Source organism: Leifsonia sp. McL0627 (assembly GCF_058244615.1).
Genome location: NZ_JBZCGM010000002.1, coordinates 112,295 through 168,657, shown reverse-complemented (window position 1 = coordinate 168,657; position 56,363 = coordinate 112,295). Strand labels below are relative to the sequence as shown.

Here is a 56,363-nt window from a genome sequence, read left to right as displayed (position 1 = left end):
TTCACCGGAGGCGGCGGCAACACCACGTTCTCGGTGACCACCGATCCGAACGTCAACCAGGACGAGCTCAAGAGCACCATCGAGAACGAGCTCGCAGCGGTGAAAGACCAGGGTGACATCCAGGTCTCCTCGCAGAGCGGGTTCGGCGGGTCGAGCGACATCGAGATCGACATCACGGCCACCAGCAACGAAGACCTGCAGAAGGCGACCGACTCGGTCGTGGCCGAGGTCAAGAAGCAGGATTCGGTCAAGCAGGTCACCGACAACCTCAGCGCGTCCCTGCCGTACGTCGCGGTGAACGTCGACCGCGCCAAGGCGGCGGCCGCAGGACTCAGCGAGGTCGCCGTCGGCGGCATCGTCTCGCAGGCCATGCAGCCGACGCAGGCCGGTTCGGTCGCCCTCGACAACTCGACGCTCAACATCTACATCCAGAGCGACAACCCGCCGACCACGGTCGCGGAGCTCAGCAGCCTGCAGATCCCGACGATCACCGGTCCTGTCGCACTGAGCACGCTGGCGACGGTCCAGGAGACGAACGGTCCGTCGACCGTCACGACCGAGCGCGGGCTCCGCACGTCGACGGTCACGGCGACGCCGGCGACCGACAACCTCGGAACGGCGAACGCCGGAGTGACCACGGCCCTCAAGGACGCGAAGCTCCCGGCCGGCGCGACCGCGAAGGTCGGCGGCGTCTCGTCCAGCCAGTCGGACGCGTTCTCGCAGCTCGGGATCGCGCTGCTCGCCGCCCTGCTGATCGTCTATATCGTGATGGTCGCGACGTTCCGTTCGCTGCGCCAGCCGCTGCTGCTGCTGGTCTCGGTGCCGTTCGCGGCGACCGGAGCGATCGCGCTGCAGATCATCTCCGGCATCCCCCTCGGCGTCGCCTCGCTGATCGGTGTGCTGATGCTGATCGGCATCGTCGTGACGAACGCGATCGTGCTCGTCGACCTCGTCAACCAGTACCGGAGACGAGGGATGTCGGTGCCGGAGGCGGTGGCGCACGGCGCCTCCCGTCGTCTGCGCCCGATCCTCATGACCGCGCTCGCGACCATCGCAGCCCTCACCCCGATGGCGATCGGCCTCACCGGCCACGGCGGCTTCATCTCGCAGCCCCTCGCCATCGTGGTGATCGGCGGCCTGGTCTCGTCCACGCTGCTGACCCTGATCGTGCTGCCGACGCTCTACAACCTCGTGGAAGGCGCACGTGAACGCCGTGCCGCGAAGCGCGCGGCGAAGCAAGCTGGGTCCGGTGGGCCGGCTGCGGGCGACGGTGGCGCTGGTGGTAACGGCGGACCTGGCGGCCCTGGATACGGCGGACCTGGCTCCGGTGGCTCTGGCGCGGGCGGTACCGGAGCGGGGGAGCCGGGCACTTCTGAGCCCGTCGGCCCCGCCGCTCAGCCCCCGGTGTGGACCGCTCCGGCCGGCGGCACCCAGCTCTAGCCGACCTGCACACGAACGGGCCGGACTCCCCAGGAGTCCGGCCCGTTCTGCTGTGCGGGCGGTGCTTCGCGCCCGCTCAGCGGTTGCGCAGCGTGGCGAAGAACGTCCGGATATCGTCCGCGAGCACGTCGGGCCGCTCCAGTGCTGCGTAGTGGCCACCGCCGTCGAACTCCGACCAGTGGATGATGTTGTCGTTGTCCCGCTCGGCGAAAGTGCGGACCGACTTGAAGTCGTCGGAGAAGACGGCGATCCCGATCGGCGAGTGGTTGACGGCCGGCTCTGCGCCCGCGTTGGCTTCCTCGAAGTGGTAGCGGCCCATCGTCGCCGACGTGTTCGTGAACCATTCGACCGACGCCTCGGTGAGGATCTGCTCGGTGGTCACCAGGCTCGTCCCGTTGCCGAACGACTGGAACAGTTCGTTCCAGGCGAGCTGGCCGATCGGCGAGTCGGAGAGGCCGACGGCGACAGTCTGCGGGCGGCTGGAGTTGATCGCGTTGTAGCCGCCGACCGACTGGAACCACTTCATGTGCTCCAGAGCCGCGTAGTCCTTCGGCTCCAGCTTCTCGAACTCGGCGGGGTCGCCGGACGGGAAGGAGAACAGCTGCAGCACGTGCGAGCCGAGGTAGCCGTCCGGTGCCGCCAGACCGAACTCGCGGGCGACCATCGCGCCGCCGTCGCTGCCGTGCGTGCCGTACTCGTCGTAGCCGAGGCGGTGCATGAGGGTGTCGAACGTGCGGGCGACGCGCGCCATCGTCCAGCCGCGGTCGACCACCGGGACGCTGAACCCGAAACCGGGCAGCGACGGGACGACCACCGAGAACGCGTCCTCGGCGCGGCCGCCGTGAGCGACAGGGTCGACGAGCGGGCCGATCAGGTCGAGGAAGTCCACGAAGCTGCCTGGGTAGCTGTGCACGAGCAGCAGCGGCGTCGCGTCGGCCTCCGCCGACGGGACGTGCAGGAAGTGGACGGTCTGCCCGTCGATCTCGGTGAGGTAACCGGGGAAGGCGTTGATCCGCTCCTCCTGGGCGCGCCAGTCGAAGACCTTCCACGCGGCGATGACCTCCTCCAGGTAGGAGTTCGGCACACCGTAGCGCCAGTCGTCCTCGCCGGGAACCGGGCGGGGGAGGCGGGTGCGGTCGAGGCGCTCCCGCAGATCGGCGATATCGGCCTCGGGGATGGAGACGCGGAACGGGGTGATGGCGGGAGCGGAAGCGAGAGCGGAAGAGGCGGCGGCCGAGGTCGCGGTGGCGGAGGCGGTGGTGCTGGGGTTCGTCTGCGTTGTCATGGCTTCACCATAGAAACGTAATAGGAACAACTGCTTCCGCTTTGTGGAAAGATCTTCGACATGACCGACACCGCCTCCCGGATGCTGCGCATCCTGAGCCTGCTGCAGGTGCGCCCGGCCTGGACGGCGGCCGAACTCGCCGCCCGGCTCGACGTGAGTGCGCGCACGATCCGCAACGACGTCGACCGGCTGCGCGAGCTCGGCTACCCGGTGGATGGGGTGCGCGGTCCGGCGGGGCACTACCGGCTCGGCTCCAGCGGCACGATGCCTCCGCTGCTGCTCGACGACGAGGAGGCCGTCGCCGTCACGATCGGGCTGCGCGCCGCGACCGGCATCAGCGGGATCGAGGAGAGCAGCACTCGGGCGCTCCGCAAGCTGGAGCAGGTGCTGCCGAACCGGCTGCGCAGCACGGTCGCGGCGATGTCGGAGACGGTGTCGAAGGCACCGGAGAACACCGGGAGCAACGTCGACGACCCCGACGTGGAGGCGGACGTGCTGTCCGCCATCGCCACCGCCATCCACGACCATCACTGGCTGCGGTTCGACCAGCAGGATGTGCAGCGGCTGGTCGAGCCGTATCGTCTCGTCAACTGGCAGCGGAGGTGGTACCTCGTGGCCAGGGATGCGCGTACCGGGGAGTGGGCGGCGCACCGGGTCGACTGGCTGACGCTCCAGATGCCGACCCGGCGGCCGTTCGAGCCGCATCCACTGGTCGGCGAAGACTATTCGAGCTTCGTGCTGCGCACGGTGTCATCGACGGGGTGGGCCATCCACTCGCGCATCCTGGTGTTCGCGTCGGCGGCGGAGGTGGTCGCGCGGATCAACGCGGCGGTGGGCGTGGTGGAGCCGGTCGACGACGACACCTGCGTGTTGGTGACCGGCGGCGACAGCGTGGAGATCATCGCGGTGTACATCGGGATGCTGGGACTGGATTTCCGGGTGACGGAGCCGCCGGGGCTGGTGGAGCAGGTGCGGGCGCTTGGAGCGCGGTACGCGCGGGCGGTGGGGTGAGCTGGGCTGTATGGCGGCCGAGTGAGCGGGGTAAGCAGGTCAACGCCGTGGTGTCCGCGATCCCAGACGCCCGGTGACGCCAGAGCCTGCCGCGCATCCATCGGGGTTGCTACCGTCGCGGTATGAGCACCCGTGAGTTGTCCGTCGATCCGCTGTGGCCGCGCGCTGGAGCGTGGCCGTCGTTCGGTGACCTGCCCGTCGATGCGGAGGTGGACCTCGCCTTCCTGGGCATCCCCACCTGGCGCACGTCGCTGTCGGCGACCGGCGCCGGAGAGACGCCGGCCGCGGTGCGCGCCGCCCTCCGGTACTACTCGGCGTCCGTGCCGGGCCTGGACGTGGAGCGGCTGCTGTTCGCCGACGCCGGGGACGTGCACGAGCCGGACGGCCCGGAGGGCGAAGGACGCGCCATCGCGGCGATGGCGGACGCGGTCGCCCTGTCACGCCTGACCGTGGCCGTGGGCGGCGACAACGCGCTCACCGTTCCCGCGGCGCTCGGCGCGTGGGGCGAGGAGCTCCCGTCGGCCGGCTTGATCACGCTCGACGCGCATCACGACCTGCGCGACGGCGTCTCGAACGGATCGCCCGTGCGACGGCTGGTCGAGGCCGGCCTGGACGGGCGGCGCGTGGTGCAGATCGGGATCGCCGACTTCGCGAACTCGCCCGCGTACACGGCCAGAGCCGAGGAGTACGGCATCACCGTGGTGCACCGGGATGCGCTGCACCACCGGCCGATCGACGACGTGATGGCCGAGGCGGTCGAGATCGCTGGAGCGTCCGGCGGGCCGATCCACGTGGATCTGGATGTCGACGTGTGCGACAGGTCGGTGGCCCCTGGATGCCCAGCATCGGTTCCGGGAGGTCTGGCAGCGTGGGAGCTGCGCCGGTTCGCGCGGCTGGCGGGCGCATGCGGTGCTGTGCGATCGGTCGACATCGCCGAAGTGGATGCGACGGCCGACGTCGCTGACGGACGCACGGTGCGGCTCGCCGCGCTGCTGGTGCTGGAGGTCGCGGCAGGGCTGGCCGGGCGCGCCTGAGCGGGCAGCACGCCGGGCGGCACCCGTGCGGCAGCGCCTGAGCGGGGCGCCGGTCGCGCTAAGCCACCAGCACTCCGCCGCGGTACACCGCGTCCACCAGCGGCACCCCCGGCCGGTACGCCAGGTGCACGGACGACGGAGCGCGCAGCACGACGAAGTCGGCCGCCGCTCCGGCCGCGAGGTGACCGACGTCCGTCCTCCGCAGCGCGGCGGCGCCCCCGGCCGTCGCCGCCCACACGGCCTCGGCGGGCGTCATCCCCATGTCGCGCACGGCCACGGCGATGCAGAACGCCATTGACGAGGTGAACGACGAGCCGGGGTTGCAGTCGCTGGCGATGGCCACGGTGACGCCCGCGTCGATCAGTCTGCGCGCATCCGGGTATGGCTGGCGGGTGGAGAACTCGACGCCGGGCAGCAGTGTCGCGACCGTACGGGAGGCGGCGAGGCGGGAGACGTCGTCGTCGGTGAGGTGGGTGCAGTGGTCGACGCTCGCGGCGTCGAGGGTGACCGCCAGTGCGACCCCGTCGCCCGGCGCGAGCTGGCTGGCGTGGACGCGGACGCCGAGACCGCGCGCCGCCCCCGCCGTCAGGATGCGGTGGGATTGCTCCGGCGTGAATGCGCCGGTCTCGCAGAACACGTCGATCCAGCGCGCGCGCGGCGCGCAGGCGTCGAGCATGGGGCCGACGACCAGGTCGACGTACGCGTCCGGATCGTCGGCGAATTCGGCGGGGACGACGTGGGCGCCCAGGAAGGTGGTCTCGTCCGTCACGCGTGAGGCCAACCGCAGCAGCCGCGCCTCGTCGTCGACGGTGAGACCATAGCCGCTCTTGATCTCGAACGTCGTCGTGCCCTGGGCGTGCAGTTCGGCGACGAAACCGTCGAGCCTGGCCGCCAGTTCGGCGTCCGTCGCCGCCCGCGTCGCGGCGACCGTGCTGCGTATGCCGCCAGCGGTATACGGCCTGCCGGACATGCGCGCCTCGAACTCGGCAGCGCGATCCCCGCCGAAGACGAGGTGGGTGTGGGCGTCCACGAAGCCAGGGATGACGGCCGCTCCGGCGACGTCGAGCACGTCGGCGGACGCAGCGACCGCACCGCACTCCGCAGGCAACTCGGTGGAAGGGCCAGACCAGACGACCAGCCCGTCGTCCACCAGCAGCGACGCGGCGGGCACAGCGCCCAGCAGACCCTCCCTGCCCGGATCGTTCGTGACCAGCTCGCCGATCCCGGTGACCAGCACCGCCGTCACCGCTCAGCCCTCCCGCATCGGGATGCGCAGGCCGCGCTCCTCCGCGACCTCCACCGCCCGGTCGTAGCCCGCATCCACGTGGCGCATCACCCCGGTGCCAGGGTCGTTGATAAGCACGCGCTCGATCTTCTCGGCGGCGAGCGGCGTGCCGTCGGCGACGATCACCTGACCGGCGTGGATGGAGCGGCCGATGCCGACCCCGCCGCCGTGGTGGATGGACACCCAGGTGGCACCGGAGGCGGTGTTGAGGAGCGCGTTCAGCAGCGGCCAGTCAGCGATCGCGTCCGAGCCGTCGGCCATCGCCTCGGTCTCCCGGTACGGCGACGCGACGGAGCCGGAGTCGAGGTGGTCTCGTCCGATCGCGAGTGGGGCGGAGAGCTCGCCGCTCGCGACCATTTCGTTGAACTTCAGGCCGGCCAGGTGGCGTTCCTTGTATCCCAGCCAGCAGATCCTGGCGGGCAGGCCCTCGAAGTGCACCTTCTCGCCTGCCTGGGTGATCCAGCGGCGCAGGTGCTCGTCTTCCGGGAACAGTTCCAGGATGGCGCGGTCGGTCGCCGCGATGTCGGCAGGGTCGCCGGAGAGCGCCGCCCAGCGGAACGGTCCCTTGCCTTCGGCGAACAGCGGCCGGATGTACGCGGGCACGAATCCTGGGAAGTCGAAGGCGCGCTCGAAGCCGCCCAGCTTCGCCTCGGCGCGGATGGAGTTGCCGTAGTCGAAGACCTCGGCGCCCGCGTCCTGGAACCCGACCATCGCTTCGACGTGCTTCGCCATCGACGCCCGGGAGGCGGTGGTGAACCCCTCGGGGTCGGCGGCGGCCGCATCGTGCCACTCCTCCACTGTGACGCCCTCCGGCAGATAGGTGAGCGGGTCGTGGGCGCTGGTCTGGTCGGTGACGATGTCGATGGCGACGCCGCGGGAGAGCAGTTCGGGGAAGACGGTCGCCGCATTGCCGACGAGCCCGACCGACAGCGGGGTGCGCGACTCCTTGGCCGCGAGGACGCGGGCGACGGCGTCGTCCAGGTCGTCGGCGAGCTCGTCCAGGTAGCCGTGGTCGATGCGGCGCTGCAGGCGGGACGTGTCCACATCCACGATCAGGACGACGCCCTCGTTCATCGTCACGGCGAGCGGCTGCGCGCCGCCCATCCCGCCCGCACCGCCAGTGAGCGTGATCGTGCCGGCCAGGGTGCCGCCGAACCGCTTCGCCGCGACGGCCGCGAACGTCTCGTAGGTGCCCTGCAGGATGCCCTGCGTGCCGATGTAGATCCACGACCCTGCGGTCATCTGGCCGTACATGGTGAGGCCGAGGGCTTCCAGGCGGCGGAACTCTGGCCAGGTGGCCCAATCTCCGACAAGGTTCGAGTTGGCGATCAGGACGCGCGGCGCCCACTCGTGCGTGCGGAAGACGCCGACCGGCTTGCCGGACTGCACCAGCAGGGTCTCGTCCGGCTCCAGGTCGCGGAGGGTGCGGACGATCGCGTCGAACGCCTCCCAGCTGCGGGCCGCGCGGCCGGTGCCGCCGTAGACGACCAGGTCGTCCGGGCGCTCGGCGACATCCGGGTCGAGGTTGTTCATGAGCATCCGGAGCGGTGCCTCGGTCTGCCAGCTCTTCGCGCTGATGGTAGTGCCGCGCGGGGCGCGGACCTCTCGTGCTCCCTGCATGTGGGGGTCTCCTCGTCTGTGAGTGAAAGCTGTGGATGCGGTGGGTCGGGGTGGGTGCGGTGGTTGCTGCTGTGGTGCGGCGGGGTGGGCCTGGGCGGCGGCCCCGGTCAGCCCAGCGGGCCGGTCACGGTCTCAGCAGCGGCGAGCACGCGGCCGGACTGCACCAGCGCGACGACCGCCTCGATCTCCGGCGACAGGTAGCGGTCGGAGCCAGGCCCCTCCACCACCGTGCGCACCTCCGCGATCACGGCGCCCGTGGCGGGCCCCGGCTGGAGCGGAGCGCGCAGGTCGGCTCCGCGGGCGGCGGTCATGACCTCGATGGCGAGCACCCGGCCGAGCCCGTCGACCGAGCGGCGCAGCTTGCGGGCGGCTGCCCAGCCCATCGAGACGTGATCCTCCTGCATCGCGGACGACGGGATGGAGTCGACCGAGGCGGGCGCGGCGAGGCGCTTCAGCTCGGAGACGATCCCGGCGGCCGTGTACTGGGCGATCATCAGCCCGGAGTCCACGCCGACCTCGTGGGCGAGGAACGGGGTGAGCCCCTGGTTGCGGGACGGGTCGAGGAACCGGTCGGTGCGGCGCTCGGACATGCTGGCGACGTCGGCGGCGACGATGGCGAGGAAGTCGAGCACGTAGGCGATCGGCGCTCCGTGGAAGTTGCCGTTCGACTCGACCCGGCCGTCCAGGGTGAGCACGGGGTTGTCGACCGCGGAGGCGAGCTCGCGCTCGGCGACGAGGGTCGCGTGCGCGACGGTGTCACGCGCGCCGCCGTGCACCTGCGGTGCGCAGCGCAACGAGTACGCATCCTGGACGCGCGTGCACTCCGGACCCTTGTGGCTGGCGACGATCGGCGACCCGGCGAGCACGGCGCGCAGGTTCGCGGCGGCGACGGCCTGGCCGTGCTGCGGGCGCAGGCGCTGCAGGTCGTCGGCGAACACGGCGTCGGTGCCGAGCAGCGCCTCGACGCTCATGGCCGCGGCGATGTCGGCCGTGCTCAGCAGCGCGGTGAGGTCGTGGATGGCCAGCGAGAGCATCCCGAGCATCCCGTCGGTGCCGTTGATGAGCGCGAGGCCCTCCTTCTCGGCGAGGACGACCGGGGTGATCCCGGCCGCCGACAGGGCGGTGGAGGCATCGAGCAGTTCGCCGCCGACGCGCACCTGCCCCTCACCCATCGCTGCGAGGGCGCAGTGGGCGAGGGGGGCGAGGTCGCCGGAGCAGCCGAGCGAGCCGTACTCGCGCACGACGGGGGTGATGTCGGCGTTGAGCAGGGCGGCGTAGGTCTCGACGGTCGCGCGCTGGGCGCCGGTGCGGCCGGTCATCAGCGTGGAGAGGCGCAGCAGCATGAGGGCGCGGACGACCTCGCGCTCGACCTCCGGGCCGGAGCCGGCGGCGTGGGAGCGGACGAGGCTCGCCTGCAACTGGGCGCGGCGGTCACTCGGGATGAACGTGGTCGCGAGTGCGCCGAACCCGGTGGAGATGCCGTAGTGCGGTTCGACGTCGTCGGCGAGGGCTTCGACGATGGCGCGGGATGCCTCGACCTGGTCGAGCGATTCCTGGTCGAGGACGACGGGGGCGTCGTGGCGGGCGACGGCGACGACGTCGGCGACGCTCAGCGGGTGCGCGCCGACCGTGACGGTGACTGTGGTGTGAAGCATGTTCCGATCTCACTCCCTCGCGGCCGCCGCTGTCCTGCGTATACACTCATCCCCGTCCGGTATCCCAGACTCCCGCGGCTGGGCTCGTTTGTTTCGGGGTGCGGGAGGGGCGGCGGCGGACGGCGAGAGAGGGACAGGCGCGTGAGCAAGGTTCCTGCTGCGGAGAACACGCTGCGGATACTGGAGTGGCTGGGCACGCAGCGCGGGCCGGTTGCTGCGGCGACCGTGGCTGGGGCGCTGGGGTTGCCGCGGTCGACGGTGTACCACCTGCTCGCTGTGCTCTGCGATCACGGGTTCGTGCTGCACTTCCCCGAGGCGAAACGGTACGGGCTCGGCGTGGCCGCGTACGAGCTCAGCTCGGCCTTCTCGCGGCAGGAGCCGTTGAGCAGGCTGGGGCGGCCGATCCTCGCTGCGCTCGTCGACGGCATCGGGGAGTCCGGGCACGTCGCGGTGCTGCACGGGCGCGACGTCGTCTACATCGTCGAGGAGCGTGCACCGAGACGCCCGCGACTGGTCACCGACGTCGGCGTCCGGCTGCCCAGCCACCTGACCGCGAGCGGCAGGGCGCTGCTCGCAACCCTTCCGGCCGGACAGCTCCGCGCGCTCTACCCGGACGCGGCGGCGTTCGAGGACCGCGGGGGCGCCGGACCGCACAGCTACGGCGAGCTCAAGCGAGTGGTCGCCGAGGTGCGCGAACGCGGATACGCGACGGAGGACGGCGAGGTCACCCCCGGATTCGCGTCTGTCGCCGTGTCCGTGCGTGACCACGCGGGATGGCCGGCGGCGGGGATCGCCGTCACATTCCCGCGGGAGAATATTGCGCAGGACCGCTGGGATGCGCTGGCCGAGCGGGTGGGCGAGGCGGCGGTGGAGCTGTCCAGGCGCATCCGGGGCAGTTGAGGGAGCCGGGTCTGTCTCCTACTCCGCCGCAGCCGCCAGCGTCACCGTCGTGGTGTGCTTCTGCCCGCCGCGCATGTACTCCACCTTCACCGTGTCGCCCGGCTTGCTGGTGACCTGGATGGCCGTGAGCACGTCGATGCTGGTGGCGGGGGAGCCGTTGATGGTCGTGATGATGTCACCGGGCCGGATGCCGGCGCTCGCGGCGGGGCCTCCCGCCAGGACCGCCTGGACGAACAGGCCGTCGCTCACGCCGTAGTGCACGGCGACAGCGTGCGGGATGGGGACCGCATCCACCCCGGCTGTCGGGTAACTGACTGTGCCGGTGTCGATGAGTTCGTGCGCGATCGGCATGGCCATCGCCTGCGGGACGGCGAACCCGATCCCGACGCTGCCCGTGCTGCGCTGACCGCTGTCGCCGGGGACGGTCGCGATGGCCGTGTTGACCCCGACCAGCCTGCCGCGGCAGTCGACGAGCGCCCCTCCGGAGTTGCCCGGGTTGATCGCGGCGTCGGTCTGGATGGCGCCGACGAGGATCGCGTTGCGGTCGTCGTCGCTCGGGACGGGGACCGTGCGGCCGAGCGCGCTGACGATGCCGGCGGTGACGGTGCTCGACAGGCCGAGCGGGGCGCCGAGGGCGACCACCGGTTCGCCGACGGCGAGCGCTCCGGAGTCGCCGATGTCGATCACCGGGAGCGAATGCTCGCTGCTGACCTTGATCACGGCGAGGTCGGTCTTCGGGTCGCGGCCGGTGAGCGTGGCGTCCGCCGTGCTGCCGTCGCTGAACCGCACAGAGAGCGTCCCACCGGATGCGGCGGGGGAGATGACGTGGTTGTTGGTCAGGATGTAGCCGTCGCTCGAGATGATCTGACCGCTGCCGCTCCCCGTGCCCGCGCGACCGGCCACGTTGATGGTCACGATGCTCGGCAGCACCCGGTCGGCGACCGAGGCGGCGTCGCAGCTGCCGCGCGTGCCGGCCGACAGAGCGACGGTGGTGACCGTGCCCGCGATGAAGCCGCCCGCGATCAGGATGAGGGCGGCCGCGGTAGCGAGGCCCGCGATCAGCCAGGCGCGTCCGCGACCGGAGGGCGGCGCGGCGTTCGGCGGCGCAGCGTTCGCCGCTGCTTGATCGGTGGATGGCCTCGCGGCACCGGTCTCGTCGCTCATCGTTGGCCCCTTCCGCCGATGGCGTCAGGTTAGTGGTTCGCGCGATGCCGACGCTAGAGAGCGCGCGCTCCCGCGAGAAGCTTGGCGTAACAGATCGAGTGCGGGTCGCCGACATACGGACCGAAGTTCGGGATGCGGGCGTAGCCGTTGCGCTCATACAGCGCGATCGCCGCGTGCTGCAACGGACCGGTCTCCAGCTGCAGCGTCTCGACGCCGGCTTCCGTCGCCCCGGCCTCCACCGCGGAGAGCAGGGACGAGGCGAGGCCGCGACCCCGCGCATCCTGATGGACGAACATCCGCTTGACCTCCGCCGAACGGTCGGCCTTCACGACGAGGGCGGCCATGCCGATGGCCCGCCCCGTGTCGTCGCGGGCGACGAACACCGTGACGCCGGGCGCCTCCAGCTCCGACACGTCGAGCAGGTAGCAGCTCTCGGCGGGGTACAGGGCGAACGTGAACTCGTCGCCGAGGCGCAGCAACTCCTCGACGTCCGGGGTGCGAGGCGGTTCCGCGGCGATCTCGGTGTGCATGTGAACGATGCTAGCGAGCCGTCGTTGCGCGGAGGTTTCGTGGGCGCGCGCGGCGATGCGCCTACGCGGCGGCGAACCGTCTACGCGGCGGCGAACCGTCTGGCCGAGCGCTCCTTGGCCTTGGCGGCCTCTTCGTCGCGGTTCTTCGGCGGTGCCGTGGTCACCAAGTCGTCGAGGAGGTGTTGCGTGAGATGCGCGATCTCGGCGACCGCGCGATCGAACGCCTCGGCATTCGCCTTCGACGGCTTCGAGGTCCCGCTGATCTTGCGCACATACTGCAGCGCGGCCGCGTGCACTTCGTCGCTGCTCGCCGCCGGCTCGAAGTTATGAAGGGTGTGGATGTTCCGGCACATGCCCACGAGGGTACGCCGCCCGCCCGCGCAGCGCATCCCCAGGTGTGACGGGGTGGCGGGCTCAGGAGCGGGCGCGCCCCCGCGCGACGTATTCGAGGCGGCGGAGGGTCTCGACGTTGCGGATGTGCAGGATCAGGTCGGCGATCGGCTTCGGGATGAGCCGGGCAGGCCCGGTGATCGGGTGCTCCTCCATGCGGACCACGCAGCCGGCGCCGCGTGGCTTCACCTCGATGGTGACGCGCTCCGTCCCCACCGGACGGGTCTTCGCCTCCAGTACCATCCGCCGTGGTGGATCCCACGTCTCGATCACCGACTCGTCGTCGAGCACCACCGGCCAGACGCCGATCGAGTGCTGGAGCCGGGAGCCGGCGCGCGGGTACTCGGGGTCGGCGTCGCGCAACCGGGACGCCCCCACAACCCAGGTCGGGTACACCCACGGGTCTTCGAGCACTGCGAAGACCTGCTCAGGGGTGCACGCGAACTCACGAACGGTTGTCGACATGGTCACTGCTCCGGGAGTCCGTCGGGCCGAAGGGACGCTTCGGCGGGGTCGTTGGGGCCGGTCGGGTCGAGGTGGGGCCAGGTGGTCGCGCCACGCGCATCCGATGTCAGCTCGTCGGGGGCGAGGGAGGGCATCGCGCGCACTCCGAACTCGTGGCGCAGTGCGCTGCGCGCCGCGTAGTAGCCGACCAGCCCGTGCACGCCGGGGCCGGGCGCCGCGGCGGCCGATGCCAGGTACAGCCCGCGCCCCGGCATCCGCCATGGATCGGCGGAGATGACCGGCCTGGCGATCAGCTGGCGCAGGTTCGGCGCTCCGGCGGAGATGTCGCCGCCCACGTAGTTGGGGTTGTACGCGGCCATCTCGACGGCGGTCTTGTGGGAGCTGGCGAGCACCACATCCCGGAAACCGGGCGCGAAGCGTTCGATCTGCCGGATGATGGCCTCGGTCTGGTCGGTTGGGGAGCCGGACGGGACGTGCGTGTACGCCCACAGCACGTGCTTCCCGGCGGGGGCTCGCGTGCTGTCGAAGAGCGACGGCTGCGAGACGAGAACGTACGGGTCGTCGCTGTGGCGTCCGGCGGCGACCTCGCGCTCCGACCGGGCGACGGCCGCGCGGGTGCCCCCGAGGTGCACGGTGGCTGTCTCCGTCAGCTCCGCGTTCGCCCACGGCACGGGGCCGGAGAGCGCGAAGTCGACCTTGCAGACGCCGTTGCCGTTTCGGAAGGCGGCGATGCGGCGCAGGTAGGAAGGCGGGAGTCTGTCCTCGCCGAGGCGGGCAGCGGATTCCGCGCCGGTGTCGAACAGGATCGCCCGCGACGGGGGCAGTTCGGCGAGGCTGGTGACCTCCGAGCCGGTGACGACCTCGCCGCCGTGGGCGATCAGGTCGGCCACCATCGCGTCGGCGATCGCTTGGCTGCCGCCGACCGGGATCGGCCAGCCGCGCGCGTGCGCGTAGGTGGCGAGGGTCAGCCCCGCTGCCGCCCCCGCGATGCTCGGCAGCGGCAGCGTCGAGTGCGCGAACACCCCGGTGAGCAGGGCGCCCGGCTCCTCCGTGCGGAAGAACGCATCCCACCATGGGCCGCCCTGGGCGAGCATCGTCATCCCGAACTGCGCCGCGACCAGCGGGTGCCTCGGCACCTGGAACAGCTGGGAGCCGGTGAACTGCGCGACAGCGTCGGCGTTCCGCACCAGAGGGCCGAGCAGCCGGCGCCAGGCCGGGCCGTCCACTCCGAGAGCGTCCACCGTCCGGTCGAGGTCGCGGTAGGCCACGGCCGCGCGGCCCCCATCCAGTGGATGCGCGTACGACGCACTCGGCACGACGAACGGCACGCGCTCCTCGATCCCGAACCTGCGGAAGAACCCGGAGGCGAAGGCCAATGGATGCACGGCCGAGCAGATGTCGTGCCGGAACCCCGGCAGGGTCACCTCCTCCGTCCTCGTGCCGCCGCCCGCTGTCGCGTTGCGCTCGTACACGCGCACGGCGAGACCGGCGCGGGCGAGGGTGACGGCGGCGGAGAGACCGTTCGGGCCGGAGCCGATGACGATCGCATCCGGAGTGGTGGAGCTCATGCCTCCCTGTATACCCCGTTCTGCTCGCGAGGTCAGTGGGTGGCCTGCGACCGTCAGCCCTGGGAGACGCTCCCCGACAGCACTCCGGCGCCGTGCAGGGCCGCCCCGATCGCGTTGGCTATGTGCTGGAACGCGTTGTCGGTCTTGACCGCTCCGATCGCGCCGCCCTTGAGCACGCCCCCTGCCATATTCCTGTTCAGGCGGGCGACGAGCCGGCCGTCGACGTCGACCATGAAGTCGACGGTGAAGGTCTGCTGGAGTCCCTTCCCGGCCAGACCACCGAACAGGATGGTCGCCGTGGTGCTGCCTCGCCGGGCGATCAGCCCGCCGGCCGGGGTCACGGTGACCGCGAATCCCTCGTTCTGGAGCACGGACGCGACGAGCTGTCTGCCGTTCTCGTGGTCGCCGAGGATGAAGAAGTCGTGCGCTGTGGCCATGGCGTCGAGCGTATCGTGCGAGGTTAACGCGTTGTGAACAGTTGTTTCATGGTGAAGAAAAGCGTGAACAGAACGTTCACGAACGCATAAGCTGCACTCGTGAACGACCGCCAGACACCCAGCAGCCCCATCATCGTCCTCGACTTCGACGGGACGGTGTGCGTCGGCGACGCCCCTGTGTGGGAGTACGCGGAGGCCGTGATCTCTAGCATCCTCGACGCGGGAACGGCAGGCGGAACCGACCTCGACGCGTCGCTCCGCGCCCGGCTCGGTGCATTCCTCGACGGCGAGCCCGGCTCGCCCGCATACATCGACGGCTATGCGGCCGTCGGAGCGCTCGCAGCAGAGCACGCCTCGGGCGACCTGCTGCAGCGCGCTTATCAGACCAGCCGGCGGGCGCTCGCCGGGGGAACCGTCGCGGTGTCAGCACCGGACGGTCTCGCCGAGTTCCTCGACGGCTTCGGGGGGAGCGTCGAGCGCGTTCTCGTGACGAATGCGCCGCTCGACGGCGTGCGGGAGACTCTGACGGCCATCGGGATGGCCGACGTGATCGACCGCATCGTCACCGACGCGGACAAGCCCGCCGGCTGGACCCGTCTGCTTCCCGCGCTGCTCGATGGAAGGGACCCGGCGCTGCTGCTGTCGGTCGGCGACATCTGGGGCAACGACCTCGAACAGCCCCTCGCGGCGGGATGCGCCACAGCCCTCATCGACCGCTTCGGCCACCGCGCGGGGCCGGCGCACCTGGTCGCAGCCGACTTCCCCGGCCTCTACGACGGGATCCGCCGCTGGGCGGCCGACCCCGCGGGCTTCACCGCCGCGCACCGACCGGTCGCCGCCTCCGCCTGACCACCTTCGCCCCCACTTCTTCACACCCCGTTTCACCCCCGCAGTTCTCCACAGATCGCATCACCCACCACTCGCAGTCCTCACCACCGCACAGAATGGGAACGTCATGAAACTCCGGAAAACCGCTGTCGCGAGCGCCTCGGGCCTCGCCATCATCGCCGCGCTCGCGTTGAGCGGATGCGGCGTGCAGCAGCAGACCGCCTCCGGTGCCACCGCCTCCGGAACGGCTGCCGCGGCCGCTTGCACGGGCACCTCGGACGACTCGGCCAAGGCGCCCACCGCGCTCACCCTCGCGCTCGTCCCGTCGGGAGACGCGGCGAAGCTGGTCGAGACGGTCAAGCCGCTTGAAGAGGCGCTCACCTCACGTCTCGGCATCCCGGTCAAGGGCGTCATCACGCAGGACTATCAGGCCGCCGTCGAGGCCATCGGCAGCAACCAGGCGCAGATCGGCATGCTCCCCAGCCTGCAGATGAGCCAGGCGTGCGACAAGTACGGCGCCGTCCCCGCTCTGCAGACGCAGCGCAACGGCAAGAGCTCGTACGCGGCCCAGTTCTTCACCAACGACCCCAAGAAGTACTGCTCCGACACTCCGGTCAAGGGCGCCAACGGGATGCTCTACTGCAACGGCACGGAGAAGGGCACCGGCCCCGCCGGGCTCGACAGCATCCCCAAAATCAAGGGTGCGACCGTCTCGCTGCTGCAGGCGGCGTCCCCCGCTGGGTACATCTTCCCCGTCGCGGCGATGAAGAAGGCCGGGCTGAACGTCGACAAAGACATCAAGACCGTTCAGGTCACAGCCAACGACGCCAGCGTCCTCGCCGTCTACAACGGCGACGCCGAGGTCGGCACCAGCTACTGGGATGCGCGCTCCGTCGTGCAGAAAGACACTCCGGATGTCGGCGACAAGGTCGTGGTGTTCGCCCTGACCGACGAGATCCCGAACGACGGCGCCTCCATCACCAGCAAGCTCAGCAAGACCTGGCAGACCAAGATCGCCACCGCGATGAAGGACTACGCGGGCACCCCGGAGGGCGTCAAGGCGCTCACCGCGATCTACCAGATCACCGGCCTGGTCGACGCCGACCCCGCGAGCCTGAAGAAGACCCAGGACGCAGCGGCATCGATCGGCCTCGGCTGATCGCAACGCTCTGAGCGGGGTGGCCGGCGGAACCTGCCGGCCACCCCGCCTCGATTGCTTCAAAACACTGAGGGAAGGAACGGGACGAGATGACGGACACGTCAGGAGCGCGCATCCGGTTCGACAGGGTGGGCGTCACGTACCCGAACGGGTTCGCCGGATTGCGGGAGGTGGACCTCACCATCGAGCCGGGCGAGATGGTCGCCGTCGTCGGGCTGTCCGGCGCGGGCAAGTCGACGCTGATCCGCACCATCAACGGTCTGGTCCCGATCACGTCCGGGGAGATCACGGTGGGCGACTACCAGCTCTCCGGCCTGCGCGGCAAGAAGCTGCGCACCCTCCGCAGCGAGGTCGGGATGGTGTTCCAGAGCTTCAACCTGGCCAAGCGCACCACCGTGCTCAACAACGTGCTGATGGGCCGCCTGCACCACACCTCCGCCTGGCGGACCCTCCTCGCCGCCTGGTCGGCCGACGACGTCGAGCTGGCCATGCAGGCGCTCGAACGCGTGGAGATCGTCTCGAAGGCGTACTCCAGCGCCTCCGAGCTGTCCGGCGGCCAGCAGCAGCGCGTCGCCATCGCCCGCACACTCGCCCAGCGCCCCAAGGTGATCCTGGCCGACGAGCCCGTCGCCTCCCTCGACCCTCCGACCTCCCACGTCGTGATGCGCGACCTCCAGCGCATCAACGCCGAACTGGGGATCACGGTCGTCGTGAACCTGCACTTCCTCGACCTCGCGCGGCGATACGGCACCCGCCTGATCGGGCTCCGCAACGGCTCCGTCGTGTACGACGGCCCGGGCGCCGGGGCGGACGAGTCGGTGTTCGAGGCCATCTACGGCCGCTCGCTCACCGCGGAGGACGTGCTGGACGCCCCGGCGGTGCTGCCGTGACCAGCGTGACTAGCGGCGGGGCGACCGGCGGCACGACCGGCGCGGCCAGCGGCCTGGAGCCCGGCGCGCGGCCGGTCAAGCCGCGCTCGGCGTGGAAGATCGTCGTCACGTTCGCGATCCTCGCCGCGATCACGGTCTGGTCCGCCATTGCCGTGCAGGTGGATGTGGGTGCGCTGTTCGCCAACGCGCAGAACGCCTCCAACACCCTCATCCAGCTGTTCCAGCCCGACTACACCTTCTTCCCCGAGACGCTCCCGTGGCTGCTCCAGACGGTGCAGATGGCCGTCATCTCCACCGCCGTCAGCGTGGTCATCGCGCTGCCGCTGGCGTTCCTCGCCTCCCGCGCCACCAACCCGAACAGCGTGCTGCTCGGCATCGTGCGCTTCGTGATGAACATCGTCCGCAGCGTGCCGGACCTGCTCTACGCCTCGCTGTTCGTGACCGTCGTCGGCACGGGCGCACTGTCCGGCATCCTGGCGCTCGTGCTGTTCAACGTCGGCATCATCGTCAAGCTCATCTCCGAAGCGCTCGACGGTCTCGACCGCGGAGGACAGGAGGCTGCGCTCGCCGCGGGCGGAACCTGGTTCAAGGCCAACCGCGCCGCGATGGTGCCCGAGGTCGCTCCCACTTATCTGTCGCAGGCGATCTACGTGCTGGAGCTGAACATCCGCGCCTCCACCGTGATCGGCCTCGTCGGCGCCGGCGGCCTCGGCATGCTCATCGACAAGGTGCGCACGTTCTACCAGTACCACTACCTCAGCATGATCATCTTCGAGATCCTCGTGCTCGTGGTCCTGCTCGAACTGCTCAGCTCGTACACCAGGCGGAGGCTGATCCGATGAGCGCATCGACCGCATCGACCGCAGCCACCGCATCCACTGTCGCCGAGCTCGATCGCCCGACCGTGGGCATCCCGAAGCAGCAGCGCCCGCGCAAGCCGCTGCACATCGCCCGCACCGTGGTGTGGGTGGTCGTCACCGTGGTGGTCGTCGCGGCGTTCTGGGGCGTCGACATCTCCTGGGACGCGCTGCTTCAGCTCCCGCAGAAGCTCGCCCACTACCTCGGCCTGATGTTCCTGCCTCCCGCCTGGGACAAGCTCCCGGATGCGCTGTCCGCGACCATGCTCTCCGTCGCGATGGCCTGGTTCGGCACCGTGATCGGCGTGATCGTCTCCTTCCCGCTCAGCCTCCTCGCCACCCGCGGGCTCACGCCCGGCATCGTGCGCTGGCCGCTCCGTGCGGTCTTCGCCGTGCTGCGGGCGGTGCCGGAGGTGGTGATCGCCGTGCTGATGCTGTCGGTGACCGGGCTCACCGCATACACGGGCGCGCTCGCCATCGCGATCGGCTCGATCGGAACGCTCGGCAAGTGGGGCTACGAGAGCTTCGAGTCCGTTGACCGCGGGGCCATCGAGGCCGCCACCGCGTCGGGCGGCTCCCGGGTGCAGATCATGCGCTGGGGCGTCTGGCCGAACGCCAAGCCGGACGTGCTGGCGTTCTGGCTGTACCGGTTCGAGATCAACGTGCGCGCCTCCGCCATCCTGGGCCTGATCGGCGCGGGCGGCATCGGCAAGATGCTGGTGGACAACATCCAGTTCCGGGTGTGGGATGTGGTCGGAATGCTGATGATCGTGGTCATCGTCGTCACGATGATCATCGACCAGCTCTCCGGCCTGGTGCGCCACCGCATCATCTCCGGGCACTGGGAGCTGCCGGTGGTGACGGCCCTCCGCCGCCGCTCGGCGCGTCGGGTCCGCGCGGAGAGCATCGAGCTGAAGGCGACCGAATAGGGTGACTTCGTGAGCTTCCCGGCTGAGCGCGGCCTGCGCATCCTGCACCTCTCGGACACCCACCTCTTCGGCGACGGCAGCCTGCATTACGGGATGGTCGACACGCTCGCGGCGCTCGACCGCGTCCTCGACCGCGCGGCGTCGCTGGGCGCCGTCGACGTGGTGGCCGTCTCGGGCGACCTGTCCGACGACGGCAGCGTGGAGTCGTACCGGCTGCTCGCCGGACGCATCGCCCCGTGGGCGGCGGAGCACGGCGCCGCCGTCGTGTACGCCATGGGCAACCACGACCTCCGCGACGGCTTCGAGGGCGTCCTCGGCGCACGGGAAACGGTCGTCGAGGCAGCCGGTTTCCGGGTGGTCACCGTCGACACGTCCGTGCCGGGCGCCGGCTACGGCGCGGTGGACGCGGAAGCGCTCGACCGCCTGCGCGGCATCGTCGCGACTCCGTCCGCGCACGGCACCGTCGTGGTGCTGCACCACCCGCCCGTCCCCGCCGCGAGCGCGCTTCTGGCGGCGCTCGAACTGCAGAACCCGTCCGACGTGCTCGACGCCTGCGCCTCCGGAGACGTGCGGCTGGTGCTCGCCGGGCACTACCACCACGCGCTGAGCACGGTCGCCGCCGGCCTCCCCGTGGTGGTCGCGCCTGGCACCGCCAACAGCTCCGACCCGATCGCCGCCGCCGGCACCGAGCGGGCGACCGTCGGCTCCGGCTTCGCCGTGATCGACCTCCCGCCCACCGGAGAGCCGACCGTCGTGTTCGTCTCCGCGCCGAGTGAGGCGGACGGCACCGAGATCTTCGACCTCGACGCGGCAGAGGTCGAGCGCATCGCCGCAGCAGCCGGCCCGAAGGAGCACCGATGAACGACCACCGCCCAGGCGAGGTCATCGCGACCATCCGGTCTGTGCTGCCGTCGCTGCTGCCGACCGAGCAGGCGGTCGCCGCCGTGCTGCTCGAACGCTCGGCCGAGATCGTCGAGCTCAGCTCGCAGCAGGTCGCCGAGCTGGCCGGCGCCTCCCGCGCCACGGTGGTGCGCACCTGCCAGAGCCTCGGCTTCACCGGCTACCAGCAGTTGCGCGTGCTGCTCGCTCGCGACGCCGGATACCGCACCCCCGCCGTCACGCCGTCCGCGCCGGTCGGCTCCGCAGGGATCGTCACCCAGACGTTCACCCACATCGCCGGGCGGGTCGACGACATGGTCGCCCTCCTCGACGCGGACGCCGTCGACCGCGCCGTGGCTGCCCTGGTCGCCGCCCGCCGCGTGGTCGCGGTCGGCAACGGACTCTCCGCACCGCTGGCACTGGATGCGGCAGCCCGCCTCACCAGCGTCGGCCGCGCAGCAGAGGCGCCGCTCGATGTCATCGGCCAGCAGATCACCGCCCGGCTGCTCTCCCCGGACGACGTACTGCTGGCGATCAGCGGCAGCGGTTCGAACGCCTCGACGCTGCGCACCGTGGGAGCAGCCTCCGCCGCCGGCGCGACCGTGATCGCCGTCACCGCCTTCGTGCGCAGCCCGATCGCCCAGGCGGCAGGGATCAGCCTGGTCGTGACGATGCCGGATCTGACCTTCCGCGACGAGATCACCCTCGCCTCCCGGCTGCCGCAGGCGATCCTGATCGAGGGACTGGTCGCCGCGGTCACGAACCGCCTCGGCGATGCGGCGACCACGGCGAAGTCGCTGGCGCTGGACGCGATCAGCGACAACCTGGCGGAGTAGCGAGCGTCCGGGGCCGTCTGTTCTGTGGAGCCTTGCATCATTACAACAGCACTGTTATAACAGCACTGTGACAATTAACGATCCCACCCGCGTTCCCGGAGCCTGGGACGCGCTCTTCGCTCTCCAGCGCCGCCTCGACGCCGACATCGAACAGTTCTACGCCGAGCGCGGCGTCACGGGGATGCGGTCGCGCTTCGCGCTGCCGATGATCAGGCTCGCGCACGACGGTCCCCTCACCATCCGCGACCTCGCCGCGTCCCTCGACCGCACGCACTCGGCGGTCAGCCAGACGGTCGCCGCCATGCGCGAGGCTGGGATGGTGCACACGGTTCCCGGGCCGGACGCCCGGACGCGGCTCGTCGACCTCACCGAGCGCGGGCGCGACCTCATCCCGCTGCTCGAGGCCGAATGGCGTGCGACCGAGGCCGCCGTCGCCGAACTCGACCGTGAGGGAAGCGTCCCGCTGTCCTCCATCGTCGCCGAGCTGACCGCCAGGGTGGCGAGCAGGCCGATGTCCGAGCGTCTCGCCGCGCAACTGGCAGAACCGGAATGAGCGGGGAGGGAAACCGGCTGAGCCGCCTGCTCACCGACGTCCGCCCGCTCCGCGCGAGCGCGCCGTTCCGCGCTCTCTGGCTCGGAACCTCGCTGGCCGGCATCGGCAGCCAGATCGCGACGATCGCCGCCCTCACGCAGATCTGGGACCTGACCACAAGCCCGATCTGGACGGGCGCCCTCGGGCTGGCGACCGGGATGGTGCTGCTCCTGCTCGGTCCGGTGGGCGGCAGCCTCGCCGACCGGTTCGACCGCCGCTCCATCGTCCGGCTGAGCACCATCGGCCAGGTCGTCGCAGCCCTCGGGTTGAGCGCGCAGGCCGCTGTGGGGTCACGGTCTGTGCTGCTGTTGATCGTCCTCGTGGCCGTTCAGTCCGCCGCAAGTGCGATCGGGGCCCCGGCGCGGCGCACCCTGCCGGCGCGGCTCCTCGCCGCCGATCAGGTCGCGGCCGGCTTCGCCCTGCAGAACTTCTCCTTTCAGGCGTCGATGCTGATCGGCCCGGCCATCGGCGGACTCATCGTCGCGTGGTCGCTGCCCGCCGCCTATGCCGTGGAGGCGGTGGCGGTCGGCGCGGCCGTGATCGCGGCGTATCGCCTGCCGCCGCTGCCGCCGCTGCCGTCCGCATCCACTGGCGCAGCCGCATCGATGGGCGCAGCCGCATCCAGTCGGGACGGCTCCGGGCTCGCGCCGAAACGCGGCTGGACCTCGGTGCTGCGCAGGCCGGTCATCTGGGGCTCGTTCGCGACGGACATCGCCGCGACCGTGCTCGCCATGCCGATCGCCCTGTTCCCCGTGGTGAACCAGCTTCGATTCGACGGGGACCCTCGAACGCTCGGGCTCTTCCTCTCGTCCATCGCCGTCGGCGGCATTCTCGCCGGTCTGTTCTCGGGCACCGTCACGCGGGCGCGGCGGTCCGGGCTCGTTCAGCTCGCGGCGGCCGCGGTCTGGGGTCTCGGCATCGCGGGCTTCGGCGTGGCCTCCCCGCTGTGGCTCTCGCTCGCCTGTCTCGCCGTCGCCGGGGCGGCGGACACGGTCTCGGTGGTCACCCGTGGCTCGCTGGTCCAGGTGGAGACGCCCGACGAGTACCGCGGGCGGGTGTCCGCCGTCGACCACGTGATCGGCGTCGCGGGTCCACAGCTGGGCAGCTTCCGCGGTGGCGTGCTCGGCGCGGTCGTCGGCGCCCCGGCGGCGCTCGTCATCGGCGGCCTCGCTGCAACGGCGGCAGTGGTCGCGATCGGCGCGATCGACCGGCCGCTGCGCGAGTACCGGGCTCGCGATCGAGTTGTCGAGGCATTCGGGCCGACAGCGGTGAACTGACCATTGCTCAGATGTCCCATTGCTCGGAGCACCCTGGAGGTCTACCGTGAGCGGCGCTGGCCCATACCGGGCGGCCGTTTCGTGCACCACCGACGTTCGAGGAGAGAACATCCATGAGTGATTACACCCCGCCGGCCAGCTATCCGGCGTCGTCGTCCCCGGCGGGAGGAGGCGCTCCCGTCGCTCCGCCGCAGCCGGTGAACACAGCGTTCTGGCTGTACATCGTGGGCGCGGCATTGAGTCTGGTCGCCCTCATCGTGTCGCTCGCCACCATCGGGTCGCTCAAGGATCAGGTGCAGAAGCAGCTCGCGAGCCAGGGGCAGCAGATCTCGGATGCGACCCTCAACGCCACCGTCGGGGTCTCCGTCACCTTCGCTGTGGTGTTCGGGATCCTGTACATCGCGGCGTATGTGCTCTTCGCGTTCTTCATGCGCCGCGGGGCGAACTGGGCGCGAATCGTGCTGCTGATCGTCACAGTGCTCTCGCTGTTCGGCATCCTGGGCGGCTACGGTCTCGGTGCAGCGCGCGTGGTCGTCGGCGTCATCGCCACCGTGCTGATCTTCCTCAAGCCCGCCAACGAGTACTTCGCCGCCGTGAAGGCGAGCAAGCGCGTCTGACGTTCCGTTTCGCGGTCTCGGCAGGCGTCGCGCGTGGGCGGTGGCGAAAGTCACCGCCCACGCTCAGGCTTATTCCTGTATCGTTGGGAAGTCGGCTCTTGACACCGCACGTTCGTGCGGATGGGTTTGTAAGTCAGGTGGGCCGGTTTCGCTGCCGTTCGGCAGGCGAATGATCACTGTATGTGAACGGCCCCGGCCAAAGACTGCCCGGGTTCTCCTTGAAGCGCGGAATGCTCCGCGCGCTTCGTCATGCATAACGAGAACAACCCAGGAAGACAGCCATGCCCGGATTCAACAAGCACGGAAACAACAATGCCGGCGGTGCCCGCAAGGGTGCGCCGAAGTCTGGCAGCCGCAGCCCCAACCACCGCGGATACCGCGCGGAAGAGGGCGGCGCCAAGAAGGCCCGCTGGTCCGACGAAGACCGCGCAGCCCGTGGCCGCGCCACCTACGGCAGCCGCGACGGCGGCCGTGATGGCGCCCGCGACGGCGCAGGCCGCGAAGGCGCAGGTTCGACCGGCGCACGCAAGGAGCGCCCGAACTGGGAGCCCCGCGGCAAGGACGCACGCCGCCCCTGGACGCCGGACGGCGACCGTTCGCGCGGCCGTGACGACCGTGCCCCGCGTCGTGACTTCGACAACGACCGTCCGCGTCGTTCGTTCGATGGTGACCGCGCTCCGCGTCGCGATTTCGACAACGACCGTCCGCGTCGTTCGTTCGATGGTGACCGCGCTCCGCGTCGTGACTTCGACAACGACCGTCCCCGTCGTTCGTTCGATGGTGACCGCGCCCCGCGTCGTGACTTCGACAAGGACCGCGCCCCGCGTTCGTTCGACAAGGATCGCGCTCCGCGTTCGTTCGACAAGGACCGCGCACCTCGCTCGTTCGATGGTGACCGTGGCCCGCGTCGCGATTTCGACAACGACCGTCCGCGTCGTTCGTTCGATGGTGACCGCGCCCCGCGTCGTGACTTCGACAAGGATCGCGCTCCGCGTTCGTTCGACAAGGACCGCGCTCCGCGCTCGTTCGACAAGGACCGCGCACCTCGCTCGTTCGATGGCGACCGTGGCCCGCGTCGTGACTTCGACAACGACCGTCCGCGTCGCTCGTTCGACGGTGACCGCGCCCCGCGTCGCGACTTCGACAACGACCGCCCTCGCCGTTCGAACGACGACCGCGCTCCCCGTCGCGATTTCGACAAGGACCGCGCTCCTCGCACGTTCGACAAGGACCGCGCTCCGCGTCGTGACTTCGACAACGACCGTCCGCGTCGCTCCTTCGACGCCGACCGCGCGCCCCGTCGCGACAGCTCGTCGTCGTTCTACCCGTCACGGGACGAGAAGCCGGCGCACACCTCCAACGACGACGTCGTGCTCGAGCGCCTCGAAGCCGACGCCATCCAGGCCGAGGACGTCGACGGCGTGACCTTCGCCGACCTCGGTCTCGGCGGCAACATCGTTCGCGCGCTCGCCGAGCTCGGTGCGGATCGTCCGTTCCCGATCCAGGCGGCGACCACTCCGGATGTGCTGGCAGGCAAGGATGTCCTCGGCCGCGGCCGCACGGGCTCCGGCAAGACCATCGCCTTCGGCGCACCGCTCGTCGAGCGTCTGATGAGCCTGTGGGAGGAGTCGGGCAAGTCCGGCGGCAAGCGCCAGATGGGCCGCAAGCCGCGCGCCCTCATCCTGGCCCCGACCCGCGAGCTCGCCCTCCAGATCGACCGCACCGTCCAGCCGATCGCCCGCAGCGTCGGCCTGTTCACCACGCAGATCTACGGCGGCGTGCCGCAGGCTCGCCAGGTGGGCGCGCTGCAGCGCGGCGTCGACATCGTGATCGGCACCCCGGGACGCATCGAGGACCTCATCGAGCAGGGTCGTCTCGACCTCAGCGAGGTCGTCATCACCGTCCTGGACGAGGCAGACCACATGTGCGACCTCGGCTTCCTGGAGCCGGTCCAGCGCATCCTGCGCGAGACGTCGGAGGGCGGCCAGAAGCTGCTGTTCTCCGCGACCCTCGACAAGGGCGTCGCACAGCTCGTCGACGAGTTCCTCGTCGACCCGACCGTGCACGAGGTCGCCGGTGAAGACCAGGCGTCCTCCACGATCGACCACCGCGTACTCGTGATCGAGCACCGCGACAAGGCCGCGATCATCGAGCAGCTCGCAGACCGCGACGGCAAGACCTTGGTCTTCGCCCGCACCCGCGCGTTCGCCGAAATGCTCGCCGACCAGCTGGACGACGCCGGCATCCCCGCCGTCAGCCTGCACGGCGACCTCAACCAGTCGCGCCGCACGCGCAACCTCGGCCAGCTCACCAGCGGCCGGGTCAACGTGCTGGTCGCCACCGATGTCGCCGCCCGCGGCATCCACGTGGACGACATCGACCTGGTCATCCAGGCCGACGCCCCGGACGAGTACAAGACCTACCTGCACCGCTCCGGCCGCACCGGCCGCGCCGGCAAGCAGGGCACGGTCGTCACGCTCATCCCGCGTCAGCGTCAGCGTCGCATGACCGAGCTCCTCGGCCGCGCCGAGATCGAGGCCGAGTTCGTGCCCGCGATCCCGGGCGACCAGCTCATCACCGACCTCGCCCAGGCAGCAGCCCAGGCGTAGTCCGCACGTCCGGGAGCGCCCACCAGCGCACCCACACAATCGGGCCCAGGCTTTTCCCGCTCAGACGAACTCTGAGCGAGACGAAGCCTGGGCTCGATTTCTGCGTGCGAGGCGTGCCGGCGATGCGCGAACGCGGGTAGGGGCGGCTCAGGCGAACTGCGCGAGCGCGTGGGCGCCGAGGGCGGCCATGCGGGGGTTGTCGTCGGAGTGTGCAGCGAGGGCGGTGCCGAGGAGCACGGCCCAGCCGCGGGCGCGGCGCCAGGTGGCGTCGTCGACGGGAGACTGCTCTTGGAGCACTGCCCGGAACTCTGCGCGTGCATCCTGATCGAAGGTCAGCCACGCCGTAGCGAGGTCGGTCGCCGGGTCGCCGGCGGTGACGTCGCCGAAGTCGATCACTGCGGCGAGTCCAGACCGGTCGGGCGTGAGCAGCAGGTTGCCGGGATGCAGGTCGCCGTGCAGCCAGATCGGCGGCCCGTTCCAGACCGGGGCGTCGAGTGCCTCCCGCCACGCCTCGGCGATGGCGGCGACCTCGCGCCGCTCGGACAGGTGCCTCAGCCGCTCCTGCACGGCCGCATCCCGAGTGGCCAGCGGCACGCCGCGCACCGGGTTGGCCGGGATGTCGCCCGTGGCAGGCTCGTGCAGTTCCGCGACGAACGCGGCGAGCGGCCGGGCAATGGATGCGCGTTCCGCCGCCGTCGCGTCCGCACCGTCGATCCCGTCGAACCACCGCACAACGCTCCACGCCCATGGGAACAGCTCGGACGGCAGCCCGACCCGCACCGGAGCCGGGATGGGCACGCCGATCCGCGCCGCGAAGCCGGGAAGCACCTGCTGCTCGTGCTCGATGAGGTGCGCCGCCACCTCCCGGCGCGGGATGCGCACCGCGTACTCGGTGCCGAGCCGGTAGATGAGGTTGTCCCACCCGTCCGACACCAGCGTCAGCGTCCCCGCGATGTCCGGGTGCTGCACCTCGATCAGCCGCGCGACGAGCGCAGCGTCGCTCTGAATATCCGCCTCCGGTGTGTGCACCCGCCCGACCATACCCGCCTGGCGCTCTCCCCGCCCGCTCCGAAGCTCGACGGGTGGGGAGACGGGTCAGCGAGGGCCGGTCTGGCGCGCGTAGCGGGCTTGGCCGATGAGGGACTGCAGGTAGGCGACGCGGTTCAGGACATCGGCGCGCTGGATGTCGTTGCCGACAGGCACCTGCTCGGTGTACCACTGGCCGTTGCACGCGATCGTCACGCCGATGTATCCACTCGTGCGTCGCTCGCGGGCGAGCAGGAACAGCAGGCTGAGCAGGAAGAACCAGATGAAGACCACGACCATCACGATCGCCCACGCCGGGGTGTGCGTCGTGACCGCCGTCTGATCGCTGGTCGAGACGTTCACGTCGGCGAGCGGCCAGGTGCCCCCGGGCGTGATCACCCAATCCGGGGTGGCGTGCACGTTCCCGATCGAGACGAGCGGGGGCGGCAGCGGAACCGGCTGCTGGGGCACGGGCAGGTTCGTCATGCGCTCACCCTATCGGCCGACGACGCGAGCGACACCTGCAGCAAAGCGCAGGGCTAGCGGGAGCCGAGCCAGGCGCGAGCGGCGGCGACGAGGGCCTCGACGCCGCGGGTGAGCGTCGGCTCGGGGACCGGGGCGAAGTGCGGCGAGTGGTTGGACGGCACGTCGCGGTCGAGCGTGCCTGCCGCAGCCGCTGCGAGGTAGGTCTGCGCGTCGGCGCCGCCGAGGATCCAGTAGACGAGGGGTGCGCCGGCGGCCGTCGCGAGCAGGCCGACGTCCTCGCTTCCGCTGACCTCGCCGGGGTCGAGCACGGCGGCGTCGCCGAAGGCTGCTCGGAACGCCGCGGTGGTGCGTTCGGTCGCCGCCTCGTCGTTGACCGTCACCGGGAACGACTCCGCGTAGTCGATGTGCGGCTCCGGCGCGCCGGACGCTTCCGCTTCGGCGCGCACGATCCGTTCGATCGCGCCGAGCACGCGAGTCCGCACCTCCTCGCTGAACGCGCGGACGCTGAGACCGAGGGTCGCCGTCTCCGGAATGATGTTGTTCTTCGTCCCGGCGATCAGCCGCCCGACGGTCACGACGGCTGTGTCCTGCGGCGCCACCTCGCGGGCCACGATGGTCTGGAGGCGGAGCACGATGGCGGCGGCGAGCACCACAGGGTCGATCGTCGTCTCGGGCCGGGAGCCGTGTCCTCCCCGGCCGAACAGAGTGATGTCGATGCTGTTCGCGCTCGCGAACGCGGCACCGGGATGCGCGCCGACGGCACCTGCGGGCGCCGGGCCGACGTGCTGGCCGAGCACCACATCCGGCACGGGCACCTTCTCATAAAGGCCGTCGTCGAGCATCGCCTGCGCACCGCCGCCGACCTCTTCGGCCGGCTGGAACAGGGCGATCAGCGTTCCGGCCCACTCGCCCGTGGTCTGCGCCAGCCGGTCGGCCGCGCCGACCAGACTGCTGACGTGCACGTCGTGGCCGCACGCGTGCATCACGCCGTCGACCGTGCTCGAGTATTCGAGGCCGGTGTCCTCGGCGACGGGGAGCGCATCCATGTCGGCGCGCAGCAGCACCGTCGGGCCGTCGCCATTGCGGAGGACGCCGACGACGCCGGTGCGGCCCACGCCTTCCAGGACGTCGTATCCGGCAGCGCGCAGTCGGGCGGCAGCGATGGCGGCGGTGCGCGTCTCCTCGAACGACAGTTCGGGATGGCGGTGCAGGTCACGGTAGAGGTCGGCGATGGACTGCGAGACGTCGGTCATGTGCTCATCCTGTCGCGTCGGGAGCCGCCGCGTCGAGGGTTGCCGCGTCGAGCGTTGCCGCGTCGAGCGTTACGGCCACCACCTCCTGGGCCACCTCGCGAGGCGACCGTTCCGTGGTGACCACCAGCGGTCCGGGGATGTGGGCCAGGTCGAGCACCGCATCCAGTTGCCCGAAGCGGTGGAGATGCCAGGCCAGCTCGTCCGCGTCGTCGTCGTGCCTGGCGCGCAGGCGGCGCTCCGCGACCGCCGGGTCGACCGTGAGCCGCACGACCGTGAACGGCAGGCCGCCGCCGACCGCGTCCCGGTAGAGCGGCACGGCCGCGGCGTCCTCGATCACCCCGGCCAGCACGAGCACCAGCGCCCCCGCCGCCCGCGCGTTGGCCGCCACCGCCCGCAGGTTCGCGAGTTCCAGCGCGTTGTTGAACGGGTCGTCCGCCGGAGCGGGCCAGGCGTTGCGCAGTGCGTCCAGGTCGACGATCGCGTGCGGGATGCCGCGCTCGGCCAGGAGGGCGCCGACCGCAGCGGCAGTGGTGGTCTTGCCGCTGCCGACGGTACCGTTCAGGAACAGGGCGTGCTCGTGCATCCCGTCAGTCAACCGCATCCACTGCGGAGAAGTGTTGCGCGAGCGTCCCAAGAAACGGCAGATCGTTGCGCCAGACGGCAAACGAATGCCGAAGCGTTGTGAGAGTCTGCTGTGGGCCCGAGAGGAAAACATGGAACTGCACGACGAAGACGCCACAACCCCGACCAGGATGCACGCGGTCTCCGACGAGACACGCGGACTGGTCGACCTGGTGCTCGACTACTCCCGGCGGCGCATCCTGAGCACGGACACGCCCCTGGACAAGCCGCTCTCCGAGTTCGAGCTGAACCGGCTGGCCGGGCAGACGGTCGTGGAGGGCGGGATCGGGGCCGAGCGCGCCCTCGCGCTGTTCGAGCACGTCCTCGCCCCCGCCTGCATCACCACCGACCACCCGCAGTACCTGTCGTTCATCCCCACCGCGCCGACCAAGGCGGCGACGGCGTTCGACCTCGTCGTGTCCGCGAGCGCGGTCTACGGAGGCTCCTGGCTGGAGGGCTCCGGCGCCGTGTTCGCCGAGAATCAGGTGCTCGCCTGGCTCGCGGCCGAGTTCGGGCTGCCGAAGACCGCGGGCGGCGTGTTCGTGCAGGGCGGGACGCTCGGCAACCTCTCGGCGCTCGTCGCCGCCAGGGAGCACGCCCGCGCCGAACGCGGCGACCAGCTGGGCACCGGCCGCTGGAAGATCGTCTGCAGCGCGGAGGCGCACTCGTCCATCGCGTCCGCCGCCCGGGTGATGGATGTGGAGGTCGTCCCCGTCCGTCCGGACGACAGCGGGATGCTCACCGGCGAGAACGTGCGGGAGGCGCTCGACGAGCACGGCGCTTCCGTGTTCGCTGTGGTCGCCACCGCAGGGTCGACCAACTTCGGCATCGTCGACGATCTCGCCTCCATCGCCGCGCTGAAGGACGAGTACGAGTTCTGGCTGCACGTGGACGGCGCGTACGGGCTGGCCGGGATCCTGTCACCGGATGCGCTGCACAGGTTCGCCGGGGTGGAGCGCGCGGACTCGGCGATCGTCGACCCGCACAAGTGGCTGTTCGCGCCGTTCGACGCCTGCGCGCTGCTCTACCGCGATCCGGAGGCAGGGCGCAGGGCGCACACCCAGCACGCCGAATATCTGGACACGCTCACCGAGACCACCGAGTGGAGCCCGTCGGATTACGCGGCACACCTCACCCGGCGTGCGCGCGGGCTTCCGCTGTGGTTCTCGCTCGCCACCTACGGTGCGGGCGCGTATCGGGAGGCGGTGACCGCCTCTCTGCAGCTGGCGCAGCGGATCGCGCGCGAGATCGAGTCCCGCGACGGCTTCCGTCTGGTGCGCGAGCCGCAGCTGTCCGTCGTCGTGTTCGAACGTGACGGCTGGTCCCGTGAGGACTACGCCCGCTGGTCGGCCCGCCTCCTGGAGGAGCAGCGCGCGTTCGTCACGCCCAGCTCGCACGATGGCCGCCCCAACACCCGTTTCGCGATCGTGAACCCCACCACCACCTTCGCCCACCTCACCGCCATCCTCGACACCATGTAGCCCCGCCCCGCCGCGCCCCACCGCACACACGCAATCGAGCCGGGACTTATGTACGCGACACGCCGAGGTGACGCGTACATAAGTCCCGGCTCGATTGTTTGGAGCGGGGGACGGATCAGACGATGGGGTCGTCGGTGTCCGAGGTGCGGCGCGTGATGCGCTCGCCGGAGGCAGGGTCGACGGCGGTGCGCGTGGTCGCGACCGACTGGCGGCGGCGGGTGAGCAGCACGATACCGATGATGATGCCGATCAGTCCGGCGGCCATCAGGATGTAGCCGACCAGGTGCAGGTCGATCCAGGCCACCTGAAGGTTGAGAGCGAACGCCAGGATGGCGCCGATCACGAACAGGACGATTCCGGTTCCGAGACTCATAGGGGTCTCCTCTCGGTCGTTGAGGCGGGGGCGGGGGTGGATGGTGCGATCAGACGCGGCGGCTTCCGGTGAGCATGCGCACAAGCCACACGATCACCGCGATCACGAGCAGCACGATGCCGACCCAGAGCAGGAAGTTCAGTGACTGCACGAAACCGCCGGTCAGCAGCAGGATGATCGCAATGATGGCGATCACGATGAGCAGGATGTTCATGGCAGAGGTGTCCTTTCCTTGACCACTCCACCCAACAACTAGTTCAGTTGCCTAGTAATCCCCTTGACATCGCGATTAATCCTGATACTCGCGCGCGGCCGGTCCGGCGCGCCGGGGCTTGGTGGCGATGCGGTCGACCGTCTCGCGCATCTTGGTGAGGAAGCGCGTGATGGTGGCGGCCTCCTCGGGGCTCAGCTCCGCCGTCGCCGCCTCGATCTGGGTCTGCGCCGCTTCGAGCATCGGTCCGGTGTCGCCCAGCGCTGCTTTCGTCGGCACGATCTCGATGGAGCGTTTGTCGACGGTGCTCGGCCTGCGCTCGACGAACCCGCCCTTCGACAGGCGGTCGATCAGGGCGGTCGTCGAAGCGCTGGAGATGCCCAGATACGAACTCACGTCTTTGGACGCGGTCACCCGTCCGAGCGCGCTGCGGTCGAGGATGTATCGCAGGGCGAGGAGGTCGCTGTCGCCGATCCCCATCGCGGCGCCGGTGCGCCGGCGCATGGCGGCCTCCGCTGCCCGGTAGACCTGCAGCGCTTCGAGGACCCCCGTGTCCGGCTGGTCCGGCTCCTCGATCTCGTCGCTCACACCCTTCACTCAACCCGGGTTCACGGATCTGGCAAGGGATGGTCGCGAGACTTTCGGGCGATTCACGGGCAGGGTCGCGGTTCCGCGTGGCGCGCGTATGCTCGCACGGTGAACGATCGCGTACTGCTCGACCGCTACGAGCTGATGGATGCGCTCGGTCGCGGTGGTATGGCGACGGTCTACCGCGCGCAGGACAGGCAACTCGGCCGATTCGTCGCCGTCAAGCTGTTCGCGCCCGGCACAGCCGTGGACGACGCACGCCGCCGCGCCGAGGCGACCCTGCTCGCCAGACTCAGCCATCCGAGCCTGGTCACCCTGCACGACGCCCACCTGGCGGCCGAGGGCGACGAGACGCCGAGCTTCCTGGTGATGGAACTGGTCGACGGCACCGATCTGCGCACCCGCCTGGACGACGGCCCGCTGAGCGGGGAGGAGACGGCGGAGCTCGCGACCGAGATCGCGGAGGGACTGGTGGTCGTCCACGACGCCGGGATGGTGCATCGCGACCTCAAACCGGCCAACATCCTGCTGCCGTCGTCGACGGTTCCCGGCGGCCGGCTGCACGCGAAGCTCGCCGACTTCGGCATCGCGCACCTGATCGGGGCCGAGCGCCTCACCACGGCGGGAACGATCATCGGGACGGCCGCGTATCTGAGCCCGGAGCAGGTGGCCGGCGCGGTGCCTGGGCCACCGGCCGACATCTACTCGCTCGGGCTGGTTCTGCTCGAAGCGCTCACCGGCGAGCGCTGCTACCCCGGCTCGCCGGTGGAGTCTGTGAGCGCGCGGGCCGCACGTGATCCGCGCATCCCGGGCACGCTGCCGGACGACTGGCGCGGGATGCTCGCGGCGATGACCGCGCGCGACCCTGCGCTGCGCCCGACGGCGATGGAGGTTGCCGTGATGTCCCGCGAACTCGCGCCGCAGCTGGCGGGGTGGGATGCGGCGACGGCAGCAGCCGCGGCTGAGGACGGCCTCGCCGAGACCGAGCCGATGCAGGCGACCACGGCGCTCCCCAGGGCAGTTCCGGGTGCGGTTTCCACCGGGCCGACCACCGTGCTTCCCCCGGCACGTCGCCGTCGAGGCGGGGTCTTGGCGGCCGTGCTCGCCGCTGTCGTCGTGGTGCTCGTCGCCGGCGGGATCGGGCTGGGCGCTCTGCTCTCCCCGTCCGGCACGTCTCCTGCGACGACCCCGTCCATCCCGCCGCCGACCACGCACTCGGTCGTCACGCCGAGCGTCGCACCGGTGACCACCCCCGCGCCCGCGCCCGCCACGACGCCCGCGCCCGCGCCGGGGAACAACGGAAACGGCAACAAGGGCAAAGGCAACGGCGGCAACAACGGCAACGGCAACGGCCACGGGAACGGCAAGAACAAGTAGCCGCCGCCCTCCCAGGCATCACACCGGCTGGCACACCAGGATTGTCGCCTCGCGCCGCCTGGTGAACCCCAGCGCCTCGTACACCCCGAGCGCGCGCTCGTTCGTCGCCTCGACGTGGAGGAACGGGTGCTCTCCGCGAGCGATGATCCCGCGCATCACCTCGACCATCACCCTGGCCGCGAACCCGCGGCCGCGGAACTCGGGGTCGGCGCAGACCGCGCTGACCTCGCACCAGCCGGCCGGGCGCATCCGCTGCCCGGCCATCGCCGCGAGCCGGTCGCCGACCCGGATGCCACGGTAGCCGCCGAACTCGATGGTGCGGGGGAGGAAGGGGCCCGGCCTGGTGCGGTCGACCAGGTCGAGCGCATCCGGGACGTCGGCGTCTCCCAGCTCGACCAGGCGGGCGTCGCCGGTGAGCGGCGCGAGCTCAGGGACGGTGTCGTGCTCGTAGACGAGCTGCCAGCAGTCGTATGCGCCGATCGTCTCCCAGCCGTCCGGACCGACGGTCGCCCCGAACACGCCGACCGCGCTGTCTGCGCCGAGCGCGCCGTGCGCGTCATCAGCGCCGTCCACGAGGGCGCGGAGGTCGTCCAGCGGGTCGAGGGGCCCGTCCGGATCGGCCACGGCGGCGAACGGCGAGACGTCGAGGCGGTAGCGCTTGGCCTGCTCCGTTCCGATGGCGAGCGAGCGGTGCGCCCCGGTGAGGGCGTGCCAGGCGGGATTGTCGAGAACGTGCATCCACCCAGCTTTTCACGCCGGGGCGGCGGTCACAGCCAGGTGATCGTGCTCCACAGGGTCGCCGCGTTCAGCGCGAGCAGGAACGCGGCCAGGCCGAACTGGGCGGAGAGGTCGTGCGCGAGGACGTGCGTGTACAGCGCGCAGACGAAGAAGATCACCAGCCCTCCCGCCGCGGCCACCGCGATCGGCGGCGAGACGAGCATCCCGGCCAGCAGCCCCAGGGCGCCGAGCGTCTTCAGCGTTCCAATCGGGAAGGTGAGCCAGGACACGGGGACGCCGGCCGCGGCCATCCCGGGCAGGATCGGTTTGAAGTGGACGAGCGCCGCGACGCCGGAGAACCCGTTTGCGACGATGGCCGCCCAGACGACGATCACCGAGAGAGTGGACACGACTGCTCCTCTCTGCCGCTCAGCGCGCGATGCCGACGGGCTGCCGCACCGTCGCCTGATCGGAGAGGGCGGCCAGCATGGCGTGTGCCGTGTCAGAGCGGGAGATCGCGTATGCGTGGTCGATGTTGGCTCCGACCACTGTGCGGTATGCGCCGCTGCCCGGCTTGTCGGTGAGCTTGGGCGGCCGGACCACCGTCCAGTCCAGGCCGCTGTCGCGCAGCACGGCCTCCATCGCCGCCAGGTCGTCGTAGACAGGGCGGAGGATGCTGCCGATCATCGGCATCAGGATGCGCTTGTTCAGGAAGGCGTCTTTGGCGGGCGGTTCACCGACCGGGGCGGCGCTCACGGCGACGATGCGCCGCACGCCCTCCGCCTGCATCGCGCCTGCGATGGCGGTGGTCGCCGGGGCGGCGACCGGTCCGTCGTTGCGGCCGCGGGGGCCGATCGCGGAGGCGACGGCGTCGGCCCCTGCGATGGCGGGACTGAGAGCATCCTGGTCGGTCAGCGCGTCGACCCGCACGACGCGGACGCCGGGCGGGGGCTCGTAGGTGGAGGCGCTGCGCACGACCGCGGTGACGGTGTCGCCCCTCTCGACCGCCTGGCGGACGAGTTCGCGGCCGACGCCGCCGTTCGCACCGAACACGGTGAGTTTCATGCTGCCTCCAAATTAGTACGTTGTCGTTATCATCACTTAAAGTGACTATCTTCGCAAGGGCGGATATAGTCGAGACCATGAGACTCGACGAACGGACCGCGTTCCTGCTCGCGCAGCTCGGCTCGTACAGCGCACAGCGCTTCTCCGAACGACTCGCCCCGCTGGGGATGCAGCCGGCGCAGTTCGGGTTGCTCACCCATCTGACGGAGGCGGAAGGGGCGACCCAGAGCGAGCTCGCGGCGGCGCTCGGCATCCACCGCAACGTCATGGTCGCCCTGCTCGACTCCCTGGAGAGTGCCGGGCTGGTCGAGCGCCGCCGCCACCCGGGCGACCGGCGGGCGAACGCGGTGCATCTCACCGACGCGGCTCTGGAACTGCTCCCGCGTGCGACGGCGGAGGCCGACGCGCTCGAAGCCGAACTACTCGGCTCGCTGGGCGACGACGAGCGCGCCGCTCTGATCGCGTCGTTGCAGCGGGTCGTGTCGGCCAACGACGTGCCGGCGGGCGTGCATCCGGGGTTGCAGCGCTGAGCATCTGCCGTGCGGTGCTTCCGCACAGGGCGTGCTGCCCGTATGGTCGCTGAGTGAAGACCGCCGTGAAGACCGCAGCCATCGTCGTGAACCCGATCAAAGTCGACCTCCCAGCGCTCCGGAAGGCGGTCGCCGCCGCAGAGGAGCAGTACGGCTGGGGCGAGACGGTCTGGCTGGAGACCACCGAGGACGACCCGGGCACCGGGCAGGCCACGCAGGCGCTCGAGCGCAAGGTCGACGTCGTCATCGCTGCGGGGGGCGACGGCACGGTGCGCAGTGTCGCCGAGGTCCTCCGCGGCTCTGGGACACCGCTCGCGCTCCTGCCGTCCGGCACAGGCAACCTGCTCGCCCGGAATCTGAACCTCACCCTCGACGACGTCGGGCACTCGCTGCAGAGTGCGTTCGACGGCGACGACCGCCGCATCGACGTGGGCGTGGCCGACATCCGGGATGCGGACGGCGCGGTCACCAGGCGGGTCTACCTGGTCATGGCCGGCCTCGGAATCGACGCGAAGATGCTGGCGGCCACCGACGACGACCTCAAGGCGAAAGCCGGCTGGCTTGCCTACGTCAAGGCGATCGGAACGGTGCTGCGCGACAAGAACGAACTGCACCTGCGCTACCAGCTCGACGGAGGGCGGGCGCACTCGCTGCGCGCCCACACGGTGATGATCGGCAACTGCGGGTCGCTTCCCGCGAACATCCTGCTGCTGCCGGATGCGGCTGTCGACGACGGCGAGTTCGACATCGTCCTGCTGCGGCCGGAAGGGTTCGTCGGCTGGCTGCAGATCATGGTGAAGGTGTTCTGGGAGAACGGGGTGCTGCGGCGCACGTCGGCCGGGCGGCGCCTGATGAGCTCGACGAAGGAGGTGCGGGCGCTCAACTACCTCAAGGGAAGCGAGTTCGTGCTGCGGCTGAACCGTCCCGAGCGCGTCGAGCTGGACGGCGACCTGTTCGGCAAGGCCGTCGCGGTCAAGACCTGGATCGACCCGTTGAGTCTGACCGTGAAGGTGCCCGCGGAGTCCTGAGGTTCGGCGGGCTGCCTGGGCAGCGCTCAGCGGCGCGCGGTCTCCGTCCTGTCGCCGACGGCCGCGATAATCTGCACCAGCGCCGAGCGGAGCGCATCCGGATCGTCGACAGCCGGGAACACGGTTTTCTCCAGATCCTTCGCCCCCGCGAACGCCTCCCGCCCGGCGTCGGTGATGCTGAGGACGTGCCTGCGCCGGTCGCCCGGATACGGGGAGCGGGCGACGAGCCCCTCCCGCTCCAGCCGGTCGACGGTGCGCGACATGGTCTGCGCCTCCACCCTGGCGAGCCGCGCGAGGTCGGCCTGCGAGGTGAACCCGGCGTGCAGCAGGTGCAGCACGATCAGCCCGGCGTGAGTGAGACCGCGCTGTTCGAGCGCCTGAGCCCAGCTCCGCTCGACGGCACGGGAGGCGGCGCCGAGGAGGCGCCCGAGCGGCCAGTTCTCCGGAAGGAACTCGTCCGCCTCCACCGTGTGCTTGTCCATCGAATCGTCCTCGCCGTGGCCTGATCGTGTGCCAATCCTAAGCGGCCCCTGCCCGCCGATTGCCCGTTATGAGACGATGAGCGTGCTGACGCGACGACCGCACGGGGAATGACCGCGGTCGTCTCACCCGCAGAGGGTGAGACCGCGACCCGACATCGCGGTCAGGGTCGGCCGAAGTTGTTCAAAGGGGTTGGACAATGCACGGTGCGACGACGGAACACGCATTCAGGTTCGATTCGCTGCGGACGGGAGTTGTGGACCGTCGGAGGCTGAGGCGTGTGCTCGACGAAGCGGAAGCGGACCCGCGCGCCATCGTCACGATCACCGCGGAAGCGGGGTGGGGCAAGACCACCCTCCTCGATCAGTGGTGCGCCGACCGTGCGCGGACGCATCCCGTCGTGCGCATCGATTGCGCGGTGTTCGTCGCCGAGCACCGTTCCCTCCTGGCCGAGCTGACCAGGGCGTTCGTACGGGACACCGGACGTCCACCAGAGGAATCGACCGGCGCCTTCGTCGTGGTGATCGACGACGTGCACCTGATCGAGTCGCATGCGGACCGGGAGACCTTCGAGCTGTTCTGCGCCTCCCTCGGACCCGGCGGGCTCGTGGTGTCGAGCGGCCGCAGCCAGCCGATCGCCGTGACCCGGGAACGGCCGGGCCGGACCGCAGTGGAGCTCGGGCAGTGGGCGCTCGCCTTCAGCCCGCGCGAGACCGACGAGCTCCTGCGGCTCTCCGGCTGTGTGCTGGATCCCGTGGATCTCACCGATCTCGTCATGCACACCCAGGGCAGGCCGTTCGCGCTGGCGATGTTCGCTCAGGTGGCCGCCGCCTCCGCCGACGCGCACGCCGTCGCGCGAGAGTTCGTGCACGACCCCGGCCTCGCCGCGGACCATCTGGTCGAGGAGCTGCTCCGGATGCTCCCTCGCGGCCTCGCCGACAGTCTGCTCGCGCTCTCTGTGCTCGATGCCATCGGGATCCCTCTCGCAGCACACCTCACCGGATGGGCGGACATCGGCGCAGCGCTCGAAGGGCTCTGCGTCAACACCAGGCTGATCCGGCGGCGTCCCCCGGTGGGCGGTCAACTCCGGTACGCGTTCGACGGAGTCTTCCGTGCGCATCTCGAGGCCGCCCTCCGCCGCAGAGACGCCGGGCGGCCGGCGCTCCTGCACGCGCGGGCCGCCGACTGGCTGTTCGCGCACGGCGAGGATCGGGCTGGGCTCGACCACGCGGTGGCCTCCGAATCCGTGGAGCTGGTGAACACCGCACTGCTCTCCCGCGGCCTCGGGCTGATCTTCTCCGGGGAGTCGGCCACGGTGCATCGGGCCATCGCCCTGCTGGAGAGCAGAGGGGCCATCACAGGTCTCACCGCCTTGTTCTCCGTCCTGCTCTCCGCACCGCACCTGCTCGACTCCGTGCGGGTCGACTACTTCATCCACCTGGCCGGCGAGAACCTGCACACGATGTCCGCAGCGGCCAGGCTGACGTACTGCGCCATCGTGGTCATGCGGGCGCACGACGCCGACGCGGTGCGCTCCCCGCTGGAGGCGCTGAACGCAGCGATCGCCGCGGGGGAGGCCGCACCGTCGTCGTCGGCCCCGGCGAACATGCTGGATGCGCTGCTGTTCGCCGAGGCGGCCCGTGCCATCGGCGCGCTCGTGCTCGGAGCGTGCGAGACGGCCGTCCGCATCGCGGCGTCCGCGGCCGACGCCGCGCGGGACTCGCATCGACCGTGGCTGGCCACGATGCTCATCGACATCGGCGTGAACGCTGCGGCGCGGGCGGGCGAGTGGCAGCTCCAGGGGATGCTCGAACAACGCATCGCCGCCCAGTCCGCCGCCGACGCGACGCCGAAGGACATCGTCGCGGCGCACAGTCAGTTCGCCGCCGCCGCTGCCGCATATCAGGCGTGCGAGCCGTACAGTAAGGCGCGACTCACCGACATCATCCAGACCGAGTGGCGGAACCTCGACCCTGGGCTGTCCGTGCCGCCGCGTGTGCTCAGGGTGCTGTTCGACCTGGACGGCGCACCGGATGTCCGGGAGCTGTACTAGCGGATGGAGCGGATGCTCGAATCCAGCATCACCAAGCACCCACGGACCCTCGCCGTCGGCTCGTTCCGCTACATCGACCTCACCATGCACTTCCGCGGCAGGGAGACTGCTCGAAGGGCCGTCGACCTGCTCGCGCGGTCGCTCGGTCCCTCCGCGTTCGAGGTCCAGCTCGCCACAGCGCAGGTCCACGCAGGGACGGCCCACCAGGATGCGGACGAGGTCGCGCTGGAGGAGGCGCTTGCCGGCCGGCCGGCCGCCTGGCACGGCAGCAACCTCGTCTTCGGCTGGATCCTGCTCGCCACCTGGGCTGCAGAGGCCGGCAGGGAGGAGCAGGTGATCGCGCGGATCCAGAGGGCGGTCGAGCTGGGCAAACGGATGCGCTGCCTCCGGCCGTTCATGGCCGGCGGAGGGTCGGCCGCCCGTCTCGTCGAAGCGCGTCTCGGTGCGTTCGGTGCCAGCGAGTCGTTCGCGGCGTCGATCGTCGCGGCCTACCGCCGGATCTTCCCGGATGCGCAACCGGCGGGGGAGGGCGAGCGGGCACTGCTCACCCCGAGGGAGCACGACCTGCTCCGCGAGCTTCCGCTGCACCAGAGTGTCGTCGACATCGCCCGAAAACGCAGCCTCAGCCCGAATACGGTGAAGACGCATCTGCGCTCGATCTACCAGAAGCTGGGTGCGACGGATCGTGCGATGGCGGTCGAGAACGCCCGCCGGACCGGCCTGCTCTAGCCAATCTCACCCGGAACGGACGATACCGAGAACGTCGTCGCCGAGTCAGCATCGAGCCCACAGACATCTCTGGGGGTTGCACGCATGCTCGAAGGTCTCACTCGTCGTCCGTCCGTCCGTCCGAATCGTGGGGGTGAACATCCACGGCTGCTGCGTCTGGCGGCACTCGGCACAGTGGTCGCCTTGGCAGCCGTCGGGCTGAGCGCTCTCCCGGCGCAGGCGGCGCCCGGGGACACGTCCAGTGCGTCCGGGCAGTATCTGAGCGGCTCGCTCCTCGGACTCGACGCGGCCCTGGTCGCCTCGCTCGGCGGTGAGACGGCGACGAGCTCCGGCACCGATTCCACCAACGCGAACAACCTCGATGTCGGTGTGCTCGGCGCGGTGACGCTCACGGCTCCCGGTGGCATCCAGCTCCCCATCGACCTCGCGCAGGCGGGCGTCGTGTCCCAGTATGCATCGGCGCTCGGAAACGGTTCGTCCGTCGGCGCCTCCGGTTTGACAGCCGCGAACGGCGACATCGGCACGGGCATCACCCCGGCGCCCGGGGTCGCTCCTGGTCCGCTGCACCTCAATCTCGGCCAGGCGGTCGCGTCGCTCGGCCTGCCGACGGCGACGCTGAACGAACTCGCGAACCTCGACCTCACCGCCGGCGTCACTGCGGCACGCGCGGCACAGGCCGCGCCGGCTGCGGCGACGGGCTCGTACTCGCTGGCAGACGTCGGCCTCACCTTCCAGAGCAACACCGTCGCCGGTCTCGCCGCCGCGATCAACGGCCAGATCGTGCCCGTGCAGAACGCGGTCGACGCCCTCGCCGGACCGTCGGGAACGCTGGCGAGCGCCCTCGGGCTGCTGAACGTCGGCGGTGTCCTGACCACCACGGCGACGGTCGACGCCTCAAACCTCCAAGCAGCGGTCGCCCCCTTGCTGACAGGCCCGATCACCGACCCGGCGTACCCGGGCGTGACGCTCGACCTCAGCACAGGAACGGTGAGCGTCGACCTCGCCGCCATCACGGCGCTCGAAGGCCTCCCCGCCAACACCGACCTCCTCACGGATGCGGTGATCACCGAACTCGGGAACCGAATCACCGGCATCGTCGGCTCGTTGATCACCAAGGTCACGGACACGCTGACGACGACGATCGACGGGTTGCCCGTCCACATCGCGTCGACGCTGCCGATCCTCGGAACGGTCATCAGCGTGGACGACACGATCGGCAACCTCCTCGCAGGCACCACGACCGGCGTCACCGTCGTGGGCATCCCGATCAACGCCGGCGCGGTCGTCGGAGCGCTGCTGACCCCGCTCACCTCGGTCGGCACCCTGGTCACGGCGATCGGCCCCGCGGTGGTCGCGCCGGTCGCATCCACGTTGGTCCCCGCTTTGAAGCCGGTGCTCAACGGCGCGCTGACCCTCACCGCCAACAACCAGGCGACGGCCGGCGGTGTCTTCACGGAGACGGCCCTGCGGGCGACCGTGCTGCCCGCCGCGTCCGCCCTGGTGCTCAACATCGCGAACGCGAGCGTCGGGCCGAACGCGATCGCCGCCGCGGCGGCGATCACGTCACTTACGCCGACGCATGGACCTGAGGCGGGTGGCACGCCGGTCACGATCACGGGGACAGGGTTCACGGGAGCGACGGGTGTGACGTTCGGTGGGACGCCGGGGACGGCGTTCACGGTGGTGAATGACACGACGATCACGGTGACGACTCCGGCGCACGCGCCTGGTGCGGTGGATGTGGTGGTGCAGTCGCCGAACGGTGATTCTGCTCCGGGGACGTTCACGTTCGACCCGGCCGCCGCGATCACGGCGCTCTCGCCGACGCACGGGCCAGACACCGGCGGCACGCCCGTCACGATCACCGGAACAGGGTTCACCGGCGCGACCGGAGTCACCTTCGGTGGAACGCCGGGCACGGCGTTCACAGTGGTGAATGACACGACGATCACGGTGACGACTCCCGCTCACGCGCCTGGTGCGGTGGATGTGGTGGTCCAGTCGCCGAACGGTGATTCTGCTCCGGGGACGTTCACGTTCGATGCCGCTCCGGTCGCCCCGGTGGTGACGGGCGTCGCGCCGACGCACGGTCCGGAGGCCGGTGGCACGCCGGTGACGATCACCGGAACCGGGTTCACCGGCGCGACCGGTGTCACCTTCGGCGGAACGCCGGGCACGGCGTTCACAGTGGTGAATGACACGACGATCACGGTGACGACTCCCGCTCACGCGCCTGGTGCCGCTGATGTGGTGGTTCAGTCGCCGAACGGTGATTCTGCTCCGGGGACGTTCACGTTCGACCCGGCCGCCGCGATCACGTCGCTCTCGCCGACGCACGGGCCAGACACCGGCGGCACGCCCGTCACGATCACGGGGACAGGGTTCACGGGCGCGACCGGTGTCACCTTCGGTGGAACGCCAGGCACCGCGTTCACGGTGGTGAACGACACGACGATCACGGTCACCACTCCCGCTCACGCGCAGGGTGCTGTGGATGTGGTGGTCCAGTCGCCCAATGGCGACTCGGCCCCCGGCACGTTCACCTTCGACGCCGCGGTCGTCCCGACCGCTCCCGCCATCAGCGGCGTCACCCCCGACCATGGCCCGGAGACCGGCGGAACCGTCGTCACCATCACCGGGTCCGGGTTCACCGGCGCGACGGGCGTGACCATCGGCGGTCTTCCCGCGACGAACGTGACCGTCGTCAACGACACCACGATCACCGCGACCACTCCGGCGCACGCGCCCGGCGCGGCCGACGTGGTCGTGCAGACCCCCGTCGGCACATCCCCTCCCGGCACGTTCACCTTCGTCGCCGTCCCGGCGGTCACCTCCATCGTGCCAAACCACGGACCGGAGACCGGCGGCACCGCGGTGACGATCACCGGCACAGGGTTCACCGGCGCGACCGGTGTCACCTTCGGTGGAACGCCAGGGACGGCGTTCACGGTGGTGAACGACACCACGATCACCGTGAGCAGCCCGCCGCACGCGGTCGGCGCGGTCGGCGTGGTCGTGGTCGGCGCCGCCGGGAACTCGCCGGCCCAACCGTTCACCTACGACCCGGTCACCACGGTCGGCTCCGTCGATCCTGGTTCAGGACCGGCAGGCGGCGGCACGCCGGTCACCATCATCGGTCATTGCTTCACAGGCGCCACCGGCGTCACCTTCGGCGGCGTCGCCGGAACACAGTTCACCGTCCTGAACGACACCACCATCACGGCGGTGACCCCGGCGGGCGTCGGTGCTGTGGACGTCACGGTCATCGGGTCGGCCGTCTGCGGCACCGGTGTGCTGCCGCGGGGCTTCACGTATGTGGATCCCAGCACTCCTGGAGGGTCGACGACCGCCGGCTCCGGCGCCACAACGGGCAGCGGGCTCGCGGACACCGGAACCGACGTCGCGGCTGCCGGTGGACTCGGAGCGCTCGCCGTGATCCTGCTCCTCGCGGGGGTCGGAGCGGTGACGTGGCGGAGGCGCAACCAGGCCTGACCGGGCATCCGGTGGGAGGCCGAACTCGAACGGAAACGGAGACGGACATGTCTGATGCGGAAACGGATGCGGGTGCAGCGCGGCAGGGACGCCAACAGGCAGCACGAGGGCTGAGGTCCCGCAGAACCAGGGCGATCCTGGCCGGCGGCCTGGTGCTCGGTCTCGGCGCCGCGGTCACGCTCGCGGCCTGGAACGACTCGGAGTTCGCGACGGGGACGTTCTCGGCCGGCACGTTCAACCTGGTCGGCAGCACAGACGGCACCACGTTCACCGACCATGCGACAGCGGGAGGCGCGGCGACACTCGGCTTCACCGTCCCGGCGACCTCACTGTCGCCCGGGTCCGTCACCTACGCGCCGTTCGCGGTGCAGCTCGCGGCCAACACCACCAACGACGCCATCGTCACGGTGTCGAGTGCGGCGACGACGGGCACGGTGACGCAGCTCACGTACGAACTCCTGCAGACCACGACCTTCGGATGCACGTCCGCCACCACCGGCACGGACCTCGTCCCAGCAGGCACAGCGCTCTCGACCGTGCCGGGCACACCGACGTTCCCGCTCACGCACGGAACCGGCGGAGCGGCCGGCTCACCGGCGTTCCTCTGCTACAAGGTGACGGCGGGCGCCGGCCTGGCCCAGGGGCAGACTGGGTCGGCGACCTGGCAGTTCCAGGCGGCATCGCAGTAGGGGCTCGCGATGACGATGCGGTCACCGTCCCGCAGCCGGAGGATTCGGGCACTCCGGCTGCGGGCGGTGCTGGCGGGCGGCCTCGTCCTGGGCGTCGGGGCGGCCGTGACACTGGCGAGCTGGACGGACAACGAGTTCGCGACGGGCTCGTTCACGTCGTCGGTGTTCGACACCCAGTCGAGTGTGAACGGCGCGGCCTATGCGGACAACAACGTCGCACCCGGACCGACCGTCACCCTCGCCGGGCCGTTCGCACCCGGCGTCTCCAGCTACTTCCCCGTCATGATCCGCACCAAGGCCACGTCGGTGGCGGGGACGCTCGTGCTCGACGGCGCCACCATCGGCGGAACGGACGCCGCGACGCTCGGCGCCGCGCTGGTCTACCGGGTGGTCAGCACGACGGGCGCCTGCAACGCCGCAGCATTCACGGGAACGCCGGCGTTCGTGGTCGGAGCCGCGGGCACGACGCGGGCGCTCACCGCCGGTCAGGAGGCCGGTGTCACCAACGCGGTGGCCGCCGCGACCGCCGGTGCGCCGGGAGCGCCGACCGGCTTCTGCTTCGAGGTCACCCTGCCTGCCTCCGCCCCGAACACCCTGCAGGGCAAGTCGGCGACCGCCACCTGGCAGTTCGCCGCAACCTCCAGTTAGGCCAGTGGATGCACGCCAAGCGCCGTTCCCGTCTCGCCGCCTCCGTGGGCAGCGTGCTTCTCACGCTCGCCGCGATCGGCGGTGTGGTGTGCATCCTGGCGGTGGTCGCCGCGACTTTCTTCCAGGTCAGCCTGGTGATGTTCGCGACAGGGTCGATGAGCCCGACGATCCCCGCGGGTTCGGTCGCGGTGGTGCGGCAGGTGCCCGCCGACCAGGTGCGGGTCGGGGATGTCGTGACCGTGGACCGGCCGGGGGAGCTGCCGATCACGCACCGGATCGTCGCGATCGGCCGTCCGGGGAGTGTTCCGGGGGCGAACGGCGTCGTCTCGCTCACTCTGCGCGGCGACGCGAACCGAACGAACGACCAAGCGCCGTACCTCGTCTCGCACGTGCGACTCGTCCTCGGGAGCGTTCCAGGCGCCGCCCCGGTGATCGTGTTCGTCTCCAACCCGGTCGTGCTCGGGGTGGTGACGGTGGCTGCTGCGCTGCTCGTCGGGTGGGCGTTCTGGCCGCGCGCGCAGGACGGGCAGGACGACAACGGGCAGGACGACAACGGGCAGGGCGGCGGGCAGGACGGCGACCCGCAGGACGACGCGCATGGTCCGGCCTCCGCCGCACGCCATCGGGCGGCGTCCGGGGTCGGCACCTCAGCCATCGTGATCCTGCTGGCCGCGGGCGCCGCCGCGACCGCCGCGCCGGCGCCCGCGCGAGCGGACACCACGGAGACCGTCGTGTCCGGCCGGTACATCACCCTGACCTCCATCGCCGACGCCGACGCGTTCGCTGCGCTCACCCCTGGCAACCCGGTGCGCTGGATCGTCGGAGTGGGTGCCCGGCCACCGGATCCGGCCATCATCCGGCTCGGCCTCAGCGCCTCCGGAGTTCTCGCGGGACCGCGCGGGCTGCTGGTCTCCATCGCGGCGTGCAGCACGCGTTGGGTCGGTGCAGGCTGCCCACGAGGTGCCGTCCCCGTACTGGCTGAGCAACCCGTCGCCGCCGTGCTCCAGGGTCTGCCCCCGGACGGCGTGCGCGAGCTGGGAACCATGCCGTCGTCGGAGGAACGCTGGCTCGCCGTCGACGTGACCCTGCCGTCCGGCTGGCTGCCCGGCAGCGCCGCGGCCCTCCGCATCCACGCCTGGGGCGCGGGCGACCGGGTGCAGACGAACGGCCCGCCAGCCTCGCTCGCGGGGACGGGTGGGGACGCGTCCGTCCTCCCGATCGCGCTCGCGGCAGGGGCCGTCCTCGCCGGTGCGGCCACGGCGGGGCTGGCGCGTCGCCGACACAGAGCGGGCACGCGATGAGACGGCTCGGCGGTCTCACCGCCGCCATCCTCGTGCTGCTGCTGCTCGCGGTGCCGTCGGTGCATCCTGCGGCGTCGGATGCGAGCTGGGTGAGGCCCGACTTCAGCACCGCTGCGGCCGCATCGGGAGTGCTGAACCCGGTGCCCACGGTCACCTGCGGCGCAGCCTCCGGCCTGATCGCGGTCGCCATTCCGATCAGCTGGACAGCTCCGCCGACCGGGGGAAACGCCGTGGCGCCCACCGGATACCGCGTCGACTACTCCGGCACGGCAGGCACCGGAACGCAGAACGTCACGACCACCAGCGCGAACATCCCCGGCTCGGTCCTCGCCGTCGCGGGTTCCATGACCGTCAAGGTCTACGCCACGTACGGCAACTGGGTCTCGCCCGTCGCCCTGCAGACGCGCACGATCACCGCTGTGCTCAGCGTGCTCGTCGTGGTGGCGTGGACGTGCGCGTGAGTGCGAGGTCCCGGGGCGTGGCGCGGCATCCGGAGTAGCGTTGGCCTGGGTCCGAACGCCCTGGTCTGCAACGGAATGGAGCACGCATGGAATACGTCAACCTGGGAAGCACCGGCCTGAAGGTCTCGGCCGTCATCCTCGGCTGCATGAGCTACGGCGTGCCGGACAGGGGCGCCCACCCGTGGAGCATGGACGAGGAGCAGAGCCGCCCGTTCATCCGGAGCGCCCTCGAAGCGGGCATCACGACTTTCGACACCGCCGACGTGTACTCCGACGGCACGAGCGAGGAGATCGTCGGGCGGGCGCTCAACGACTTCGCCGACCGCGACGACGTGGTCATCGCCACGAAAGTGCACGGCCGGATGGGCGCGAGCCCCAACCGCGCAGGACTCTCGCGGGCGCACATCCTGTCGGCGATCGACGACAGCCTCCGCAGGCTCGGCACCGACCATGTCGACCTGTACCAGATCCACCGCTGGGATCCGTCGACCCCCATCGAGGAGACGATGGAGGCGCTGAACGACGTGGTCCGCTCCGGCAAGGCGCGCTATATCGGAGCGTCGTCAATGTGGGCGTGGCAGTTCGCCAAGGCGCAGCAGCTCGCCCAGGCCAATGGATGGGCGCGGTTCGTCTCGATGCAGGACCAGTACAACCTGTTGCAGCGCGAGGAGGAGCGGGAGATGCATCCACTGTGCGTCGACCAGGGCGTCGGGGTCATCCCGTGGTCGCCGCTCGCCCGCGGGATGCTCACGCGCGACTGGGGCACCGCGACCGAGCGCTCGGCCGGCGACGTGTTCGGTGCGACGCTGTACCGCGCCGAGGAGGAGTCGAACCGCGGCATCGTGTCCGCGGTCGCTGAGGTCGCGGAGGCGCGCGGCGTCTCCCGCGCGCAGGTCGCGCTGGCGTGGGTGCGTCAGCAGAGCGCGGTGACGGCGCCGATCGTCGGCGCCACCAAGCAGCAGCACCTGGTGGATGCTGTGGCCTCGGTGGAGCTGACCCTCACGGCGGAGGAGTGCGCGGCGATCGAGGCCCCGTACACGCCGCGCCGGGCGGAAGGCTTCTAGGCGCGCTTTCCACACTCGCATCCACAGGCCGCGCCGTCGACGAGCGCGAGACGCCAGTATCTGCGCCGAGATCGGGTGATTTCTGCGCAGTTACTAGTATCTCACGGGCAATGCTGAACACCGGTCCTGAGCGGACGGCTATCCGGCGGGCGGTGCCGGGGTGTAGGAATCAGGGGTGAGCGTCCCCACTCGCAGTGCCCCCGGCGGCGTCCTCCGCGCAGCCGGGAGCGTCCTCCGCGCAGCGGAGACCGTCGCCCGCAAGGCCGGGATCTGGGCGCTCGACTACGTGTACGCGGTCCGACACCAGGTGCGGGCGGTGTTCCGCCGCGACGATCCGGCCGTGCTGGCGGTCGGGCGACCCGGCGCATCCACTGTGCTGCTGCTGCCGGGCATCTTCGAGACGTGGCGGTTCATGCTGCCGCTCGCGCGCCACCTGCACGAACGCGGGCACGCCGTGCACGTCGTCACCGCGCTCGGCCGCAACGGGGCGACCATCGACGATGCAGCAGAGGTGGCCTCCGCCTACCTCACCGAGCACGACCTGCGCGCGGTGACCATCGTCGCCCACAGCAAGGGCGGTCTGGTGGCGAAGCGGCTGATGTCGTCGGAGGCGGGCTCTCGAGTGCGCCTGACGGTCGCGGTGAGCACGCCGTTCTCCGGCTCGGTGTACGCGCGCTTCCTGCCGACGCGCAGCCTCCGCGCTCTCGCGCCGACCGACGAGGCCCTGATGCGCCTCGCCGTTGAGAGCGCCGCGAACGAGCGGATCGTGTCGGTCTACGGCTGGTTCGACCCGCACATCCCGGGCGGCTGCGCGCTCGCCGGGGCACGGAACGTCGAGCTGCCGGTGGGTGGGCATTTCCGCATCCTGGCCAGCCGGGAGCTGCTGGACGTCGTGGACGAGTGCGTGGGAGTTATATAGTTAACGCATATAAAACACCCATCTCCGAAGGATTTCCCCTGTGGCCCGCTCAGGCATGTTCACCAAAGACCACCCGCACTACAAGTGGGTCGCACTCAGCAACACCACGCTCGGGATGCTCATGGCGACGATCAACTCGTCGATCGTCATCATCTCCCTCCCCGCCATCTTCACCGGCATCAAGCTCAACCCGCTCGAACCGGGCAACGTCTCCTATCTGCTCTGGATGCTGATGGGCTACATGCTCGTCACGGCCGTCCTCGTCGTGATGTTCGGGCGGATGGGCGACCAGTTCGGCCGCGTCAAGATGTACAACCTCGGGTTCGTCATCTTCACCGTCGCCGCCATCGCGCTGTCGCTCGACCCGTTCACCGGGGGACCGGCGGCCATGTGGCTGATCGTCTGGCGGTTCGTGCAGGGCATCGGCGGCGCGGCACTGTTCGCGAACTCGACCGCCATCCTCACGGATGCGTTCCCCGCCAACAAGCGCGGGTTCGCCCTCGGGCTCAACCAGGTGGCGGCCATCGCCGGGTCGTTCATCGGTCTGATCGTCGGCGGCATCCTGGCTGAGATCGACTGGCGGGCCGTGTTCTTCGTGTCCGTCCCGATCGGGATCGTCGGCACCATCTGGTCGTACAAGTCGCTGCACGAGGTGGGGCAGAAGAACCCGGGCCGCATCGACTGGCTCGGCAACGGGACCTTCGCGGTCGGCCTCATCGCGCTGCTCACCGGCATCACATACGGCATCCAGCCATACGGCGGCGCCTCGCAGGGCTGGGGCAACCCGTGGGTGCTCGGCGCGATCATCGGCGGACTCCTGCTGCTGGCCGCGTTCGTCCTGATCGAGCTGCGGGCGAAGTCGCCGATGTTCGACATGCGGCTGTTCCGCATCCGGGCGTTCGCCTCCGGGATCTTCTCCGGGTTCCTCGCCGCCATCGGGCGAGGCGGTCTGCAGTTCATGCTGATCATCTGGCTGCAGGGCATCTGGTTGCCGCTGCACGGCTACAGCTACGAGTCGACGCCGCTCTGGGCCGGCATCTACATGCTGCCGATCACGATCGGCTTCCTGATCGCCGGGCCGATCTCCGGCGCGCTCTCCGACCGGTACGGCTCGCGCCTGTTCGCGACGGTAGGACTCTCCATCGTGGCCGCGACCTTCATCGGGCTGCTGCTGATCCCGGTGAACTTCGACTACTGGCAGTTCGCGGTGCTCACCGGCCTCAACGGCATCGGGTCCGGTCTGTTCTCGTCGCCGAACCGCACGGCCATCATGAACAGCGTGCCCGCGAACGAGCGGGGGGCCGCATCCGGGATGGCCGGCGTCGCCCTCAACGCCGGAAGCTCGCTGTCCATCGGCATCTTCTTCTCGCTGATGATCGCCGGACTCTCGGTCGCCCTGCCGTCCGCGCTCACGAACGGCCTCGCGGCCCACGGGGTGCCGCATCCTGTCGCTGCGCAGGTCGGGGCGACGCCTCCGGTCGGCAGTCTGTTCGCGGCGTTCCTCGGCTACAACCCCATCGCGAGCCTGCTCGGCCCGACCGGTGTGCTCAGCAGCCCCCACGTGGATGCGGCGACCCTGACAGGCAAAGAGTTCTTCCCCCAGCTCATCTCCGGGCCGTTCCACGACGGCCTTGTGGTCGTGTTCATCGCGGCGGCCATCATGAGCGTCATCGGCGCCGTGGCGTCATTCCTCGGCGGCGGCAAGTATGTTCATGAGGAGAAGGTGGCCGAAACGTCGGCGACCGCGGAGGAAGGCGAGGAAGTCGGTGCCAGCCGGGCTTAGCGTGAAGGAACGTCCATGGTGACGGATGGCGGCAGTGGCGCGCTCGACGACGGGCGTGGTGCGCTCGCCGATGGACGCTCGGCGCTCGACGACGACGACCTCGCGGGCCGCTTGGCGCTCGCCGTCGGCCGCCTCAACCGCCGGATGCGTTCCTCCACCGGCGACCTGAGTCACGGCCAGCTGTCCGCACTGTCCACCATCGTGCGCCGCGGGCCACTGCGCCCCGGCGAGCTGGCCGCCATCGAAGTAGTGGCCGCCCCGACGATCACCCGCGTCGTCTCCGATCTGGAGGCGCGCGGCCTGGTACAGCGCCAGCCGGACCCCGCCGACGGCCGCTCCTCCTTCGTCAGCGGAACCGAGGCAGGCATCGACCTGCTGCTGCGCGCCCGCTCCGACCGCGCCCGCGCCGTTCAGGCGATCCTCGCGGAGCTGACGCCAGCCCAGGTCGCGTCCCTCTCCGCGGCGCTCCCCGCCCTCGAGTCCGCCGCGCACCTCACGCCCTGAGCCGGGCGCCGGGCGGCGGGCGGCGCTACTCCCGGGGCGGCCGCTTCGGGTCGAGCCCTGGCCGCGCCGCGATGATCGGGTGCGCGCCCGTGAAGCCCTCCCGCGCCTGCGCGATGGCCAGGATGCGCTTGCGCTGCGCGAACCAGCCGAGCACCAGCAGCGGGATGATGATGATCAGCGACGCGACCGTGAACGTCCCCGTGGGGTAGTCGAACGCCATCAGCACCAGCACGGCCGCCAGGAACGCGAGCGTCAGCCACGCCGTGTACGGCGCCCCGAACAGCCGGAACGCCGGGCGGACCAGCTTGCCCTGCAGCGCCCACCGCCGCAGTTGCATCTGGCAGATCACGATCATCCCCCAGCTGGTGATGATGCCGAGCGAGGCCACGTTCACCACGATGTTGAACGCCTCCTCCGGCACGATCAGGTTGAGGAAGACGCCCAGGATGCCGATGGACCCGGTGAGCAGGATGCCGCCGTACGGCACGCCGCGCTTGTTCATCCGGCCGGTGAAGGTCGGCGACGCCCCGGTCTGCGCCATCGAGTGCAGGATGCGCCCGGTCGAGTACATCCCGGCGTTCAGGCTGGACAGGGCGGCGGTGAGCACGACGAAGTTCATGATCGAGCCGATCACCGCGCTCAGTTCGGGCGAACCCAGGTGGCTGAAGAAGGTCACGAACGGGCTCTCGTCCGCGCTGTACACGTGCGAGGGGAGCAGCAGCGACAGCAGCAGCACCGAGCCGCAGTAGAACACCGCGATGCGCAGCACCACGCTGTTGATCGCCCGCGGCATGATCTTCTCCGGGTGCTCCGTCTCACCGGCCGCGATGCCGACGAGCTCGACGCCCGCGTACGCGAACACGACGCCCTGGATGAGCACGATCGCCATCCCGATCGTCGCGAAGCCGTGCGGGAGCAGGCCGCCGTTCTGCGCGAGCATCTCGAGTCCGGTCGCGCCCTGGTCTGTCGGCCAGCCGAAGGCGAGCACGACGATGCCCACGATCAGGAACAGCACGAGCGCCGTCACCTTGATGAGCGCGAACCAGAACTCCATCTCGCCGAACACTTTCACCGAGATGAGGTTGAGGCTCACCACGACGACGAGCGCGATCAGCGCCAGCAGCCACTGCGGCACGGAGGTGAACACGCTCCAGTACTTCACGTAGAGCGCGATGGCCGTGGAGTCGACGATGGCCGTCATCGCCCAGTTGAGGAAGTACATCCACCCGGCGACGTACGCCATCTTCTCGCCGTAGAACTCGCGGGCGTACGAGACGAACGACCCGGAGGACGGCCGGTGCAGCACCAGTTCGCCGAGCGCGCGCAGCACCAGGAACGCGAAGAATCCGCACAACGCGTAGACGAAGACGAGGATCGGGCCGCCCTGTTCGAGCCGCCCTCCCGCTCCGAGGAAGAGCCCGGTGCCGATCGCGCCGCCGATGGCGATCATCTGCACCTGTCGCGGTTTGAGGCTCTTGTGGTAGCCCTCCTGCTCACTCGCGAAGTCTTGAACCGCCTGGCTCATGTCTCCGACGTGTTCGCGGTTGTTCTCGAGTTCGTCGGCCGGATCGTGCTGCGTCATAGCAAGCCCCCTCGTGTTTCAGTTGTTCACCTTAGTGAACGATCGGCGTTCAAGCGACTGCGAGCATCCCGGCGGCGGTCACCGCGAGCGCGAGCCCCACCCACTGGATGGGCGCGATCCGCTCCCGGAGCACCGCCGCGGCGAGCACGATCGTCCCCGCCGGATAGAGCGCGATCAGCACCGAGAACGCCGCCAAATCGCCCACCCGCAGCCCGAACAGCATCAGGATGTTCGCGGCCGTGTCGAGCACACCGCAGGCGAGCGCGAACGGGAGCCCCGGCAGCCAGCCGGAGGCGATGGTGGGCCGGTCGGCGGGCTGGAGGAGCGCATCCGGAGGGGCGGAGTGGGCGGAGTGGGCGGAGTGGGCGGAGCCCGCGGCGACGCTGACCGGCGTGTGGCTGCGCGCCCGGCTGCGCAGCGCGAGCAGCCCCACCACGGTCAGCATGATCACCCCGTTGACCCCGCGGTTCATCACCAGTGGCACCAGCCCGGACGAGTGCGGCGTCTGGTCGATGATGATGAGGAACGCCCCGATCATCGCGCCGGAACCGACCGCCATCAGGATGCCGCGGAGGCTCGGCCGCACCGCCCCCTTCTCCGGGACGAACCCGACGAAGACCACGGCGACGAGCGCGAGGCAGAGTCCGACGTACCCGATCGGCCCGAACTGCTCCCCGCCGAGCAGCCCCCAGGTCATCGGGACGACCGCGGAGACGAGCGCTGTCAGCGGCGACAGGATGCTCATCGGCCCGATCGCGAGGCACGCGTACAGCAGCGAGATGGCGATGGCGCCCGTCACACCGGAGAGCGCTCCCCAGCCGACCGCGGCCGCAGACCATTCGCCTCCGACGAACGGCAGGGCGATGAGCAGCAGCACCAGCCCGGACAGCGCTGCGATCGCGGTGACCCTGATCGCGCTGATCCGCCGGGCGGCGATCCCGCCGAGGAAGTCGGCTGAGCCGTAGACGAACGCTCCGACCAGTCCGAGGACGGCGGTGAGCATCAGCTCCCGGCGAGCCGGTAGACGTGCAGCACGGCGCCGCTGTCGAACCGTTCGAGTTCGGTGAGCTCGAACGACCACTTCTCTCGGTCGTCGGGGAAGATCCGCAGACCGCCGCCGACGAGCACCGGGTATGTCAGCAGGCGCAGCTCGTCGACGAGCCCCCAGACCAGCAGCGAACGGGCGAGGGTCGCGCTGCCCGCGACCAGGATGGGTCCTCCGTCGCCCGCCTTCGCGTCCGCGACCGCCGTTCGCACGTCGCCCTGGATGCGCGTGGCGTTCCAGCCGAGCTCGCCCGTGCCGCTCGCCGCGACCAGCTTGGGCATGGAGTTCATCTTGTCGGCGAACTCGCCGTCGCGCTCGGGCCACGCAGCGCTGAAGCCCTCGAACGTCTTGCGCCCGAGCAGCAGCGATTCCGCTTCGAGCGTCTCGCGCAGTTTGAAGGCGAAGAGCGCGTCCGTGCCATACGGCATCGTCCAGCCGGCGTGCGGATGGGTCGGTTCCCCTCCCGGCGCCTCGACGACCCCGTCGAGGGTCATGAACTCGGTCACGATGAGACGGCGCATGTGGCCGATGGTACCCGTCCACAGGCGGCGGCCGCTCGCCGGTTCTCCACAGATCGGCGACGGCCAGGTTTTCGTCGGTCGCGCTCGTTACGATCGAGGAATGAGCTGGAACGCGGAAGACCCCTGGGAGCCCGACGAGCGCGACGCGCCGCCGGACGACGTCGAGCCGCCGTTCCCGGAATATCCGAGCGACCACGAGGAGCTGTTCCCTCCGGATGACGCGTACCGCGGCGGCGCGGTGGACTTCGGGGTGGCGGCGTCCGGGCAGCGCGCGGCGGCGACAGGCCAGCGCACGGCAGCGTCCGGCCAGCGCACGGCAGCGTCCGGCCAGCGCGCAGCGGCGGCGCCGCGTGAGGTCCGCGCATCCACTGCCAAGTTCGCCAGCCCGGCCGAGGCACTGCACACGGTGTTCGGCTACGACTCGTTCCGCGGCGAGCAGGCCGAGATCATCGACCAGCTCGTCTCCGGAGGCGACGCCGTCGTTCTCATGCCGACCGGTGGCGGCAAGAGCCTCTGCTACCAGATCCCGTCGCTCGTCCGCGAGGGAACGGGTGTCGTCATCTCCCCGCTCATCGCGCTCATGCAAGACCAGGTGGATGCGCTGACCGCCGTGGGCGTGCGCGCCGCGTTCCTCAACTCCACGCAAGACCAGGCCGAGCGGGCGCGGGTCGAGAACGCCTACCTGACGGGCGAGCTCGACGTGCTCTACGTCGCGCCGGAGCGGCTGTCGTCCGAGGCGACCAAGCGGTTCCTGTCCGGCGGAAAGATCGCGCTGTTCGCCATCGACGAAGCGCACTGTGTGTCCCAGTGGGGCCACGACTTCCGTCCGGACTACCTCGCGCTGTCCGAGCTGGGGGAGCGCTGGCCGGATGTCCCGCGCATCGCGCTCACGGCCACCGCCACCGAGGCGACGCACCGCGAGATCACCGACCGTCTCGGTCTGCAGAAGGCCGCGCAGTTCGTCGCGGACTTCGACAGGCCCAACATCCAATACCGCATCGTGCCCAAGGTCGAGGTGCGCAAGCAGCTCCTCGACTTCATCAGCACGGAGCACCCGAACGACGCCGGCATCGTCTACGGCCTGTCCCGCAACACGGTCGAGCGAACGGCCGAGTTCCTGAGCGCCCGCGGCCTCAACGCGCTGCCCTATCACGCCGGTCTGGATGCGCGGCTGCGCGCCCAGACGCAAGCCAGGTTCCTCCGCGAGGAGGGCGTGATCGTGGTCGCGACCATCGCGTTCGGCATGGGCATCGACAAGCCGGATGTGCGGTTCGTCGCCCACATCGACCTCCCCAAGTCGGTCGAGGGCTACTACCAGGAGACGGGCCGCGCCGGTCGTGACGGCCTCCCGTCCACGGCCTGGCTCGCCTACGGTCTGCAAGACGTGGTGCAGCAGCGCCGCATGATCGACGACTCCCCTGGCGACCTCGCGCACCGCCGCAGGATGACCCAGCACCTGGATGCGATGCTCGCGCTCTGCGAGACGGTCCAGTGCCGCCGCGTCAACCTCCTCAACTACTTCGGTCAGCGGGCGGAGCCGTGCGGCAACTGCGACACCTGCCTCACGCCGCCGGAGAGCTGGGACGGCACCGTTCCTGCGCAGAAGCTGCTGTCGACGGTCGTGCGCCTCAAGCGGGAGCGCAACCAGCAGTTCGGCGCAGGGCACCTCGTCGACATCCTGCGCGGAAAGCGCACCCCGCGCGTCGACCAGTACGGCCATGACGCTCTCGCCACCTGGAGCATCGGCGCCGACCTCAGCGAGAGCCAGTGGCGCGGCGTCATCCGCCAGTTGATCGCGCAGGAGCTGCTGAAGCCGGAAGGCGAGTACGGCGTGCTCGCGATCACCCCGGAGAGTGCCGCCGTGCTTGCAGGCGACCGCCCGGTGGTGCTCCGCCGCGAGCCGGACCGGCCGGAGCGACCAGCCCGCGCCGCGCGCTCCGCTGCGGCCGTGGCCGACCTCGAACCGGCCGACCACCCGCTGTTCGAGGCGCTCCGCACCTGGCGAGCTGAGGCGGCCAGGTCCCAGGGCGTCCCCGCATACATCGTCTTCGGCGACGCAACCCTCCGCGCCGTGGCCTC

The 56,363-nt window shown here is 70.5% G+C and carries 55 protein-coding genes (2 of these 55 running past the window's edge); 31 read left to right on the top strand and 24 right to left on the bottom strand.

Annotated features, from left to right (window positions below):
- Positions 1-1,440: the 3' end of an efflux RND transporter permease subunit gene (locus AC37TH_RS01225; protein WP_490762533.1), read on the top strand. Its footprint begins 1,998 nt before the window's first position; only the last 1,440 of its 3,438 coding nucleotides appear in the window; the start codon falls outside the window, past its left edge; the stop codon is at positions 1,438-1,440.
- Between the two features lie 76 nt (positions 1,441-1,516).
- Here the strand turns inward: AC37TH_RS01225 and AC37TH_RS01220 are convergent, their stop codons facing one another.
- A complete protein-coding gene (locus AC37TH_RS01220; RefSeq protein ID WP_490762532.1) occupies positions 1,517-2,725 on the bottom strand; it encodes an epoxide hydrolase family protein in 1,209 nt (402 codons plus the stop codon).
- 60 nt (positions 2,726-2,785) lie between these two features.
- Between AC37TH_RS01220 and AC37TH_RS01215 the strand changes: the two genes are divergently transcribed.
- Both AC37TH_RS01215 and AC37TH_RS01210 read left to right on the top strand, forming a co-directional pair.
- The gene (locus AC37TH_RS01215; RefSeq protein WP_490762531.1) at positions 2,786-3,736 is read left to right on the top strand and encodes a helix-turn-helix transcriptional regulator; all 951 of its coding nucleotides are present in this window, start codon (positions 2,786-2,788) and stop codon (positions 3,734-3,736) included.
- A 122-nt stretch (positions 3,737-3,858) separates the two neighbouring features.
- Entirely contained in the window at positions 3,859-4,770 is a 912-nt protein-coding gene (locus tag AC37TH_RS01210; protein ID WP_490762530.1) for an arginase family protein, read from the top strand.
- Positions 4,771-4,828: 58 nt separating this feature from the next.
- Here AC37TH_RS01210 and hutI read toward each other — a convergent pair whose 3' ends face one another.
- The 3 genes from hutI to hutH form a co-directional block, all read right to left on the bottom strand.
- A complete protein-coding gene (hutI, locus tag AC37TH_RS01205) occupies positions 4,829-6,016 on the bottom strand; it encodes an imidazolonepropionase (protein WP_490762529.1) in 1,188 nt (395 codons plus the stop codon).
- A gap of 3 nt (positions 6,017-6,019) precedes the next feature.
- Positions 6,020-7,675, bottom strand: a complete 1,656-nt coding sequence (gene hutU, locus AC37TH_RS01200) for a urocanate hydratase (protein WP_490762528.1) — start codon at positions 7,673-7,675, stop codon at positions 6,020-6,022.
- Between the two features lie 107 nt (positions 7,676-7,782).
- Positions 7,783-9,330: a histidine ammonia-lyase gene (hutH, locus tag AC37TH_RS01195; protein ID WP_490762527.1), complete on the bottom strand. Its 1,548-nt coding sequence runs from the start codon at positions 9,328-9,330 to the stop codon at positions 7,783-7,785.
- 141 nt (positions 9,331-9,471) lie between these two features.
- Between hutH and AC37TH_RS01190 the strand changes: the two genes are divergently transcribed.
- Positions 9,472-10,230 (top strand): IclR family transcriptional regulator, encoded by a 759-nt coding sequence (locus tag AC37TH_RS01190; protein WP_490762526.1) that lies wholly within the window; start codon positions 9,472-9,474, stop codon positions 10,228-10,230.
- Positions 10,231-10,248: 18 nt separating this feature from the next.
- Here the strand turns inward: AC37TH_RS01190 and AC37TH_RS01185 are convergent, their stop codons facing one another.
- From AC37TH_RS01185 to AC37TH_RS01160, 6 genes are all read right to left on the bottom strand, one after another.
- Positions 10,249-11,394, bottom strand: coding sequence for a S1C family serine protease (locus AC37TH_RS01185; RefSeq protein WP_490762525.1), 1,146 nt, complete (start codon positions 11,392-11,394; stop codon positions 10,249-10,251).
- A 53-nt stretch (positions 11,395-11,447) separates the two neighbouring features.
- Positions 11,448-11,924, bottom strand: coding sequence for a GNAT family N-acetyltransferase (locus AC37TH_RS01180; protein ID WP_490762524.1), 477 nt, complete (start codon positions 11,922-11,924; stop codon positions 11,448-11,450).
- Positions 11,925-12,004: 80 nt separating this feature from the next.
- A complete protein-coding gene (locus AC37TH_RS01175; RefSeq protein ID WP_490762523.1) occupies positions 12,005-12,277 on the bottom strand; it encodes a DUF2277 domain-containing protein in 273 nt (90 codons plus the stop codon).
- Between the two features lie 61 nt (positions 12,278-12,338).
- A complete protein-coding gene (locus AC37TH_RS01170) occupies positions 12,339-12,779 on the bottom strand; it encodes an SRPBCC family protein (protein WP_490762522.1) in 441 nt (146 codons plus the stop codon).
- A gap of 2 nt (positions 12,780-12,781) precedes the next feature.
- Positions 12,782-14,347 (bottom strand): phytoene desaturase family protein, encoded by a 1,566-nt coding sequence (locus AC37TH_RS01165; protein WP_490762521.1) that lies wholly within the window; start codon positions 14,345-14,347, stop codon positions 12,782-12,784.
- Between the two features lie 53 nt (positions 14,348-14,400).
- Positions 14,401-14,784 carry a hypothetical protein gene (locus tag AC37TH_RS01160; protein WP_490762520.1) on the bottom strand — a complete coding sequence of 128 codons (384 nt, stop codon included), beginning with the start codon at positions 14,782-14,784 and terminating at the stop codon, positions 14,401-14,403.
- A gap of 99 nt (positions 14,785-14,883) precedes the next feature.
- Here AC37TH_RS01160 and AC37TH_RS01155 point away from each other — a divergent pair, with 99 nt between their 5' ends.
- The 11 genes from AC37TH_RS01155 to AC37TH_RS01105 all read left to right on the top strand — a co-directional run bounded on the left by AC37TH_RS01155 (position 14,884) and on the right by AC37TH_RS01105 (position 26,257).
- Positions 14,884-15,633: an HAD family hydrolase gene (locus tag AC37TH_RS01155; RefSeq protein ID WP_490762519.1), complete on the top strand. Its 750-nt coding sequence runs from the start codon at positions 14,884-14,886 to the stop codon at positions 15,631-15,633.
- 106 nt (positions 15,634-15,739) lie between these two features.
- Positions 15,740-16,771, top strand: a complete 1,032-nt coding sequence (gene phnD / locus AC37TH_RS01150) for a phosphate/phosphite/phosphonate ABC transporter substrate-binding protein (protein ID WP_490762518.1) — start codon at positions 15,740-15,742, stop codon at positions 16,769-16,771.
- An 89-nt stretch (positions 16,772-16,860) separates the two neighbouring features.
- On the top strand, positions 16,861-17,661 hold the full coding sequence (gene phnC, locus AC37TH_RS01145) for a phosphonate ABC transporter ATP-binding protein (protein ID WP_490762517.1): 801 nt from the start codon (positions 16,861-16,863) through the stop codon (positions 17,659-17,661).
- Positions 17,658-18,503 (top strand): phosphonate ABC transporter, permease protein PhnE, encoded by an 846-nt coding sequence (gene phnE, locus AC37TH_RS01140; RefSeq protein WP_490762516.1) that lies wholly within the window; start codon positions 17,658-17,660, stop codon positions 18,501-18,503. The genes phnC and phnE (AC37TH_RS01140) overlap by 4 nt, the downstream gene beginning before the upstream one ends.
- On the top strand, positions 18,500-19,447 hold the full coding sequence (phnE, locus tag AC37TH_RS01135; RefSeq protein ID WP_490762515.1) for a phosphonate ABC transporter, permease protein PhnE: 948 nt from the start codon (positions 18,500-18,502) through the stop codon (positions 19,445-19,447). Before phnE (AC37TH_RS01140) ends, phnE (AC37TH_RS01135) begins: the two co-directional genes overlap by 4 nt.
- Before the next feature lie 9 nt (positions 19,448-19,456).
- Positions 19,457-20,308 carry a metallophosphoesterase family protein gene (locus AC37TH_RS01130; RefSeq protein WP_490762514.1) on the top strand — a complete coding sequence of 284 codons (852 nt, stop codon included), beginning with the start codon at positions 19,457-19,459 and terminating at the stop codon, positions 20,306-20,308.
- Positions 20,305-21,162: a MurR/RpiR family transcriptional regulator gene (locus AC37TH_RS01125; RefSeq protein WP_490762513.1), complete on the top strand. Its 858-nt coding sequence runs from the start codon at positions 20,305-20,307 to the stop codon at positions 21,160-21,162. The genes AC37TH_RS01130 and AC37TH_RS01125 overlap by 4 nt, the downstream gene beginning before the upstream one ends.
- Before the next feature lie 67 nt (positions 21,163-21,229).
- Positions 21,230-21,715, top strand: a complete 486-nt coding sequence (locus tag AC37TH_RS01120) for a MarR family winged helix-turn-helix transcriptional regulator (RefSeq protein WP_490762512.1) — start codon at positions 21,230-21,232, stop codon at positions 21,713-21,715.
- Positions 21,712-23,031: an MFS transporter gene (locus tag AC37TH_RS01115; protein ID WP_490762511.1), complete on the top strand. Its 1,320-nt coding sequence runs from the start codon at positions 21,712-21,714 to the stop codon at positions 23,029-23,031. The genes AC37TH_RS01120 and AC37TH_RS01115 overlap by 4 nt, the downstream gene beginning before the upstream one ends.
- Positions 23,032-23,144: 113 nt before the next feature.
- On the top strand, positions 23,145-23,648 hold the full coding sequence (locus AC37TH_RS01110; protein WP_490762510.1) for a hypothetical protein: 504 nt from the start codon (positions 23,145-23,147) through the stop codon (positions 23,646-23,648).
- Positions 23,649-23,929: 281 nt separating this feature from the next.
- On the top strand, positions 23,930-26,257 hold the full coding sequence (locus AC37TH_RS01105; RefSeq protein WP_490762509.1) for a DEAD/DEAH box helicase: 2,328 nt from the start codon (positions 23,930-23,932) through the stop codon (positions 26,255-26,257).
- A 147-nt stretch (positions 26,258-26,404) separates the two neighbouring features.
- Here AC37TH_RS01105 and AC37TH_RS01100 read toward each other — a convergent pair whose 3' ends face one another.
- The 4 genes from AC37TH_RS01100 to AC37TH_RS01085 all read right to left on the bottom strand — a co-directional run bounded on the left by AC37TH_RS01100 (position 26,405) and on the right by AC37TH_RS01085 (position 29,605).
- Complete coding sequence (locus tag AC37TH_RS01100; RefSeq protein ID WP_490762508.1) at positions 26,405-27,286, bottom strand: aminoglycoside phosphotransferase family protein; 882 nt, start codon at positions 27,284-27,286, stop codon at positions 26,405-26,407.
- 66 nt (positions 27,287-27,352) lie between these two features.
- Positions 27,353-27,769: a hypothetical protein gene (locus AC37TH_RS01095; protein ID WP_490762507.1), complete on the bottom strand. Its 417-nt coding sequence runs from the start codon at positions 27,767-27,769 to the stop codon at positions 27,353-27,355.
- Between the two features lie 53 nt (positions 27,770-27,822).
- A complete protein-coding gene (locus tag AC37TH_RS01090) occupies positions 27,823-29,022 on the bottom strand; it encodes an amidohydrolase (RefSeq protein WP_490762506.1) in 1,200 nt (399 codons plus the stop codon).
- Positions 29,023-29,026: 4 nt separating this feature from the next.
- Positions 29,027-29,605 (bottom strand): AAA family ATPase, encoded by a 579-nt coding sequence (locus tag AC37TH_RS01085; RefSeq protein WP_490762505.1) that lies wholly within the window; start codon positions 29,603-29,605, stop codon positions 29,027-29,029.
- A 130-nt stretch (positions 29,606-29,735) separates the two neighbouring features.
- On the opposite strand from AC37TH_RS01085, the gene AC37TH_RS01080 reads away from it, so the two are divergent.
- On the top strand, positions 29,736-31,124 hold the full coding sequence (locus AC37TH_RS01080; RefSeq protein ID WP_490762504.1) for a pyridoxal phosphate-dependent decarboxylase family protein: 1,389 nt from the start codon (positions 29,736-29,738) through the stop codon (positions 31,122-31,124).
- Positions 31,125-31,239: 115 nt separating this feature from the next.
- Here AC37TH_RS01080 and AC37TH_RS01075 read toward each other — a convergent pair whose 3' ends face one another.
- From AC37TH_RS01075 to AC37TH_RS01065, 3 genes are all read right to left on the bottom strand, one after another.
- Positions 31,240-31,497, bottom strand: coding sequence for a DUF6458 family protein (locus AC37TH_RS01075; protein WP_490762503.1), 258 nt, complete (start codon positions 31,495-31,497; stop codon positions 31,240-31,242).
- A gap of 49 nt (positions 31,498-31,546) precedes the next feature.
- Positions 31,547-31,711, bottom strand: a complete 165-nt coding sequence (locus AC37TH_RS01070) for a hypothetical protein (RefSeq protein ID WP_168690344.1) — start codon at positions 31,709-31,711, stop codon at positions 31,547-31,549.
- A 75-nt stretch (positions 31,712-31,786) separates the two neighbouring features.
- Positions 31,787-32,296 carry a MarR family winged helix-turn-helix transcriptional regulator gene (locus AC37TH_RS01065; RefSeq protein WP_490762502.1) on the bottom strand — a complete coding sequence of 170 codons (510 nt, stop codon included), beginning with the start codon at positions 32,294-32,296 and terminating at the stop codon, positions 31,787-31,789.
- A gap of 108 nt (positions 32,297-32,404) precedes the next feature.
- Between AC37TH_RS01065 and AC37TH_RS01060 the strand changes: the two genes are divergently transcribed.
- Complete coding sequence (locus AC37TH_RS01060) at positions 32,405-33,673, top strand: serine/threonine-protein kinase (RefSeq protein WP_490762501.1); 1,269 nt, start codon at positions 32,405-32,407, stop codon at positions 33,671-33,673.
- 18 nt (positions 33,674-33,691) lie between these two features.
- Here the strand turns inward: AC37TH_RS01060 and AC37TH_RS01055 are convergent, their stop codons facing one another.
- The 3 genes from AC37TH_RS01055 to AC37TH_RS01045 are packed head-to-tail and all read right to left on the bottom strand — an operon-like array spanning position 33,692 to position 35,455.
- A complete protein-coding gene (locus tag AC37TH_RS01055; protein WP_490762500.1) occupies positions 33,692-34,411 on the bottom strand; it encodes a GNAT family N-acetyltransferase in 720 nt (239 codons plus the stop codon).
- 29 nt (positions 34,412-34,440) lie between these two features.
- The gene (locus AC37TH_RS01050) at positions 34,441-34,800 is read right to left on the bottom strand and encodes a DoxX family protein (RefSeq protein ID WP_490762499.1); all 360 of its coding nucleotides are present in this window, start codon (positions 34,798-34,800) and stop codon (positions 34,441-34,443) included.
- 19 nt (positions 34,801-34,819) lie between these two features.
- On the bottom strand, positions 34,820-35,455 hold the full coding sequence (locus AC37TH_RS01045; RefSeq protein WP_490762498.1) for an NAD(P)-dependent oxidoreductase: 636 nt from the start codon (positions 35,453-35,455) through the stop codon (positions 34,820-34,822).
- A gap of 77 nt (positions 35,456-35,532) precedes the next feature.
- Here AC37TH_RS01045 and AC37TH_RS01040 point away from each other — a divergent pair, with 77 nt between their 5' ends.
- Together AC37TH_RS01040 and AC37TH_RS01035 are read left to right on the top strand one after the other, a co-directional pair.
- Entirely contained in the window at positions 35,533-35,985 is a 453-nt protein-coding gene (locus AC37TH_RS01040; RefSeq protein WP_490762497.1) for a MarR family winged helix-turn-helix transcriptional regulator, read from the top strand.
- A gap of 53 nt (positions 35,986-36,038) precedes the next feature.
- Positions 36,039-37,013 carry a diacylglycerol/lipid kinase family protein gene (locus AC37TH_RS01035; RefSeq protein ID WP_490762496.1) on the top strand — a complete coding sequence of 325 codons (975 nt, stop codon included), beginning with the start codon at positions 36,039-36,041 and terminating at the stop codon, positions 37,011-37,013.
- Positions 37,014-37,039: 26 nt separating this feature from the next.
- Here AC37TH_RS01035 and AC37TH_RS01030 read toward each other — a convergent pair whose 3' ends face one another.
- A complete protein-coding gene (locus AC37TH_RS01030; RefSeq protein WP_490762495.1) occupies positions 37,040-37,495 on the bottom strand; it encodes a MarR family winged helix-turn-helix transcriptional regulator in 456 nt (151 codons plus the stop codon).
- A gap of 278 nt (positions 37,496-37,773) precedes the next feature.
- Between AC37TH_RS01030 and AC37TH_RS01025 the strand changes: the two genes are divergently transcribed.
- The 11 genes from AC37TH_RS01025 (at position 37,774) to AC37TH_RS00975 (ending at position 51,136) form a co-directional block, all read left to right on the top strand.
- Positions 37,774-39,546 carry a winged helix-turn-helix domain-containing protein gene (locus tag AC37TH_RS01025; RefSeq protein WP_490762494.1) on the top strand — a complete coding sequence of 591 codons (1,773 nt, stop codon included), beginning with the start codon at positions 37,774-37,776 and terminating at the stop codon, positions 39,544-39,546.
- A gap of 12 nt (positions 39,547-39,558) precedes the next feature.
- On the top strand, positions 39,559-40,275 hold the full coding sequence (locus AC37TH_RS01020; RefSeq protein ID WP_490762493.1) for a helix-turn-helix transcriptional regulator: 717 nt from the start codon (positions 39,559-39,561) through the stop codon (positions 40,273-40,275).
- 84 nt (positions 40,276-40,359) lie between these two features.
- A complete protein-coding gene (locus AC37TH_RS01015; protein ID WP_490762492.1) occupies positions 40,360-43,767 on the top strand; it encodes an IPT/TIG domain-containing protein in 3,408 nt (1,135 codons plus the stop codon).
- Between the two features lie 47 nt (positions 43,768-43,814).
- Positions 43,815-44,456, top strand: coding sequence for a SipW-dependent-type signal peptide-containing protein (locus AC37TH_RS01010; protein ID WP_490762491.1), 642 nt, complete (start codon positions 43,815-43,817; stop codon positions 44,454-44,456).
- Positions 44,457-44,465: 9 nt separating this feature from the next.
- On the top strand, positions 44,466-45,104 hold the full coding sequence (locus tag AC37TH_RS01005) for a SipW-dependent-type signal peptide-containing protein (protein WP_490762490.1): 639 nt from the start codon (positions 44,466-44,468) through the stop codon (positions 45,102-45,104).
- Positions 45,105-45,112: 8 nt separating this feature from the next.
- Positions 45,113-46,405 (top strand): signal peptidase I, encoded by a 1,293-nt coding sequence (locus AC37TH_RS01000; RefSeq protein WP_490762489.1) that lies wholly within the window; start codon positions 45,113-45,115, stop codon positions 46,403-46,405.
- Positions 46,402-46,866, top strand: a complete 465-nt coding sequence (locus AC37TH_RS00995; protein ID WP_490762488.1) for a hypothetical protein — start codon at positions 46,402-46,404, stop codon at positions 46,864-46,866. Before AC37TH_RS01000 ends, AC37TH_RS00995 begins: the two co-directional genes overlap by 4 nt.
- An 86-nt stretch (positions 46,867-46,952) precedes the next feature.
- Complete coding sequence (locus tag AC37TH_RS00990; RefSeq protein WP_490762487.1) at positions 46,953-47,930, top strand: aldo/keto reductase; 978 nt, start codon at positions 46,953-46,955, stop codon at positions 47,928-47,930.
- A 175-nt stretch (positions 47,931-48,105) separates the two neighbouring features.
- Entirely contained in the window at positions 48,106-48,849 is a 744-nt protein-coding gene (locus AC37TH_RS00985) for an esterase/lipase family protein (protein ID WP_490762486.1), read from the top strand.
- Between the two features lie 40 nt (positions 48,850-48,889).
- The gene (locus tag AC37TH_RS00980) at positions 48,890-50,632 is read left to right on the top strand and encodes an MFS transporter (RefSeq protein WP_490762485.1); all 1,743 of its coding nucleotides are present in this window, start codon (positions 48,890-48,892) and stop codon (positions 50,630-50,632) included.
- A 15-nt stretch (positions 50,633-50,647) separates the two neighbouring features.
- The gene (locus tag AC37TH_RS00975; RefSeq protein WP_490762484.1) at positions 50,648-51,136 is read left to right on the top strand and encodes a MarR family winged helix-turn-helix transcriptional regulator; all 489 of its coding nucleotides are present in this window, start codon (positions 50,648-50,650) and stop codon (positions 51,134-51,136) included.
- Between the two features lie 25 nt (positions 51,137-51,161).
- On the opposite strand, the gene AC37TH_RS00970 is transcribed toward AC37TH_RS00975, so the two are convergent.
- The 3 genes from AC37TH_RS00970 to AC37TH_RS00960 all read right to left on the bottom strand — a co-directional run bounded on the left by AC37TH_RS00970 (position 51,162) and on the right by AC37TH_RS00960 (position 54,284).
- Positions 51,162-52,661, bottom strand: coding sequence for an amino acid permease (locus AC37TH_RS00970; RefSeq protein ID WP_490763838.1), 1,500 nt, complete (start codon positions 52,659-52,661; stop codon positions 51,162-51,164).
- A gap of 106 nt (positions 52,662-52,767) precedes the next feature.
- Positions 52,768-53,721, bottom strand: a complete 954-nt coding sequence (locus tag AC37TH_RS00965; RefSeq protein WP_490762483.1) for an EamA family transporter — start codon at positions 53,719-53,721, stop codon at positions 52,768-52,770.
- On the bottom strand, positions 53,721-54,284 hold the full coding sequence (locus AC37TH_RS00960) for a dihydrofolate reductase family protein (RefSeq protein ID WP_490762482.1): 564 nt from the start codon (positions 54,282-54,284) through the stop codon (positions 53,721-53,723). Before AC37TH_RS00960 ends, AC37TH_RS00965 begins: the two co-directional genes overlap by 1 nt.
- Before the next feature lie 100 nt (positions 54,285-54,384).
- Here AC37TH_RS00960 and recQ point away from each other — a divergent pair, with 100 nt between their 5' ends.
- A protein-coding gene (recQ, locus tag AC37TH_RS00955; protein WP_490762481.1) for a DNA helicase RecQ crosses the window boundary here: on the top strand, positions 54,385-56,363 show its 5' portion. The gene runs 106 nt beyond the window's last position; 1,979 of the gene's 2,085 nt are visible here — the first part of the coding sequence; the start codon lies at positions 54,385-54,387; its stop codon lies off the right edge, out of view.

Coding starts and splice junctions, on each gene's coding strand:
- AC37TH_RS01030 (WP_490762495.1), bottom strand. CDS start 37,495: ATGGACAAGCACACGGTGGAGGCGGACGAGTTCCTTCCGGAGAACTGG.
- AC37TH_RS01115 (WP_490762511.1), top strand. CDS start 21,712: ATGAGCGGGGAGGGAAACCGGCTGAGCCGCCTGCTCACCGACGTCCGC.
- AC37TH_RS01095 (WP_490762507.1), bottom strand. CDS start 27,769: ATGACGAACCTGCCCGTGCCCCAGCAGCCGGTTCCGCTGCCGCCCCCG.
- AC37TH_RS01005 (WP_490762490.1), top strand. CDS start 44,466: ATGACGATGCGGTCACCGTCCCGCAGCCGGAGGATTCGGGCACTCCGG.
- AC37TH_RS00970 (WP_490763838.1), bottom strand. CDS start 52,661: ATGAGCCAGGCGGTTCAAGACTTCGCGAGTGAGCAGGAGGGCTACCAC.
- AC37TH_RS01010 (WP_490762491.1), top strand. CDS start 43,815: ATGTCTGATGCGGAAACGGATGCGGGTGCAGCGCGGCAGGGACGCCAA.
- AC37TH_RS01215 (WP_490762531.1), top strand. CDS start 2,786: ATGACCGACACCGCCTCCCGGATGCTGCGCATCCTGAGCCTGCTGCAG.
- AC37TH_RS01000 (WP_490762489.1), top strand. CDS start 45,113: ATGCACGCCAAGCGCCGTTCCCGTCTCGCCGCCTCCGTGGGCAGCGTG.
- AC37TH_RS01055 (WP_490762500.1), bottom strand. CDS start 34,411: ATGCACGTTCTCGACAATCCCGCCTGGCACGCCCTCACCGGGGCGCAC.
- AC37TH_RS01110 (WP_490762510.1), top strand. CDS start 23,145: ATGAGTGATTACACCCCGCCGGCCAGCTATCCGGCGTCGTCGTCCCCG.
- AC37TH_RS00990 (WP_490762487.1), top strand. CDS start 46,953: ATGGAATACGTCAACCTGGGAAGCACCGGCCTGAAGGTCTCGGCCGTC.
- AC37TH_RS01040 (WP_490762497.1), top strand. CDS start 35,533: ATGAGACTCGACGAACGGACCGCGTTCCTGCTCGCGCAGCTCGGCTCG.
- AC37TH_RS01165 (WP_490762521.1), bottom strand. CDS start 14,347: ATGAGCTCCACCACTCCGGATGCGATCGTCATCGGCTCCGGCCCGAAC.
- AC37TH_RS00965 (WP_490762483.1), bottom strand. CDS start 53,721: ATGCTCACCGCCGTCCTCGGACTGGTCGGAGCGTTCGTCTACGGCTCA.
- AC37TH_RS01085 (WP_490762505.1), bottom strand. CDS start 29,605: ATGCACGAGCACGCCCTGTTCCTGAACGGTACCGTCGGCAGCGGCAAG.
- AC37TH_RS01015 (WP_490762492.1), top strand. CDS start 40,360: ATGCTCGAAGGTCTCACTCGTCGTCCGTCCGTCCGTCCGAATCGTGGG.
- AC37TH_RS01090 (WP_490762506.1), bottom strand. CDS start 29,022: ATGACCGACGTCTCGCAGTCCATCGCCGACCTCTACCGTGACCTGCAC.
- AC37TH_RS01185 (WP_490762525.1), bottom strand. CDS start 11,394: ATGAGCGACGAGACCGGTGCCGCGAGGCCATCCACCGATCAAGCAGCG.
- AC37TH_RS01220 (WP_490762532.1), bottom strand. CDS start 2,725: ATGACAACGCAGACGAACCCCAGCACCACCGCCTCCGCCACCGCGACC.
- AC37TH_RS01175 (WP_490762523.1), bottom strand. CDS start 12,277: ATGTGCCGGAACATCCACACCCTTCATAACTTCGAGCCGGCGGCGAGC.
- phnC (WP_490762517.1), top strand. CDS start 16,861: ATGACGGACACGTCAGGAGCGCGCATCCGGTTCGACAGGGTGGGCGTC.
- phnE (WP_490762515.1), top strand. CDS start 18,500: ATGAGCGCATCGACCGCATCGACCGCAGCCACCGCATCCACTGTCGCC.
- AC37TH_RS01080 (WP_490762504.1), top strand. CDS start 29,736: ATGGAACTGCACGACGAAGACGCCACAACCCCGACCAGGATGCACGCG.
- AC37TH_RS00995 (WP_490762488.1), top strand. CDS start 46,402: ATGAGACGGCTCGGCGGTCTCACCGCCGCCATCCTCGTGCTGCTGCTG.
- hutU (WP_490762528.1), bottom strand. CDS start 7,675: ATGCAGGGAGCACGAGAGGTCCGCGCCCCGCGCGGCACTACCATCAGC.
- AC37TH_RS01070 (WP_168690344.1), bottom strand. CDS start 31,711: ATGAACATCCTGCTCATCGTGATCGCCATCATTGCGATCATCCTGCTG.
- AC37TH_RS01180 (WP_490762524.1), bottom strand. CDS start 11,924: ATGCACACCGAGATCGCCGCGGAACCGCCTCGCACCCCGGACGTCGAG.
- AC37TH_RS01020 (WP_490762493.1), top strand. CDS start 39,559: ATGCTCGAATCCAGCATCACCAAGCACCCACGGACCCTCGCCGTCGGC.
- AC37TH_RS01045 (WP_490762498.1), bottom strand. CDS start 35,455: ATGAAACTCACCGTGTTCGGTGCGAACGGCGGCGTCGGCCGCGAACTC.
- AC37TH_RS01075 (WP_490762503.1), bottom strand. CDS start 31,497: ATGAGTCTCGGAACCGGAATCGTCCTGTTCGTGATCGGCGCCATCCTG.
- AC37TH_RS01160 (WP_490762520.1), bottom strand. CDS start 14,784: ATGGCCACAGCGCACGACTTCTTCATCCTCGGCGACCACGAGAACGGC.
- hutH (WP_490762527.1), bottom strand. CDS start 9,330: ATGCTTCACACCACAGTCACCGTCACGGTCGGCGCGCACCCGCTGAGC.
- AC37TH_RS01170 (WP_490762522.1), bottom strand. CDS start 12,779: ATGTCGACAACCGTTCGTGAGTTCGCGTGCACCCCTGAGCAGGTCTTC.
- AC37TH_RS00975 (WP_490762484.1), top strand. CDS start 50,648: ATGGTGACGGATGGCGGCAGTGGCGCGCTCGACGACGGGCGTGGTGCG.
- AC37TH_RS00960 (WP_490762482.1), bottom strand. CDS start 54,284: ATGCGCCGTCTCATCGTGACCGAGTTCATGACCCTCGACGGGGTCGTC.
- phnD (WP_490762518.1), top strand. CDS start 15,740: ATGAAACTCCGGAAAACCGCTGTCGCGAGCGCCTCGGGCCTCGCCATC.
- AC37TH_RS01210 (WP_490762530.1), top strand. CDS start 3,859: ATGAGCACCCGTGAGTTGTCCGTCGATCCGCTGTGGCCGCGCGCTGGA.
- AC37TH_RS01125 (WP_490762513.1), top strand. CDS start 20,305: ATGAACGACCACCGCCCAGGCGAGGTCATCGCGACCATCCGGTCTGTG.
- AC37TH_RS01105 (WP_490762509.1), top strand. CDS start 23,930: ATGCCCGGATTCAACAAGCACGGAAACAACAATGCCGGCGGTGCCCGC.